This is a genomic window from Parafrigoribacterium mesophilum, assembly GCF_039652555.1.
In the GTDB taxonomy this organism is placed as follows: Bacteria; Actinomycetota; Actinomycetes; order Actinomycetales; family Microbacteriaceae; genus Parafrigoribacterium; species Parafrigoribacterium mesophilum.
On the sequence record NZ_JBDJAF010000001.1, the window covers coordinates 1,886,418 to 1,942,727 of the forward strand.

Here is a 56,310-nt window from a genome sequence, read left to right on the forward strand (position 1 = left end):
TCAGGCGTCGCTCGGGCCACTTCCGTCTCATACCCTCCTGAATAAGGGCAGGAGGGTCGGTCAGGCGGCGAGCGTTTTCCGCACCTCGCGCCGCAGCACCTTGCCGATCAGCGAGTGCGGCAGCGCATCCACCTGCACGATCCGCTTGGGCACCTTGTACGCCGTGAGGTGGCTGCGGCAGTAGGTGCGTAGGCCCTCCGCATCGAGTGAGGCACCGGCCCTGGGCACGACCGCCGCGACCACGTCCTCGCCGCCGTCGCTCGGCAGTCCGACCACGGCGACGTCCGCGACATCCGGATGCGACCGCAACGCGGCCTCCACTTCGGAGGGAGCGACGTTGAAACCGCCGGTGATGATGATCTCTTTGAGTCGGTCGACGATGGTGATGAAGCCGTCACCAGCGACGCGCACGATATCGCCGGTTCGCAGCCACCCATCGTCCAGCAGCACGTCGGCGGTCTCGATCGGCCGGTTCCAGTACCCCTGGAACACCTGAGGTCCACGCACAAGCAGTTCGCCTTCCGCCCCCACCCCCAGGTCCACGGTCGGATCGGCCGGGTCGACCACGCGGATCTCCGTGCTCGGGAACGGCACACCCACCGAACCGGGACGCCGGGTGAGTCCGATCGGGTTTCCGGCGATGATCGGCGAGGCCTCAGTCATCCCGTAGCCCTCGACGAGCAGTCCGCCGGTGGCGCGCTCCCACAGCTTCACAATCTCGACGGTCAGTCCCATGGCGCCGGAGATGGCAAAACGGATGCCCTGAAGGCTGATCCTGCGCGCCGCGGCCGCGGTCGCGAGCCGCTGATAGAGCGGAGGTACCGCGGGCAGGAAGGTGGCCGGGATGTGCTTCATGGCGCCGAGCACCAGCTTCTCGTCGAACTTCGGGAAGAGCACGAGCCTGGCGCCCATACTCATCGCGAAGGTGACGCACAGGGTGAGCCCATAGGAATGGAACATGGGCAACACCCCGTAGACGACCTCGTGTCCCTTTCGCAGTCCCGGTACCCAGGCCTCGCCCTGCATCGCGTTGGCGCGCAGGTTCGCGTGGGTCAGGATGGCCCCCTTCGGCGCTCCGGTGGTGCCGCTGGTGTACTGCAACACGGCGATGTCCTCCGGTTTCACCACCGGTAGTTCCAGGTTCGGTGAGGAGATCTGCGACAGTGACGCCCAGGCGATCGTGCCGTTCGCGGTGGTGCCGGCGCTCAGCGCCGCCCTGGCGGCCTGAACCTTGGCCAACGGCAGCCGCAGGGCAAGTCGTTTCACCCACGGCATGGCCTTGGTGAGGTCGACGGAGATCACGGTGTTGACGCCCATGGCGGCGGGGAAAGACTGCACCGTGGCGGCGACCTTGTCCCAAACGATCGCGACGGTGGCGCCGTGGTCCTCGAACTGCCGGCGAAGTTCACCCTGGGTGTACAGCGGGTTGTGCTCGACCGCGATCGCGCCCAGAGACAGGATGGCGTAGAACGCGATGATGTGCTGCGGGCAGTTCGGCAGCACCAGCGCCACCCGGTCACCGTGCCCAACGCCGAGGGTACGCAGCCCCCCGGCGACGCGCTGGATTTTCTCGCCGAGTTGCCGGTAGCTGGTACTCGCGCCGAAGAACTCCAGAGCGATCCTGCTGTCGTACTCCCGCACGGAGTGGGCCATCATGTCGGCGAGGGTCTCAGTGACCGGCGCTATCTCGTGCGGTACTCCCGGCGCGTACGCCGAAAGCCAGGGCTTGGTTGCGAATTTCGTCTCCGTCACTGTTCCACCCTCAACTGTGCTGCCTGCCGGTGCCTGCCTTTTGAACTTACGCCGCCAATTCCACTTTGAGGGCTGCGACGAACCGGTCGATGTCGGAGGCACTCGTGTCGAACCCGCACATCCAACGCACCTCACGCTTGGCGGCATCCCAGTCGTAGAAGCGGAAGTGCTCCCGCAGCCGGTCGGCGACCCCGGCCGGCAGTGTGGCGAACACCGCGTTGGACTGCGTCGGCTGGCTGAATCCCACCCCGACGATCGAGCCCTCGGCGACGCCGGATTCCAGGCTCTGGCGCAAGTACGCGGCCATGGCGTTGGCGTGGGTGGCCGAACGCAGCCAGAGATCGCCCTCGTACAGCGCGATCAGCTGAGCCGACACGAACCGCATTTTGGAGGCAAGCTGCATGGTCAGCTTGCGCAAGTAGGGCAGGCCCGATGTCGCATCCGGATTCAGCACGACCACCGCTTCGCCGTAGAGCAGCCCGTTCTTGGTGCCGCCGAAGCTGAGGATGTCGACGCCGGCATCCGTGGTGAACTCCCGAAGCGGTGCGTTCAGCGAGGCAGCGGCATTCGAGATGCGCGCGCCGTCCACGTGGAGTTTCATGCCGCGGGCGTGCACGTGATCGGCGATGGCGCGGATCTCGGCCGCGGTGTACGCGGTGCCGAGCTCGGTGGTCTGGGTGATGCTCACGGCCAGCGGCTGGGCGCGGTGCTCGTCGCCCCAGCCCCACGCCTCCCGGTCGATCAGTTCGGGGGTGAGCTTGCCGTCGGGCGAGGGCACGGTGAGCAGTTTCAGCCCGCCGATGCGTTCCGGTGCGCCGTTTTCGTCGCAGTGGATGTGCGCGGTGGAGGTGCAGACGACGGCGCCCCAGCGCGGCAGCAGCGAGGTGAGGCTGACCACGTTGGCCCCCGTGCCGTTGAATACGGGGAAGGTTTCGGCTTGGTCGCCGAAATGTCCCTTGACCACCTCGCGCAGCCGGGCGGTGTACACGTCGGCGCCGTAGGCGATCTGGTGGCCTTCGTTGGCCTCGGCGATGGCCGCGAGCACCTCGGGGTGCACCCCCGCGTAATTGTCGCTGGCGAATCCTCGGAGGTTGGGGTCATGAAGTCGAGTCACCGTTTCAGTCTCCCACGCGGAATCGCCCGGTCCTATCGACGGCGATCAGGGATCGTGCCGCGGCTCGTAACTGATGAGGCCGACGGTGTTTCCTTCGCTGTCCCGGATGAACGCCATCCACTCGTCGTTCCCGGCGGGACCGAGCGTGTCATCCGTGTGGCTGAAGATCACCTGCGGTTCGCCCACCATGTCGACGCCCTCCCCGCGCAGCCGGCTGACGGTGGCGTGGACGTCATCCACTTCGAAATAGACGAGGGCGGATGCGGCGGCCCGCTCGAGCAGCAGCCGGGAACGCCCGACGTTGAAGAAGAGCAATCCTGGTTCGAAACGTCCGGCCGGTGGGCCGCCGAGCAGGGATTCGTAAAATGCGGCCGCACGATCCAGGTCGTCGGCGTGTTGGGCCACCTGCAGGATCTCCATGGGAACCTCCACCTACGATCTTGGGCGTTGCGAGACCGGCTGTCTATGGCTCAGGGATCACCGGGCCAGGGCATCTCTCAGTTTCACCCGCGAGCCGGTGCGTAGCAGCGAGTTCGCGTAAATCCGCGACCCGAGCACGATGACGACGCCGGTGGTCAGCAGCAGCAACGCGAGGGAGGCGAGCGGTTCCCACCAGCTGGCCGTGCCCAGGAAGATCCGCATCGGCATTCCAACCGGAGCGGAGAACGGCACGTACGACATGATGCCGAGCACCACCGGATTGTCGTTGAAGAAGATGACGAGAAGGTACGGAAGCATGACGAGCACCATCACCGGCGAGGTGACGCTGCCGACATCCTCCTGACGCGACACGAGCGAGGCCGTGGCCGCGTACAGCGCGGCGAGCATCACGAAGCCGAAGGCGAAGAAGACCAAGAACCAGACGAGCGACGGTCCGAGATCCGACAGCAGCGAGCGCTGGCCGGTCGCCGCCAGGCCGGCCGCGGCCAACAATGCGATGGCGGTGATCTGGGCAAACGCGAGCAGGCTGTTGCCGACCACCTTTCCGGCCAGCAGCGCCCGCACCGGGATGGCGGACATCAGGATCTCCACCACCCGGGTCTGCTTCTCTTCCACGACGCTCTGCGCGATGGTCGTTCCGAAGGTGATCGCGGACATGAAGAAGACCAGTCCGAACCCGATCGCCACGAAGTAGGACAGGGCCGGGTTCGTCCCTCCGCTTTTCAGCAGCTCGACCGGTGGCGCGACGCTGAGCCGCGCGATGACGTCCCGCGGAGCGGAATCCAGCGCGATGATGGTCACCTTCAGCGGTGAATCCGCGGCGCCCGGCACCACGGCGGCCTTCACCGTGCCCTTCTTCACGAGCGCGGTGGCCTCCGCGACGCTGGCGACCTCCGTGACGGTGAGGCCAGGCGCGTGCCGCACGACCGCGACGGCCGAGCCGGTGGCCGCGACGGTGGTCGCCGGCGGATGCGCGCTCAGGATGCCGCCGACCAGCACCGACGCGAGCACGGCGAGCATGAGGATGCCGGTGGAGATCAGGAACGCCTTGCTGCGCAGCTTCATCCGCACCTCGCGCACCGCTACCAGCCTGGCGCTGTGCGCGAAGCTCAACGGGGGGAGGTTCGCGCGTGTGGCGGCGCTCACTGTATGACTTCCCGGAAAATCTGGGCGAGCGAGGCCTCCTGCGGCGTGAATCGAAACACCGGTCCGCGGGACAGCGCCTCCCGCAGCACTGCCTGTGCGGCATCCGGGCTCTCGGCATGAAAACGCACCTGATCCCCGGCATCCGCATCCAGCACGGTGATGCCCGCGATCTGATGCAGCCACTGGATGCTGCCGGGCGCCGCGAGTTCGTACTGGGATTGCGCGTGGGCGCTCTGCAGGGCCTGCCGTGAGCCACTGGCCCGGATGACGCCGCCGGCGATCACGACGAGGTCGTCACACAGGCGTTCCACTATGTCGAGCTGATGTGAGGAGAACAGCACGCACGCGCCGCCTGCCGCGTGTTCCTTCAGCACCGCCTGCACCGCCTCGACCGCCAGCGGATCGAGCCCGGAGAACGGTTCGTCCAGGACGAGCACGTCGGGGTCGTGCACGAGGGCGGCGGCGATCTGGGCGCGCTGCTGGTTACCGAGCGACAGGCTCTCCACGGTCGCGTTGGCTCTTTCGGCCAGCCCGAGACGTTCGAGCAAACCCGTGGCGTTCCGGACGGCGGCCGAGTGCGTCATTCCGTGTAGTTGGGCTAGGTACACGATGTGTTCGGCGACCCGCATCTTCGGGTAGAGCCCCCGCTCTTCTGGCATGTACCCGAACCGGCGCCGCCGGGCCGAGTCGAGTTCGGTGCCGTTGAACCGCACCCGTCCGGCATCGGGTGTGAGCACGCCGAGGATGATCCGCATCGCCGTGGTCTTGCCGGCACCGTTGGCTCCGACGAAGCCGGTCATCCGGCCGGGTTCCACGGTGAAGCTCACGCCCGACAGTGCCGGCGTCGCACCGAACGACCGCGTCACATCCGTCAGTTCGAGCACGCGCCAAGCCTAACCAGAGATTCCCTTCGAGACGGGCCTCCTTCGAGCCCCCAGGCGAGCGTCTCGAAGGTGGTCCCTGAGGAATGAGCCCCCAGGCGAGCGTCTCGAAGGTGGTCCTCAGCCGCGGCCGGTGATCCCCGAGGTCGACTCGATCACCGGCGTCAGCTTCTTCCCCAGCGCCTCGTAGAACATGGAGAGCGGGAACTCGTCGTCCAGCACCTCGTCGGTCAGACCCTTCGGTTTGCCCAGCAGCGGAAGGTCGCGGGCGGCCCACTTCGAGGCCGGATGCGGCGTGAGGGTCGCGGACACCAGCTCGTACGCGGCGAGCCAGTGAGCCGTCTTCGGCCGGTCAATCGAGCGCCAGTACAGGTCCTCGATTGCGTGGCCCAGTTCCAGCACCGTCTCCGGAACCTCGTCCCAGTCGATCGACAGCTGGGTGTCGGTCCAGTGCAGCACGTGATGCTGGTGCAGCCAGGCGAACAGCAGTTGTCCGCCCAGTCCGTCGTAGTTGCGCACCCGAGTGCCCGACAGTGCGAACCGGAAGATCCGGTCGAAGATCACGGCGTACTGCACGAGCTTTGCGTGGTCGAGGATCGACTGCTGTGTGGGCGTGAGTTCGTCGGGACCGAGTTGCGACAGGTTCCGTTCCAGCTTCACCGATTCGCGGAACGCCGTCAGATCGCAGCGCAACTCCTCGAGCGAATACAGGAAGAACGGCATCCGCTGCTTGATCATGAACGGATCGAACGGCAGATCGCCGCGCATGTGGGTGCGGTCGTGGATCAGATCCCACATCACGAAGGTCTCTTCCGCGAGCTTCTGGTCAGCCAGCAGGCGCATCGCATCCGCCGGCAGTTCCAGGCCCGTGAACTGCGCAGCAGCACGCACCACCGTGCGGAACCGGGCCGCCTCCCGGTCGGCGAAGATGCCTCCCCAGGTGAAGCTGGGGATCTGGCGCATGGCAATCGTCTCGGGGAACAGCGTTGCCGCGTTCGTGTCGTAACCCGGCGTGAAATCAAGGAAACGGATCGGTACGAACATCGAGTTGGAGTACTCGCCGTCTTGCAACTCCGCCACGAACTCTGGCCAGATCACCTCGACGAGCACCGCCTCCACGAGCCGGTCACGACTGCCGTTCTGCGTGTACATCGGGAACACCACGAGGTGTCGCAACCCGTCCACCCGGCTGCGGCTCGGCTGGAAGGCGACGAGCGAGTCGAGGAAGTCCGGCACCCCGAATCCTCCGGAGACCCAGGCCGCAAAGTCGGCCCGCAACGCCGCCAGGTAATCGACGTCGTGTGGGAATAGCGGTGCGAGCTCCGCGATCGCCGCGGTGATCGTCTCGACCAGCCCCCGGCAGTCTGGGTGTGCGGACGCCTCGGGGATGCTGCCATCCTGGATCTGATGGTCGCGCAAGGTGGTCGCCGCCTGCTTCAGACGCAGCCAGGCAGGGTTGTCGACAACGTCCCCGGTCGCCACCGGAATGACCTGCCCGGAACGGGAGGCGAGCTTTGAGCGGTCCTCGACAACCTCGGGTTCGCCAATGATTGCGTCTTGTGTGACTTGTGACATGGTCTACCTCCGATCGTCTGTCCAGGGATGTCCGCCGAGGACACCCACTCAAATTAAAATGAGTACTGCTCTCCAGGGTAATCGGCGGGCAGCGGCGTTTGGTTGTGACCGGCAGCACAGAGTTGCGCCACCGCCCGGTTCCACGCGGTTTCTTGGACCGGCCGACGCGATGTGACGCGGTTACAGGCCGTGTGCGCTGAGCCAGTTCAGCAGCACAGTCGTGAACTCTTCCGGCCGCTCGACGCTCGGCAGGTGGGCGCAATCGTGGAACCGGCAGGAATCGGCGCGGGTGATCGTGGCGGCGAGGTACTCGTACTGCGCGAGCGCCTCGGACAGGTCATGATCGCCGACCATGACCAGCGTCGGAACGTCGATGTCCGCGACTCGGTAATAGGCAGGCTCCTCCAGCGGGGTGGGCGTCGGGGCGTCCGCATGGTGACGGATGTTCGGAGCGCTGAGTTCATACGCCTGGGCGACGAACGTCGGCTCCAGATCACGGGCGTTGCGCTCCGGGCCGAACGTCCACAGCTCGGTTTCGCGACGGTTCAGGTCTTCCCACTGTTCGGCGGCGAGCAGCGCGTCAAGCTCGTCGAAGAGCGCATCCTCCCGCTCGGTGAGTTCGACTTCGGGGAAACCGGACGGGCCGGAACCGATCGTCACCAGTCCGCGCACGCGCTCCGGATGCTCCACCGCGAGGTCGATGGCGATGGCGCCTCCTCGGGAGCATCCGATGACGGTGGCACGCTCGATGCCGAGATGGTCCAGAAGCGCCAACGCGTCGTCGCGGTCGGAGAACGGCACGTTGTCGGTCTCGGTCATGCCGTATCCGCGGGTGTCGAACCGCACCACGTAGTGCTGCCGGGCGAGCGCCTCGACCTGCGGGTCCCACATCCGCAGCGTGGCGACGCCGGCGTGGATCAATAGCAGTGCGGGCGAGGAAACCTGCCCTTCCGTCTCGTAGTAGAGACGGGCTCCCGGCAGGTCAAGAGAAGGCATAGCACGAGGGTAGTCCAGGCAAACAGAGTGGACCGCCCGTTCGGGTCCGAGCGGCCCACGTCCTCGCACCCCGCCAGAGGACTGGCAGACCAACTCAACCTGGCGGTTCGGGTCTGCCTGGTGGAGGCGTATAGCTCCAGGAAGGGGGATGCTGTCCTCCCTGGTCAAAAGCTACCAATATACCGGTTTGCCTGACAAGACCGCGTTTCCCCCCAGTGCGGGGCGCAGCCGCCGGCGGTCGGCCGACGGCGATTTCGGCACGTCGACCGGCTTAGCGGAGTCCACGCGCGACGGTGGGAGCCGGCTTGACGTCCGGTTGCGGCACCTCGATCGTCCCGAGCAGCGCGATCGCGGCGCGGGCCGCGTGCGCGTCGTTCGCCCGCACCGCATCCAGCAGCAACTGCTGCGATCGGTCGAGCGCAGCGAAATCGAGATAGTCGGGAAGGTGCAGACTGCCCAGCCGCACGATGTGTACCACAGACGTGAGCGCCTTGCGCAGCGTCGGATTGTGTGACAACACCGTCAGGTGATGGAAAAACGCGAAGTTGGAGGTGGCCACGTTTTGCATGTCCAGGGCCGCGACGTGCCGCTGGAACGCAAGGTGGTCCCGCCGCATCGCCTCAAGCGTGCTGGTCGGGGCGGTGGGCACCACCTCGAGCACCAGCGGGAGATACAACGCCAGCCAGACGATCATCGCATCCGCCGTCTCGCGCGGCGACACGTCGGCCACCCGGGTGAAGCGGTTCGCCGACGCCTCGATGATGCCGATTTGCCGCAGCCGCAGCAGCGCCTCGCGCACCGGTGTGCGGGACACGCCAAGCTGTGCCGCGAGTTCGACGTCGCTGATCCGCTGGCCCGGCAGCAGCCGGCCCTCGTGCACGGCGGTGAGGATCTCGTCGAAGACGCTCTGCACGACGGTGCTGGTGGAGAACGCGGATCGGTCGCTGCGCGGATGCCCGGTGGTGGTCCGTGGCGTCAGCTCGGATGCCGACTGCTCTGCACTCATCGAATGATCACACTCATCGAATGATCATAGGGGAGCGCCGTCGGCTAGAAGATCATCGGGCGGTCGTCGTCGTCCTCCGTCTGAAGGTCGAGGTCGACGAGGACGGGAACGTGGTCGCTGGGCGCGTCGCCCTTGCGCTCGTTGCGGTGAATGCTCGCCGCTGTGACGAGGTCGGCGAACGGCCGCGAGCCCAGGATGAAGTCGATCCGCATGCCTTCGTTGCGCGGGAACCGCAACTGTTTGTAGTCCCAGTAGGTGAACCCCTCGGGAAGCAGCGGCCGCACCACATCGGTGAGTCCCGCCTGCTCCACCGCCGCGAAGGCGGCCCGCTCGGGTGCGGAGGTGTGCGTATTGTTCACGAAATCCCAGGTGGGCCACACATCGGTGTCCAGCGGGGCGATGTTCCAGTCGCCCATGAGCGCCAGTGGGGTCGTCGGATCACTGTTCAGCCAGCCGGAGGCCGCCTCGGCGAGCCGGGCGAGCCAATCCAGCTTGTAGAAGTAATGCGGGTCGCCCAGCGCACGCCCGTTCGGCACGTACAGGCTCCACAGCCGCACTCCGCCGGCGGTGACGCCGAGAGCGCGGGCCTCCAGCGGCAGGTCGGTGCCGGTGCTGCCCTTGAGGAAGCCGGGCATGCCGTCGAAGCTTGTCGCCGGATCGGTCATCGGCAGGCGGCTGGCGAACGCCACGCCGTTCCACTGGTTGAGGCCGTTCAATTCGATCTCGTAGCCCGCTTCGGCGAAGGGTTCATACGGGAACTGCTCCGCGGTGCACTTGATCTCCTGCATGGCAAGAGTGTCGACATCCTCTCGAACCAGCCAGTCCACCACCCGCGCCACCCGGCTGCGGATCGAGTTCACGTTCCAGGTCGCGATGCGCATGCCTCAACTCTATTTCAGCCGATGCTGGTGGTCCGGCTCGGCAATGGGACACACTGTACGGGTGAACGATGATCGCCTGATGCTGCTGGATACCGCAGCGCTGTACTTCCGTGCCTTCCACGGTGTTCCGGACACGGTTCGCGCGCCGGACGGCACCAGTGTCAATGCGGTTCGCGGACTGCTCGATATCATCGCGCGTCTGGTGACCGACTTCACCCCCGGCGGACTGATCGCCTGCTGGGACGACGACTGGCGCCCGCAGTGGCGGGTCGAGCTGATCCCCAGTTATAAGGCACACCGCGTCGCTGAGCTCGTCGAGGGCGGCTCCGACGTCGAGCTGGTGCCCGAGCTGCTCACCCCGCAGGTGCCGATTATCGTCGAGACGCTGAACGCCCTCGGCATCCCGATCCTGGGCAAGCCCGGATATGAGGCGGACGACATCATCGGCACGCTCGCCGCCACGGCTACCGGACCGGTCGATGTCGTCACCGGCGACCGTGACCTGTTCCAGGTGGTGGACGACGCCCGGGACGTGCGCGTCATCTACACCGCACGGGGGATGAGCAACCTGGAAATCGTCACGGACGCGGTGCTCCGGCGCAAGTACGGCGTCGCCGCCGTCCAGTACGCCGATTTCGCGGCCCTGCGCGGCGACAGCTCCGATGGCCTGCCCGGTGTGGCGGGCGTCGGGGAGAAGACGGCGTCCGCGCTGCTCGCCCAGTTCGGTACCCTGGCCGGTGTCGTGGCAGCGGTGGCTGATCCCACGGTGCCGTTGTCGGCCGGGATCAGGGCCAAGATCGCAGCTGCCGCCGACTACCTCACTCGTGCACCCGCGGTCGTGGAGGTCGTGAGCGATCTCGACCTGCCGGCGGTCGACGCGCGGATCGAAATCCCGGATGCCGGCCGCGGTGCGCTGGATGACCTGACGGTCCGTTGGGGGCTGGGCGGGGCGGCGTCCCGGGTGGTTGCCGCGCTTCAGAGCGCCCAGGCCAAAGGGGCAGGCTCGCTTCAGTAGAATCGGCAGGTGACTGACACACGTGAGCAGCTCATCGAGTACATCCGCGCCGAGGCCGTCTTCCACGGGGAATTTGTGCTGACCAGCGGCAAGAACGCGACCTACTACGTCGATCTGCGCAAGGTCAGCCTCGACCACCGCGTCGCCCCGCTCATCGGCACGGTGATGCTCGACCTCATCGCGGCCGTCCCCGACGTCAGCGCCGTCGGCGGCATGACGATGGGCGCCGACCCGATCGCCGCCGCCGTGCTCCACCAGGGCGCCGCCCGGGGGCTGGGCTATGACGCGTTCGTGGTGCGCAAGGAACCCAAGGACCACGGCCGCGGCCGGCAGGTCGAGGGCCCGGATGTGAACGGCAAGCGGGTGATCGTGCTCGAGGACACCTCCACGACCGGCGGTTCGCCGCTGTCCGCCATCGCCGCACTGGAGAAGGTCGGCGCCGAGGTCGCCGCCGTCGCGGTGGTGGTCGACCGCGACACCGGGGCCCGCCAAAGAATCGAAGCCGCCGGATACCCCTACTTGGCGGCCATCGGGTTGTCGGATCTGGGACTCGCGAATGAGTGATGATTCCGGTCACCTGGGATTCGGCCGCCGGCGCCAACGCCGCGCGGGCCACGACAGCGATATGGCCGACAACGGCACGTCGGACAACGGCACGGATGCCAGCGGCTGGCTTGCCGCGCAGTTTCAGGACGCGGGCGACACCCCTGCCGAAGAAGCCGGTCCGGGGTTCTCACCGCCGGACACCGGAAGCCTGCGGAGCGTTGAGCGCTCCGCAGAGGCGACGCCGGACGTCGTCGCACCGCCGGCCGCAGCCGCCGACGGATTCCGCTGGGGACTGAAGCCGCAGACGACCCCCGCCGCGCCGCCGCCGGCCAGTCCGGTGCCGTCGAATCCGGGCGCGTCTAATCCGGCCGCGTCTAATCCGGTGGCATCGAATCCTCCCCCTCTGCCGCAGCCTGCGGCCGTCCCCGCCGACCCATTCTGGCCCGCCGATCCGCACCTTCCCGTCGTGCCGCCGGACCTCCCCGTCGCGGCGGCACCGGTATCGAGGTCCGCGCCGGCCGAGTCGTCGGCGGCCACGGTCCAGCCGCCCGACCGGGCGCTACCCACGGAATTGTTCTCGCCGGTGCAGCCAGGCGAGCCGACCGAGCCGCTTGCCTCCCGCCGCACCTTCCGGCCCCGCGTGCTCCCCGACCCGGACACTCCCGGGCCCGTGCCGCCGCTGGCTACGCCGCCGGCGCCACCGCTCATCCCGGCGACGGTACATCGTGAAAACGAAGATTCACCGTTGGCAGCCCTGTTCCGGGAGCGCGAGCACCAGGTGCCCGCCGCCGAACCCACGGTGCGGCTGCCCAGCGTGCCGGCAGCAACCCCGCCGGTAGCCGGACCCGCTCCTCGGCGCGCGCCCGCCGAGCCGAGGCGCCCTCCCGGATCCGGGTGGTCAGGCAACAGGAAGCTGCTGCTGTGGGGCGGTGGCGCCGTGCTGGCCTTGCTCGCCCTGATCGGGCTGTTCTTCCTCGGCACTCGACTTCCGGAACTGTTCGGATCGGCTCCCGCCACCGCATCCGAAACCACGGCGCTGAAGACGGCGAGCCCCAGTGCGAGTCCGAGCCTGGCTCCCAGCCCCACCCCCAGCGCTTCTCTGGTGACCCAGCTGGCCGCCGTCGGGCCGCTGACGCCCGGCACTCACCCCTGGGAGAGCCTGCGCGGCGGTGAATGCCTCGGCGGGTACGAGTCGCCGTGGGCGGAAGAGTTCGCCGTGGTCGACTGCGCCGTGCCACATCCGGCCCAAATGGTGCACCACGGAGTGTTCGGCCCGGATGATGCCGGCACCTACCCCGGCGTCGACGCCCTGCAAGCCCAGATCAACCTGCTCTGCTCCGCGCCCACGGTGATCGACTTCGCCGCGGCCGGAGCCTACAACGACATTCAATTCGCCGCGAGTTACGCCGCCACCGAGGCGGAGTGGATCGCCGGCCACCGCGACTACTTCTGTTTCATCTCGCGCAGCTCCGGTGAGCCATTGACCGGCAGCGTCGCCGTCTCCGTGGGTTAGCGTAAGGATCAGGGCGCGGCGGAAGGCAGGGCACGAACGTGGATGTAAGCCAGATCGCCACCAGTATCGTCGTCGTCACGATCGCCACCGTGCTGTTCATGGTCCTACTGGCGGCCATCGTGCGCCGTCTGCTCGCCGTGCCGATCGGGATGCTGCGCATCCTGGCCTCCGGTGTCGTCGCCCTGGCCGCCGAGGTCGCGTTCGAGGCGCAGTTCATCTGGGGCCAGCCACACTCGAGTGCGGCCTTGATCCCGGTGCAGCTGGGCATCATCGTGCTCGTGTCGATGACGTTCCTCGTGCTCGGCGAACTGATCGTGCCCACCGGAACCATCCCGCGACCCGACCGCTGGATTCCCGCCCTCAAGGCCCGCGCCGAGCGCGGGCGGCGCTACTCGCAGATCACCAGGATCGCGCTCAAGCACGGGCTGTTCCCGGTGCGCCGGCCCCGGGCGCAGTCCACGCTGGAAGGCTCACGGGGTCGCGCCCGGCAGGCCAGGGCGCTGCGCCAGGCGCTGGAGGAGGCGGGGGTCACCTTCGTCAAGTTCGGGCAGACGCTGTCCACCCGCAGCGACATCCTGCCGCCGGAGTACCTCGACGAACTGTCATCACTGCAGGAAAGGGTGCCGCCCGCGCCGTGGGACGGCATCAAGGCGCTGCTGGAGCGGGAACTCGGAGCCGCGGTCGACGAGGTGTTCTCCCAGTTCGATCCGGTGCCGATCGCCGCGGCATCCATAGGCCAGGTGCACCGCGCCAGGCTGCACACCGGCGAGGACGTCGCCGTGAAGGTGCAGCGGCCCGGCGTCATTCCGTTGGTGGAGCGCGACCTGGACATCACCGTCCGGATGGCCGCCAGGCTGCAGCAGGGCACCGAGTGGGGCCGCTCACTGCACGTCAGCGATGTGGCGGATGCCTTCGGTGATTCGCTCCGCAGGGAACTCGATTACCGCATCGAGGCGAGGAATGTCGCGGCGATGGCGGCGGCACAGGCACAGCATCCGGAGTCCGAGCGGGTCGAGATCCCGAGGCTGTACGAGAAACTCTGCACCAGGCGGGTGCTGGTGATGGAGTTCATTCGCGGCGACACGCTCGCCGCGAAGTCGGTGACCCGGACCAGCGACGACCGCGACGAGCAGGGGCGGCGGCTGTTCCGGTCGTTGCTACGGCAGATCATGGTGGACGGGGTGTTTCACGCTGACCTGCACCCCGGCAACGTGATGCTGTTGCCCGGCAAGCGGATCGCGCTGCTCGATTTCGGATCGGTGGGACGACTCGACTCCGAATTGCGCCGGGAGGTGGGGGAGATACTGCTCACCTTTTACCGGGGTGATGCTGCCGGAATGAGTGACCGGCTGCTCAGCATCGTGGGGGTGCCCGACGGGGTCAATGAGCAGGCGCTGCGGCGGGAACTCGGCCGGTTCATGGCGCTGCACCTCGGTCCTGGCGCGACGATGGATGTGGCCATGTTCACCGACATGGTGGCGCTGCTCGCCCGCTACGAGCTCGCGTTCCCCGCGGAACTCACTGCCGCGTTCCGCGCCGTGGCGATCCTCGAGGGCACGCTGCGCTCGCTCGCCCCCGGATTCAACGTGCTCACCGAGGCCAGGGACTTCGCCAAGTCGCAGGTGATCTCCGCGTTCCGGCCGTCAGCGCTGCGGGAGAGCGTGACGGATGAGCTGGCGTCCATCGTTCCGATGCTGCGGCGCCTCCCGCGCCGCTTTGACCAGATCTCGTCGGCGCTGGAGGCGGGCCGGTTGTCCGTCAACGTGCGGCTGTTGGCCGATGCCCGTGACCGGCGGGTGATCCGCGGGCTCGTGCACGAGGTGATCCTCACCTTCCTCGGCGGATTCGCCGGGGTGATCGCCACCATCCTGCTCACCAGCTCCGGGGGCCCGCAGGTGACGCCGACGCTCGGGCTGTACCAGATCTACGGCTACAGCCTTACCGTGGTCGCCGTCGTGCTCGTGTTACGCGTACTGTTCGACGTGTTCCGCCGCCCATAGTCGCTCACTTGCATCCAAGCGTTGCTCCCGGGCTCACGGAAGGTGCACAACGCGCAAGTCAATGCGTGGAGGGCGTCTCCACCAGGTCCACGATGCCTTTGAGCACTTCGTCGGGGCGGAACGGGTAACGTTCGATCTCGGCCTGGTCGCTGATGCCGGTGAGCACCAGGATGGTATGCAGACCCGCCTCGATGCCCGCGACGATGTCGGTGTCCATCCGGTCGCCGATCATGCCGGTGTTCTCCGAGTGCGCGTGGATCTTGTTCATCGCGGAGCGGAACATCATCGGGTTGGGTTTGCCCACCACGTACGGTTCCCGCCCGGTGGCCTTGGTGATGAGCGCGGCGACGGCTCCGGTGGCCGGCAGCGGTCCCTCGGCACTTGGCCCCGTGGCATCCGGGTTGGTGATGATGAAGCGGGCGCCGGAGCCGATCAGACGGATGGCGCGGGTGATTGCCTCGAACGAGTAGGTGCGGGTCTCGCCGACGACCACGTAGTCCGGGTCGTTCTCGGTCATGATGAAGCCGGCCTCGTGCAGGGCCGTGGTGATGCCGGCCTCACCGATCACGAACGCGCTGCCGCCGGGGGACTGCGACTTCAAGAAGGCCGCCGTGGCCAGCGCGGACGTCCAGATCGACTCCTCGGGGACATCCAGGCCGGATGCGCGCAACCGGGCGCTCAGATCCCGCGGCGTGTAGATCGAATTGTTGGTGAGCACGAGGAACCGGGTGCCGTTGCCCTGCCACTGCGCGATGAGTTCGGCCGAGCCGGGCAGCGGCCGGTTCTCGTGCACGAGCACGCCGTCCATGTCGGTGAGCCAGCATTCGATGTCGCGGCGGTCTCTCATCCGGCCATCGTATCGAGCGCCCCTGCCGCCTGTCGGAACCCGTTTCAAGGAAAAACTGTCACGATGGCCCCCGGATGTCGGTGGAACGGCCCGGGAAGTACGGTTTTTCCTTGAAACGGGGTGGGGGGACGGGCGGGGCGGGGTGCGGCGGCGAAAGTCGGCGCGCGCGACAGTGCCGGAAGCCGCCATGATGGGAGGGTGATGAACACTGAACCTGCGGAAGTCGTCGCTTCCGAAGTGCGGGCGGCCACCGCGCGCCTGAAGGGGCTCGCCGTCGTCAGCGTGTGCTGTGCCGTGGTCGCGCTCGCGGTGGTATTCGTGCCCTACGGGGTGATCCCGGCCGGGCTGGTCGCGGTGGCAGGGCTGGTGGTCGGAATCGTCTGCCTGATCCGCGATCCCGGCTTCAACCTGCTGGGACTCGCAGGCACGGTGCTCTGCTCCGCGGCAGTGAGCACGGTTGCCGTCGTGGTCATCCTGCGCGCGATCGGCGGCTGAGCCGCGGGGCATCCGACAGGATGCGGCCGGGTACCCTGGACACCGTGCCCGAGCTGCCCCCGAACCCGTCCGTCGAACTGACCACCCACGGCGTCGGTCCCTGGCGCGGCGAGCTGCCGACCGACGAGATCTACGACCCGGAGCTGCTCAAGCACGGCGACTCCCGCAACGTCATCGACCGGTACCGCTACTGGCGGATGGAGGCGATCGTGGCGGACATCGATCAGCACCGGCATCCGTTCCACGTCGCCATCGAGAACTGGCAGCACGACATGAACATCGGCTCCATCGTGCGCACCGCCAACGCGTTCGCGGCCGACACCGTGCACATCGTCGGCCGGCGCCGCTGGAACAAGCGCGGGGCCATGGTCACCGACCGCTACCAGCATGTGCTGCACCATCCGGATGTCGCCGCCCTCGTGTACTGGGCGGCCGAGCACGATCTGCCCATCATCGCCATCGACAACGTGCCCGGCTCGGTGCTCATCGAGACGTTCGCCTTCCCCGAGCGCTGCATCCTCTTGTTCGGCCAGGAGGGCCCCGGGGTGTCGCCGGAAGCGATCGCGGCGGCGGATGCCGTGGTCGAGATCAGCCAGTTCGGCTCGACCCGCTCGATCAACGCTTCGGCCGCCGCCGCGGTGGCCATGCACGTGTGGATCACCCAGCACGCCTCTAGCCGTCGGTGCTGACTTGCGCCGTGTGCTCCTTCGTGGGCCTTGGGAACAACACTTTGGCGCAAGTGACGCTGGTTCGCGTGCCGTCGCCCAGCATCCGCGATCTGCCCTCACGATAGGATGGGGCGTAATCCCCCACTGATTCGAAGGGATCGTCCATGCCAGCAATCGTTCTCGTAGGCGCCCAATGGGGCGACGAAGGCAAGGGCAAGGCCACCGACCTGCTCGGCGACCGGGTCGACTACGTCGTGAAGTTCAACGGCGGCAACAACGCCGGCCACACGGTGGTGATCGGCGAGGAGAAGTACGCGCTGCACCTGCTGCCCTCCGGCATCCTGACCCCCGGGGTGGTCCCGGTGATCGCCAACGGCGTCGTGGTGGACATCGACGTGCTGTTCGAGGAGATCGACGCGATCTCCGCCCGCGGCGTGGACGTGTCCAAGCTGCTGATCAGCGCCAACGCCCACGTCATCACCGCGTACCACCGCACGATGGACAAGGTCACCGAGCGCTTCCTCGGCAAGCGGCAGATCGGTACCACCGGCCGCGGCATCGGCCCGACCTACGCCGACAAGATCAACCGGGTGGGCATCCGCATCCAGGACCTGTTCGACGAGAACATCCTCCGCCAGAAGGTCGAGGGCGCGCTGAACCAGAAGAACCACCTGCTGGTCAAGATCTACAACCGGCGCGCCATCACCGTCGACGAGATCGTGAACGACCTGCTCGCCTACGTCGAGCGGCTGCGGCCGATGGTCGCCGACACCTCGCTCGTACTCAGTCGCGCACTGGATGCCGGCAAGACGGTGCTGTTCGAGGCCGGCCAGGCGACGATGCTGGATGTCGACCACGGCACCTACCCGTTCGTCACCTCCTCGAACGCGACCGCCGGCGGCGCGGCGACCGGATCGGGTGTGGCGCCGACCCGGTTCGAGCGCGTGATCGGCATCGTCAAGGCGTACACCACGCGGGTCGGGGCTGGACCGTTCCCGACCGAGCTGCTCGATGAGTCCGGCGAGTTCCTGCGCGAGCACGGGTTCGAGTTCGGCACCACCACAGGCCGGCCGCGGCGCTGCGGCTGGTACGACGCGCCGATCGCCAGGTACGCGGCGCGCGTGAACGGGATCACCGACTTCGTGCTGACCAAGCTGGATGTGCTCACCGGCCTCGAGCGGATCCCGGTGTGCGTCGCCTACGAGGTGGACGGGGTGCGAGTGGACGAGGTGCCCGTCTCGCAGAGCGACTTCCACCACGCGGTGCCCGTGTATGAGGAGTTCCCGGGCTGGTCAGAGGACATCACCGCCGCCCGCACGTTCTCGGACCTGCCGCAAGCCGCGCAGGATTACGTGCTCGCCGTCGAATCGATGAGTGGTTCCCGCATCTCCGCGATCGGCGTCGGCCCCGGCCGGGACGAGATCGTGGTGCGGCACGACCTGATCGGCTAGCTCGGCTGTCGGTCGCGTCGCATCTCATTTCGCTACGACGTCACGGCGCAAGATTTTTCTGCCGGCGCAGGCGCGCTTGGTGGGAGGATGGGACGGTGACCGCGACCCGTCCTGCCCATACCACGCTCGTCGGCCGCTTCCTGCGCCTGGAACCGCTCAAGCACGAGCATCTCCCCGACCTGTACGAGGCGATCGGTCACAAGGACGTCTTCGAGTACGGCTACGGCGGCGGCCTCAGTGCTGCTCCCGCGTCGCAAGCGGAGTTCGTGGCGTGGGCGCTCGAGCACATGGAGTGGGAGCGCGGCAACCCCTATGCGGTCGTGCTCATCGGCGGCCCGCACGACGGCGCAGTGGCCGGCACCACCACGCTGAGCGACTTCGACCTTCGGCGCGAATCGGCACACCTCGGTTGGACGGCGTACGACCCCCGCGTGTGGTCCACCGTGGTCAATCCCGAGGCGAAACTGCTGCTGCTCGGCCTCGCCTTCGATCACGGCTTCGGACGGGTGAAGATCCAGACGGATGCGCTCAACGCCCGATCGCGGGCCGCGATCGCCAAGCTCGGCGCCATCTTCGAGGGCGTCGTGCGTCGCGACCAGCCTCGCCAAGACGGCACCTGGCGCGACACCGCCGTGTTCTCCATCCTGGCCGAAGACTGGCCGGATGTCCGCGGCAGGCTGGAGAGGCGCATCGAGCAGAACGCGGGAAGGCCGGTGCTGTATCGCTCGGTTGCCGGTTAGGAACTCGGTTTTCGTGCCGCAGGGCACCGCGGATGTGCCACCGGCCGAGCGAGGCCGGGACACCTCCAACTAAAGTCGAATCATGCCAGTCAACACGAACCCACTCGAGGGTGCGGACGAGGATGTCCTCGCCGAACTGACGAACATCCGCCAGAGCATCGACAACATCGACGCCGCGCTCGTGCACCTGCTCGCCGAGCGATTCAAGTGCACCCAGGCGGTTGGGCGGCTCAAGGCGCGAACCGGCCTCCCGCCGTCGGATCCCGCGCGCGAGAAGGTGCAGATCGCCCGCCTCCGTGCCCTTGCCGAGGAGTCGCACTTGGACCCGGCGTTCGCCGAGAAGTTTCTCAATTTCATCGTCGCGGAGGTCATCCACCACCACGTGCGTATCGCTAACAGCGGCACCGCCGACTAGGTTTCGCATCCGGGCGGATGTGCCCGGTCGGCTAGCGGGACGGCGTGGCTGCGCCGGGGCGTCCGCCGAACCGGACTCCGGATTGCCCCTCGGCGATGGCAGTGGCGTCGATCGTGCCGTCGTCGCCGGCCCGGCCGATCACCGTGACGGCGTCACCGGTGGCGAGGTCGCCCAGGCTGGCGTCAGAGGTGGTCGTGACCGTGGTGCTGGGGGTGGTGGCCACGGTCTTCTCGCTACCGTCGCGCGTCTTCACGACGAGGGTGCCGTCTTTCACCGAGACGACCGTGCCTGCGGTGAAATTCGCGGAAACCGGGCCGCCCCGGAAGTTGCCTTGTGCCGGGCGGGCGCCGAAAGCGCGTGCCGGGGTCGCGGTGTTCTGCCCGATCAGGATTCCCCCGACGAGCCCGATTGCGAGGGCGGCGACGGCACCGAGCGTCGGGGTGATCCACGCCTTCCGCTTCGAGGGTCGCTGCGGTGAGTTGGCGGTCGTGAACGGCTGCTCGGAGCCGGCATGCACCGCGTCAGGATCGTTGTTCGGCTCGACGGTGGACATTGCATTCCTTACTGTGATCGTGTGGGCACTGTGATCGTGTGGGCGGGGCCTGGGGGGAGTCGGGTGTGCTGGTCTCGGTCAGTCCGCGCGGAGGGCCTGGATGGGACGCAATCTGGCGGCGGCGGCGGCCGGGTAGACCCCGAAGAACACGCCGATCGCCACCGAGACGCCCAGCGCCAGCGGAATCGAGAAGCCGAGTACCGCCGGCTGGGTACCGTTGATCGGGATCTGGGCGGCGGCCAGCGCCACGGCGACGCCGAAAATACCGCCGATCAGTGTTAGTGTGGCCGCCTCGGTGAGGAACTGGCCCAGGATGCTGGCGCGCGACGCCCCGAGGGCCTTGCGGATTCCGATCTCTCTGGTGCGCTCCGTCACGGCGACGAGCATGACGTTGGTGACGCCGATCCCGCCGACCAGCAGACTGATCGCGGCGACCGCGCCCAGCAGCACCGTGAAACTGGCCGCGCTGGCCGCCCGGGTGGCCAGCAACGAGCTCTGGTTGGTGATCGTGTAGGTTTCCGCGCTGGGATTGCTGATGCCGAGCAGTTGATTGAGCATGACCTCAAGCTCACCCTGCGCGGCGGGCACGGCATCCGCGCTGGTCGCTGCGACGGTGATCGTGCTCACCGCGTCGAAGCCGGTGAAGGACCGCTGGATGCGAGTGATTGGCGCGATCACGATCGAATTGGAGTCTTCGAGTGCGGATGCTCCCTGCTCGGCGAGGATGCCGGTCACCGTGAAGGTGGTGCCGCCCAGGGTGATCGTCTGCCCAAGTGCTGAGCTGGACGGGAACAGGCTTGCCGCAAGACCCTGACCGATCACCGCCTTCTTGGCTGCTGTGCTGACGTCGGCGGTGGTGAACCCCGGGCCCGACGCCACCTTCGCCGTGGTCACCGCGAAGTAGTCCTGGGTGGTGCCGATGACCGGGATGCCCGTCTGGGAGCCGGCCGGTGACGACACGGTGAGATCCGCCTGGGATTGAGGCACCACGGTGGCGACGTGGCCGAGGCCGCTCGACGCCAGATCCTGGGCCACCCGCATTGTGATCGTTTTTTGCGAAGTCCCCGCGGTGGTGGTGGTGCCCGACGCGTTGCCACCACCGAAACCGCGGGTGAATCCCGAACTGCGCACGGTCAGGGTATTGGTACCGAGGCTGGTGATCGCGTCGTTCACCTGCTGCGCCGACCCGTTGCCGACGGCTAACAGCAGGATTACCGATGCGACGCCGATCATGACGCCTAGCATCGTGAGGGCGGAGCGGAGCTTGTTGGACAGCACACCGAAGGCCGCGGCGCGCAGAACCTCGAAAAAGCTCACGACCCGGATCCCGTCTCGGCGGCGGTCGATACTGCCATCGACGCCCTGGTCCGGCGGCGCCGGTCGGCGGCGACGAGGCCGTCGCGAAGCTCGAGGACGCGGTGCGCCCGCCGGGCCACAGCCTCCTCGTGGGTGATGATGACGATGGTGCGGCCGTGGTCAGCCAACTCGTCCAGGATGCCCAGGATCTCTTCGGTGGAGGCGCTGTCGAGGTTGCCCGTGGGTTCATCCGCCAGCAGCATCGTCGGGTTGGTCACCAGGGCTCGAGCGATGGCCACCCGTTGCTGCTGCCCACCGGAGAGCTCCGCGGGGCGATGATGCAGCCGTGCGGCCAGGCCGACCCGCTCGAGTGCCGCTGCCGCCCGCTCCTGCCGCTGCGCCCTGGGCACCTTGCCGTAAATCAGCGGCAACTCCACGTTGGCCAATGCGGACATCCTGGGGATGAGATTGAATGATTGAAAGATGAACCCGACCTGGCGGTTACGCACAACGGCCAACTCGTTTTCCGTCAGTGTCTCCACATCCATGCCTGTGAGGGAATATTTGCCCTGGGAGGCGATGTCGAGACAACCGAGCAGGTTCATCAGCGTCGACTTCCCTGAGCCGGACGGGCCGATGATGGCCAGGTACTCCCCGGCAGCCACGGTCAGGTTTATGCCGCGAAGCGCATGAACGGTGCCGTCACCGGTCCCGTAGCGTTGATGGACGTCCATGAGTTGGATCGCCGCGGTCTGCTCACCGTTCATCGACCGCCACCGGCCGTTCCACTGTTGAAGGGGTTGCCGGAGTCGAACCGTCCGGAGAAGCCGCCACGAGCTTGGTTGCTGCGGGTCGTGCCGGTTCCGGCGGTAGCGGACGCGGCGCGGCCCAGCACGATCGTTTCTCCGGCGTCTAGTCCCGAAGTGATCTCGGTGCCCTTGTCGCCCACCATGCCGGTGACCACGATGACGGACGAGGTCTTTCCGTTTTTGACCACCTTGACGGTCGAGGTGCCATCGCTGGCGGTGATGATCGCCGCCGCCGGAACATAGAGGGCATCCGCCGCGGAACTCTTAGTGGTGATGGACACGGCGGCGGTTTGTCCGAGCCTGAGCCCTGCGGGAATCGTATCGAGGGTGATGGTGGTGGCGTAGCTGACGATCGAATTGCTGGAGGTCGCGGTGGGCGAAATGGCGCTCACGGTGGCCGCGGTCGTCACCGAGGGCAGCGCGGGGAAGGAGAGCTGGGCCTTCTGCCCGACGGTGACCGAGGCGATGTCCGCCTCGACGATATTTGCGGTGACGGTCAGCGTGGACACATCGGCGATGCTGGCGAATCCGGCGTTGGAACCACCGCCGGCGGATGCGCCACCCGAGCCGGTCGTGGCCCCCACGGTGCCGCCGACCGCGATCACCAGCCCGCCGATCGGCGCGGTCAAGGTGGCTGCGGTGAGATCGGCGGTGGCCGTGTCGACGGTATCTTGGGCGTCGTTCACCCGTTCCTGGGCGGAGCGCACCGCCGACTTCGCGTTGGTCAGCGACGGCGCACCTGACCCGATTGCGCCCGATGGACCGGCGGGGGCGGTGGTTGCGGCGGCCAGGTCCTGCTCGGTGTTGGCCAGAGTGGTCTTCGCATCCGCCAACACCGTGTCAGCGGTGGCCAATGCCCGCTTCAGTGTGGTGGCATCCAGCGTGCCCAGTTGCTGGCCGGCGGTGACGGTCTGACCGACGGCGACGTCAACAGTGGCGATGGTGCCAGGCACGGTGAAGTCGGCCACTGCCGTGCGGGCGGGGGCGATCGAGCCGGTGGCTGTCACGGTGGTGGAGACGACACCCTTCTGCACGGTCGCCGTGAGTTGGGTGGCATCCGTGGAGGCGGAGGTGCCCGGGACGACGAGGAAATAGCCGCCGACCAGCGCAACGATGGCCACCACGCCCAACGAGACGTTGGTGAGCAGGCGGGATTTCTTCGTCATGGGCTCACGGTGGCAGCGGAACCTATGCGCGGCGAAAGCGGAAGCTATGTGCTTCCTGGGAATCGGATCCTGCGGCGGTGCGAGTGCTCGCTTACTTCGGCACCCGGACGCCGAAGCGCTCCGGGAGCGTGCCGCCGTGCACGGTGCGCAACTCGTCCACACCGACCGTGAAGAGGTCCTGCACCTCGAGCGCGGCACCGGATGCACCGTCACTCCGGTCGAGAACACCGCCGTCGGTGACCCCGATGCGCAGCACCGGGTAACCGCGGCCCTCGCACAGGCCCTTGAACCTCACGTCGTCCTCGCGCGGCACACTCACGATCACACGGCCGCTCGACTCGCTGAACAGCGCCGCGGTCGCATCCACGCCGTCGCGCTCCATGATCTCGGTGAGCCAGACCCGTGCCCCGACCCCGAAGCGCAGCACCGCTTCGGCCAGCGCCTGCGCCAGCCCGCCATCCGACAGGTCGTGCGCGGAGGCGATCAGGCCCTGCGCCCCACCGGCGGCGACGAGGCCGGCCAGGCGGGCCTCGCCGGCCAGATCGACGAGCGGCGGATGCCCGCCCAAGTGGTCGTGGATCACATCGGCCCATGCGGAGCCGTCCAACTCGTCCCGCGTGATTCCTAGCAGATAGATGTTGTTGCCCTCGTCCTGCCAGCCGGACGGAATGCGCGCGGCGACGTCCTGGATGACGCCGAGCACCGCGGCGACCGGAGTCGGGTGGATCGGGATGTCACCGGTCTGGTTGTAGAAGGACACGTTGCCACCGGTGACCGGGATTTCCAGCTCCAGGCAGCCGTCGGACAGCCCGGCGACCGCTTGGGAGAACTGCCACATCACCTCGGGGTTCTCCGGAGAGCCGAAGTTGAGGCAGTCGCTCACCGCGACCGGAACGGCTCCGGTCACCGCGACGTTGCGGTACGCCTCCGCGAGGGCGAGCTGCGCGCCCCGGTATGGGTCGAGTTGGGCATAGCGGCCGTTGGCGTCCGCGGCCAGCGCGAAGCCGAGTCCGGATTCCTCGTCCACCCGCACCATGCCGCCGTCGTCCGGGTAGCTGAGCGCGGTGTTGCCACCCACGTACCGGTCGTACTGGCCGGTGATCCAGTCCTTGGACGCCAGGTTCGGGCTGCCGAGCAGCGTGAGGAACTGGGCACGCAACTCGGCCGGCGCGGTAGCCCGGGCCAGTCGGGAGGTGGAATCCGCCTGCAGCGCGTCGATCCAGGTCGGGTAGGCGACGGGCCGGTCGTACACGGGGCCGTCGATCGCGACGGTGCGCGGCTCGACGTTGACGATCTGCTCACCGCGCCAATTGATGATGAGCCGGCCGGTGTCGGTGACCTCGCCCAGCACGCTCGTCTCGACATCCCACTTGGCGGTGACCGCCAGGAATCCGGCGAGTTTCTCGGGCGTGACGACTGCCATCATCCGCTCCTGACTCTCGCTCATCAGGATTTCCTCGGCGGTCAGGCTCGGGTCGCGCAGCAGCACCTGGTCGAGCTCGATCTGCATGCCGCCATCGCCGCCCGCCGCCAGCTCCGACGTGGCACAGCTGATGCCGGCGGCACCGAGATCCTGGATGCCCTCCACCAGATCACCGGCGAACAGCTCGAGACAGCACTCGATGAGCACCTTCTCGGCGAACGGGTCGCCCACCTGCACCGCCGGGCGCTTCGTGGGAAGGGCCGCTCGCCCTGAGCCTGTCGAAGGGCCTGCGGAGAACGTGTCCGAGGCCAGAATGGAGGCGCCGCCGATGCCGTCGCCTCCGGTGCGCGCCCCGAACAGCACCACCTTGTTGCCCGCACCGCGCGCGGTGGCCAGGTGCAGGTCCTCATGCCGCAGCACGCCGACGGCGAGCGCGTTGACCAGCGGGTTGTCCTGGTACACCGCGTCGAAGTAGGTCTCCCCGCCGATGTTCGGCAGCCCCAGGCAGTTGCCGTAGAAACTGATGCCGGACACGACCCCGTTCACCACGCGCGCGGTGTCCGGATGGTCCACGCGTCCGAACCGCAACTGGTCCATCACCGCGACCGGCCGGGCGCCCATCGCGATGATGTCGCGCACGATGCCGCCGACCCCGGTCGCCGCCCCCTGGAACGGTTCGATGAACGACGGATGATTGTGGGACTCGACCTTGAAGGTCACCGCCCAGCCGCCGCCGATGTCCACGACACCGGCGTTCTCGCCGATGCCCACCATCAGGTTCTTCTTCATGGCCGGGGACACCTTGGCGCCGAACTGCCGCAGGTAGTTCTTGCTGGACTTATAAGAGCAGTGCTCGCTCCACATCACCGAGTACATCGCCAGCTCGCCGCTGGTCGGTCGCCGCCCCAGAATTTCCCGGATGCGCGCGTACTCGTCGGACTTGAGCCCGAGTGCGGCGTACGGCTGCTCCCGGTCTGGTGTGGCGATCGCATTGGCCACGGAGTCGACGACAGGTACTACGGAGGTGGGGGTGCTCACGGGACTTGGCTCCTGAATCGAGGGCGTGCCGGATGCCTCGATTCTACCGGCGCCGCCCGCGGCGTCTTGCCCGCCGTCGACCCCACTGGCAGGGCGACCGGCGTAATCTGAAGGTGTGCCTGTGATTGAAGTCGTGCCAGTAAAGGATGCCTCACCGGCGAAAGGCTCGACCGCGTTGACCGCCGCGGAGGTGGTTGCGCTGCGTCGCGACTTCCCGGCCCTGCATCAGGACGTGAACGGGCATCCGCTGGCCTACCTCGACTCCTCCGCGACCTCCCAGAAGCCCACGTTGGTCTTGGATGCCGAACGAGGCTTCTACGAGCACGCCAACGCGGCCGTGCACCGCGGTGCCCACACCCTGGCCGTCACTGCCACCGAGCTGTTCGAAGACGCGCGAGCCAACGTCGCCGCGTTCGTCGGGGCGGAGCCGGACGAGCTGGTGTGGACCTCCAACGCCACCGAGGCGCTCAACCTCATCGCCTATTCGATGTCCAACGCGAGCCTCGACCCCACGGCGGATTCCCGGGTGCGGCTGGCCGCCGGCGACGAGATCGTCGTCACCGAGATGGAGCACCACGCGAACCTCGTCCCGTGGCAGGGCCTGGCCGCACGCACCGGTGCCACGCTGCGCTACATCCCGCTCGCCGACGACGGCACACTGCCGATGGAGGCCGCCGCCACCGTGATCGGTCCGCGCACCCGCATCCTGGCCTTCTCCCATGTCTCCAACGTGCTGGGCGCGGTGAACCCGGTGGCCGAACTCGTCGCGCTCGCGCGGTCGGTCGGCGCCATCACCGTGCTCGACGCCGTGCAGTCGGTGCCACACCTGCCGGTGGACGTGAAGGCGCTCGGCGTCGACTTCGCCGCGTTCTCCGGCCACAAGATGCTCGGCCCGCTCGGCATCGGGGCCCTATACGGCCGGCGCGAACTGCTCGAGGCGTTGCCGCCGTTCCTCACCGGCGGGTCGATGATCACGACCGTGACGATGGAGACCGCCGGATATCTGCCGCCGCCGCAGCGTTTCGAGGCCGGCACGCAGCGGATCGCCCAGGTGATCGGCCTGTCCGCCGCCGTCGACTACCTGCGCGCGGTCGGGATGGATCGGATCGAGGCGCGCGAGGCTCAGTTGGGCCGCGCCCTGGTGGACGGTTTGGCGTCGATTCCCGGCGTCCGTCTGATCGGGCCGACGGATGCCCGCCGGGTCGGATTGGCCAGCTTCGTCGTCGACGGGGTGCACTCGCACGATGTTGGCCAGTACCTGGACGAACTCGGCATCGCCGTGCGCGTCGGACACCACTGCGCGCAGCCGTTGCACCGCCGGTTCGGCATCGCCGCGACTACCCGCGCCAGTTGCGCGCTGTACACCACGCAGGAGGAGATCGGCCGCTTCCTCGAGGGGGTGCGCGGCGTGCGCGCGTTTTTCGGAGCCGACAAATGAGCGGCCTCGGCGCGCTGTACCAGGACCTCATCCTGGACCACTCCCGGCAGCGCCACGGAGAGAGCGAGCCGCAGCCGGCCGCGGCATCCGCCCACGAGATCAACACCAGCTGCGGCGACGAACTGACCGTGCGCGTGCACCTGGATGCCGACGGCCAGTCGGTGCAGTCGCTCAGCTGGAACGGCGACGGCTGCGCAATCTCGCAGGCGTCCGCGTCGATGCTGTACGACCTCGCCCACGGCCTGACCGCCGCCGAATTGCGCACGCGGATCGACGCGTTCCGCGACATGATGCGTTCCCGCGGCAGCATCGAAGGCGACCCGGAGCTGCTCGGCGATGCGGTCGCGCTGGCCGGCGCATCGAAGTACGTCGCGCGGGTGAAGTGCGCGATGCTCGGCTGGGTGGCGTTGGAGAACGCGCTGCGCCAGCTGGAGGTTCCTACCGCCTAGGGGCTGGGGTTTCGATACGCTCGCTGGCGCTCGCACTCAACCCGCTGGGCCTCCGTGGGTTGAGTAGCCGACCGAGCTTGCGAGGCCGGCGTATCGAAACCCGCTGCTACTTCCACCCGCCGGGCGGACCGATGACCAGCAGGGTCGTCATGATCACGACGATGCCGACCAGGAACCCGGTGGCGAGCATTGCCGGGTGAGTCAGCATCCAGCGCAGCAGACGGCTCACCCAGGTGGCATCGCGCGGATCGTCGGTGGCCGTGTGCCGCCAGTCGCCATCGAGCAGGCCGCGGCGGTCCAGACGGCGGTCGAAGGGGATGGTCGCGTACGGGACGATCGCCGTGGCGACTGCCGCGACGATCTGCCTCACACTCCAGCGCTGGTTGACGCCCACGAGCACTGCGGTGAGTGCGTACGTGATGAAGACGAAACCATGGATTGAGCCGGCGATCAGCACGGGCAGCCCGCCGGCATCCGCTGCGTACTTCAGCAGCATGCCGGCGATGAGCAGCGTCCAGGTCACCGCTTCGGCGTTCGCGACAATGCGGTAAAACATGCGCGGTGGCACGCGAGAGATTACGGGGGCAGCGGTAACGGTCACGGCCCTATTGTCGCAAGACGCACTTGAGGATTACATCAGCCTCAACATCCGAACCCAGCCGGGCTAACGGACCAGCGCAGCCTCGATCACCGAGGTGAAGAACGTCAGGCCGTCGGTGCCGTTGCGCATCGCGGCGGGTGTGTCAGGGCCGAAGCCCTCTTCGGTCGCGTGTTCCGGATGCGGCATGAGGCCGACCACGTTGCCGCGCGCGTTGCAGACCCCGGCGATGTCGTTGACCGAACCGTTCGGGTTCACGCCGAGGTAGCGGAACGCGACCCGCCCCTCGCCCTCGATCCGTTCGATTGTCTCCGCTGAGGCGATGAACGCGCCCTCGCCGTTTTTCAACGGCACGATGATTTCGGCGTCTGGAGCGAAACCGGACGTCCACGCGGTCGAAGTGTTCTCCACCCGCAGGCGCTGGTCGCGACACACGAACGCGCCGAGGTCGTTGCGAATCAGTCCGCCGGGCAGCAGGTGCGCCTCGGTGAGCATCTGGAATCCGTTGCAGATGCCGAGCACCGGCATCCCGGTGTTCGCAGCGTCGATGACCTCGCTCATGATGGGGGAGCGGCTGGCGATCGCGCCGCAGCGCAGATAGTCGCCGTAGCTGAACCCGCCGGGCAGCACGATCGCATCCACGCCGTGCAGGTCGTGGTCGCCGTGCCACAGCGCCACCGGCTGCGCACCGGCGTGCCGGATGGCGCGCTGCGCGTCCCGGTCGTCGAGCGAGCCGGGGAACGTGATCACGCCGATGCGCATCAGTGGGTCTCTCCGGCCACCTCGGCAGAGCTGGACGCGATCTCGACGGACTTGAACCGCACCCCAACGACATCCTCGATCACGGCGTTGGAGAAGAGTGTCTCCGCCAGCTCCCGGGCCTCGGCGAGCGCCGCCTCGTTGGCCGGGCCGTCGAGCTCGATCTCGAAGCGCTTGCCGATCCGCACGTCGGTGAATCGGGTGTTGCCCAACCGCGCCAGTGCGCCGGCGACCGCCTTGCCCTGCGGGTCGAGCAGTTCGGCTTTGGGCATGACCTCGACGACAATTGTGGGCACGGATGACTCCAAGGAGAACGCCTGCGGGTGGATGACCCGATTCTAGCCGAGCCCAACCTTTGCAATCTGAGGCGGATGTCGCCGGCACGTCGCAGAATAGACCAAGCGCGTTCTGCGCCGGAACGATCGAGGACACCATCATGGAAACCATCGGCAAGCCGTGGCCTGCACTGTGGGCTCTCGTGCTCGGCTTCTTCATGATCATGGTCGACACCACGATTGTGTTCGTAGCCACACCGGCGGTCATGATCGGCCTACGCACCGACATCAACAGCGTCGTTTGGGTGACCAGTGCGTACCTGCTCGCGTACGCCGTGCCGCTGCTGATCACCGGGCGCCTCGGCGACCGATTCGGGCCGAAGAATCTGTACCTGGCGGGCCTGGTGGTGTTCACCCTGGCGTCGGCGTGGTCGGGATTCTCCGGGGACATCACGATGCTCATCATGGCGCGTGCGGTGCAGGGGCTTGGCGCTTCCCTCATGACCCCGCAGACCATGGCGGTGATCACCCGGATCTTCCCACCGGATCGACGCGGGGCGGCGATGGGTCTCTGGGGCGGAGTCGCCGGGGTCGCCAGCCTGGTCGGCCCGATCCTGGGCGGCGTGCTGGTCGACTCGCTCGGCTGGGAATGGATCTTCTTCATCAACGTGCCGATCGGCGTCGTCGCGTTTGTGATCGCCGTGAAATACGTGCCTGCGCTGCAGACGCATCCGCACCGCTTCGACATCGTGGGAGTCGTTCTCAGCGCCATCGGCCTGTTCTGTCTCGTGTTCGGCATCCAGGAAGGCCAGACCTACAACTGGGGCACCATCGTCGGGCCGATATCGGTGGGGAGCCTGATCATTACCGGCATCGTGGTGCTGGTCGCTTTTGCCGTGTGGCAGGCGGTCAACAAGAAGGGCGAGCCGCTGCTTCCCCTGAAGCTGTTCCGGGACTGGAACTTCTCCCTGGCCAACTTCGGCATCACCGCCGTCGGCTTCGCGATCACCAGCCTGTCGCTGCCGATCATGTTGTACGTGCAGATCGTGCGCGGGCTCACGCCCACCGAGGCGGCTCTGTTGCTGGTGCCGATGGCTGTGATCAACGGCGCGCTCTCCCCGGTGATCGGCAAGCTCACCGACTACGTGCATCCGCGCTATGTCGCCGCGCCGAGCATGCTGTGCCTGGCCGGCGGACTCTACTGGCTGAGTGCGATGATGACTCCGGATGTACCGATCTGGCACTTGCTGTTTCCGATCGCGATGCTGGGGCTGGCGAACGCCGGGATGTGGTCGCCGCTGTCGACGACGGCAACGCGGAACCTGCCGCCGTGGCTGGCCGGCGCCGGCTCGGGCGTGTACAACACCACCCGCCAGATTGGGTCCGTGCTCGGCAGCGCCGGAATCGCGGTGCTGATGCAGGCGCGGATCTCCGCCGAACTTCCCGGGGTCTCGGAGGCGCAAACCGGGGGGCAGGGCGCGTTGCCGTCGGCCCTGCATTCCGGGTTTGCCGCGGCGATGGGGCAGTCCTTGCTGCTGCCCGCCGCGGTGATCACCGTCGGCGCGCTCGCCTGCCTGTTCTTCGTGCGTCCGACCCGCACCGGGTGGGATGAGGAGGCCGAGGGCCAGGCACGCTCGACGCTCCCGCAACCGGCTCCGCGCGCCGGAAGTTAGGGCCGCGGGATGCTGCCGACGGGTGCGGCGAGTCTGTGGACCGCTTCCGCTGTCGGGGCAGGTCCGATCTAGGCGGCGGTCGGAGCCTCGGCGGCGACCCGGATGGCGTTGGCCCAGGGGTCCTCGAAGCTGAGGGTGCGGCCGTCGTGCCGGGTCTGCACGCCGTAGTGTGCCATCCGTTCGTCCAACGCGCCGAGGTCGTCGGCGCCTGGAACGACGATGTCGACCCGGCCGAGTCCGAGCGACGGGGCACGCCGACCGGCACCGGCGCTGTTCCAGGTGTTCATCGCCATGTGGTGGTGGTAGCCGCCCGCGCTGACAAACAGGGCCGACGTGCCCAGCGACGCCGTCGCATCGAAACCGAGTCGATTCACGTAGAACTCGCGCGCCGAGGCGATGTCGCCTACCTGCAGGTGTACGTGGCCGACGGATGCGGCTCCGAAATTGGGCTGCGCCGTCGCCGCCTCGGTGAGGTGCTCGCGGAGGAATTCGTTCGGGTCCAGGTACAGCGTGTCCATCTCCACCTGGCCGTGCGTCCAACTCCAACTGCTGCGGTCGCGGTCCCAGTACAGTTCGATGCCGTTGCCCTCGGGGTCGGTGAAGTAGAACGCCTGGCTGACCAGATGGTCGGCGCTGCCGGTGAAGGTGCCTGGTGCGTACCTGGCGACCGAGTAGATCGCGGCGGCGAGGCTCGCCTGCGACTCGAAGACGATGGCGGTGTGAAACAGCCCGGCATCGTGCGGACCCCGGTGCGCCAGTCCCGGCGAGTGCTGCAGGATGACGATCGGGGCGGTGCCGCGGCCCAGGGTGACGGTGGCGCCGTCGGCGCTCAGCACGTTCAGTTGCACGGCATCCCGGTAGTACCGGGTCTGGCAGTCAAGGTCATCCACCAGCAGGGTCACCGGGCCCATGGCGGTGTCGGCGGCAAGGAGGTCCTGGTTCATGGAAGCCCTTTCTCTTGCCGCGTCCAACGCTGCACTGCGGGTGCCTATTCCAACTTCACTTGCGCATAGTTGTTGTTCCCGGGGTCTGGGAACAACAACAAGGTGCAAGTCAGCGTGTCAGGCGCTCGATGAGTTCACGGTAGCGTGCGGCGGTCTGGTCCACGATGTGCCGGGGAAGCCGCGGCGGTGTGCCGGTTTTATCCCAGTGGTCCGCCAGCCAGTTGCGAACAATCTGTTTGTCAAAGCTCTGCGAGCGGCGGCCGGCTGCCCAATCCTCGGCGTCCCAGTAGCGCGACGAGTCGGAGGTGAGCACCTCATCGGCGAGTGTGGTGGTTCCGGTGACGCGGTGGGCGCCGAACTCGAACTTCGTATCGGCGAGCAGGATGCCTCGTTCCCGCGCGATCGCTGCCGCCCGCGTGTACGCCTCCAGGGATAGGTCGCGAAGCTCCGAGGCGACCGGTCCCACCAGTTCCTCGGTGCGCTCGAAGCTGATGTTCTCGTCGTGCTGGCCCAGCGGCGCCTTGAACGCCGGGGTGAAGATCGGCTCGGGCAAACGGTCGCCGAATCCCAGTCCCTCGGGCAGCGGCACTGCGCAAATGCTTCCGGAGTTCTGGTACTCGGCCCACGCGCTGCCGGCGACGTACCCGCGCACCACGCACTCGATCGGGTACATGTCCAGGGTCTTCACAAGCATCGCCCGCCCGGCCACCGCATCCGGAACCGTTGCATCAGACGCGAGGTGGTTCGGAATGTGCTCGAGCTGGTCGAACCACCACAGGCTCAGCGTGGTGAGCAACTCGCCCTTGCCGGGGATGCCGGGTTCGAGCAGATGGTCGAACGCGCTGATCCGGTCGCTGGCGACCATGAGCACGCGGTCCGGATACTCGTCGGACGAGTAGAGGTCCCGCACCTTTCCGGAGTAGGTCCGCGTCCAGCCGTCCAGGGTTTCGTCGCTCGCGATCACCCTTCCATTATTCAGGAGCCGACGCCGCCGAAGGCGACGCCGTGGACTGCCGCACGGTGAGCCAGGTCGGTACGCTGCCCAGCTGATGCGCGGTGGGGTCGAGAATCCGCTCGGCGGTGAGTACACCCAGTTTCTGCGCGGAGCCGTCGACGGTGGTCAGCGCGGGCCATGCCAACCCGTCGGGAAGGGAGTCGTCGCAGCCGACAATGCTGATTCGCCCGGGCACAGCGACATCAAGGTCGCGAAATGCGGAGAGCACGCCGAGGGCCACCTGGTCGTTGAATGTCATGACCGCGGTTGTGCCCTGGGTTGCGGCTCCGCGGGCGATCGAGCGACCGGCTTCCCGGCCGGCCTCGAAGCCGATCAATCCGGTCTGCACGATGGTTAGCGCCATTCCTACTTCCCGGCATGTGCGTGACAGCACCGACCGTTTTTGTGCGCCCGACCAGGACTGCGAAGGGCCGTCCACGTACGTCAGGCTTGAGTGCCCGAGGGTGTGCAGATGGTGAACCGCCGCACTGAAGCCCGGATCGACATCGATAACCATCTGGCTGAGTCTCGGTGGAGCTTCAGCGCCGTGCAACATCCGGTTCGCCAAGACCACCGGCAGTCTCGCGGTGGCACTGACGATTTGCTCATCCGTGAGTCGGCTCGATGCCAGCACCAGTCCGTCAACCTGGGTCGACATCCGACGCATCAGGTCGTACTCGCTTTCACGACTTTCGCGTGAGTCGCCGATGAGGATCCCGATTTTGTGTGCGCCAAGCTTTGATTCGAGGCCGGCGAGGAACCACGAGTGAAACGGATTGGTGAGATCGGGGACGATAACGCCGATGTTGCCGGTCAGGCCCGTCACCAGACTTCGGGCAACCCGACTGGGCGTGTAATCAAGTTCCGCTGCCGCGCGAATGACCCGTTGTTTAGTCGGTTCGGTCACCAGAGGCGAGTCGCTCAGGGCCCGCGACGCGGTGGCGATGGATACCCCCGCGATCGCGGCCACATGTCGAATAGTCGTCATCAGATTGACCCGCCGAAGAAAAAGAGTAGTGTCATTGAAACCGTTTACATTTATCATAGGGCGTCCCCAACAAAGCGGTGAGAATAGCAACCGCTCCGAGTGCGCAATCAACGAGTGTGGCGGATGTAAGGATGCATCACCTCGGTGCGCAGGGTCGCACATACTCGAAAAGATTGGAAATTACAGTGATTCACAAGCACATAAGAACTTCCATCGTCCTCATCGCGGTGGCGTCGATGGTGGCGCTCACCGGATGCACCTCCGGTAGCCCCGACGTCAAGCCCGCAGCAGAAAGCCAACTTCAGCGCGTCATCAAGAACGGCACGCTTCGAGTCGGAGTCCTGCCCGACTATCCGCCGTACAGCTCGCAGCAGGCCGACGGCAAGCTCGTCGGGTATGAACCCGACATCGCGGCGAAGCTGGCCACCGCCCTGGGCGTCAAGTTGGAAATGGTCAACACCGACGGTACAAGCCGCAAGCCGGTATTGGACTCGAACAGGGTCGACGTCGACATTGACGCCTTTACCGCCACGAATGAGCGAGCCAAGGCAGTGGACTTCACGATTCCCTACGTTGCCTCCGGTGCCCTTCCGCTCTTCCGCAAGGACAACCCGATCAAGAGCCTCGACGATCTGAAGGGAAAGAGCGTGTCGGTAGCCCGGGGCAGCACCAACGACAGCCTGATGACCAACCGTTTCCCCGACACCAAGGTCGTGCGGTTCGACACCATCGCGGACGCTGTTCAGGCCGTGAAGTCTGGAAAAGTGGACGCCGTGATGGAAGGCTTTGCCACGGTGCGGGCGGAGGCGGCCAAGGACTCATCGCTCCAGGTCTTGGACATCGAGCCGATCAATCCAGCGTTGATCTCCATGGGAGTCAAGCAAGGTGACCAGCTTTGGTTGAACTACTTGAACAACTTCATTCGTAACCTGAACAGCTCAGGCGATAACGCAGCCCTCTACCAGAAGTGGTTCCACGCCGACCTTCCCGCGGTTCTGGCTTACCAGGGCTAATCGGCGCAATGTCGTGGTACCCCGGGGATCTGATCCCTTACCTCCCCGTCATCCTTGGAGGGCTATGGATCAGCATCTATATCAGTGTGGTGAGCTTCGTTGTCGGCAGCGTGCTCGGGTTGTTCGCTTACCTTGGTAAAGCAGGCAAGTCTCGGGTAGTGAGCACGATCAGTTCCGCCTATATCGAGGTGGTTCGAAACGTTCCTCTGCTGGTGGTTCTCTACCTGATCTACTTCGGGCTGACGCAATTCGGGATCAATCTGGACCCGCTGTGGTCGGCGATCATTGCTCTCACGATTAACAACGGCGCGTACGTCGCGGAGATCCTCAGGGCCGGCTTCGAGTCGGTGCAGAGCGGTCTCCGCGAAGCCGCGCACGCGTTGGGAATGAGCCCGGTTCAGACCTTTAGGTATGCGGTGCTGATACCAGGCATCCGCAGCGTCTTTCCGGCGATGACGAACCAGTTCATCCTGCTGTTCCTGTTTTCGTCGGTAGCGTCGGTGATTGCGTTGCCAGAACTCACCAACGCATTGCTCAGCGTGAACTCCAACACCTTGCGCACGTTCGAGGTGTTCACCCTTGGGGCGCTGCTCTATTACGTGATTTCGTCCATCCTCGCAATCGGGTCGAGGGTGGGGGAGAAGAGGTTGTTCAGATGGTAGGTGTGCCCCGTGGATGACATCGCTCAATACGTGCTCCCGCTGGCCAACGGCGCCGCTATGACCGCGATCCTCTGCATCATTGCTGGCGTTGCTGGGACTCTTATCGGCCTCGTGGTGGGCATGGCCAGATCCTCGGGCATCGGACTGGTTCGCTGGACCAGTGCCGTCTACACCAACTTCCTGCGCGGTATCCCGCTCTTGATCATCTTGTTCTTCACCTACTTCGCGCTTCCCCTGCTCGTTCCAGGGGCGGTCTTCTCACAGTTGGTCAGCGGCGCAATCGGCCTCACCCTGTTCGTGAGCGCGTACATCGCAGAAGTGGTGCGGGGCAGCATTGAATCGGTCCCGCAAGGGCAGTTCGAGGCGGCAGACGCCCTCGGAATGGGGTACTGGCTGAAGTTCAGGTACGTCATCATGCCGCAGGCGCTGCGGGTCATCGTTCCACCGTGGGTGGGTATCATCCTCGCGATGATCAAAGACTCTTCCCTGGTTTCGGTCATCGGATTCGTTGAACTGACCCAAGCCGGCAAAATCATCGGAACCAAGACCATGGAGCCACTGCTCGCTTTCGCGCTGGTCGGAGCGGTCTACTTTTTCATCTGCTATCCGCTCTCCCGATTCGGCCGCTGGTATGAGAAACGGCTGGCGGTGTCCGGGATGCCCGTTCTGGATGCGCCGACGATCACAGACATTCTCGAGCAAGAACCGGGCACTCGCGTTGGAGGAGACCAATGATTTCAGTCAAGAACTTACACAAGAGCTACGGCAAGCTCGAGGTGCTCAAGGGCATCAGCTGCGAGGTTCAAGCAAGTCAGGTGGTCTGCGTGATCGGGCCATCGGGTTCAGGCAAAAGTACCTTCCTGCGCTGCCTCAACCTGCTTGAGTCAATTACCTCCGGGACCGTGGTCATCAACGGGCACGATCTGAGTGATCCCAAATTGGACACCGTCGTCGTGCGCAAAGACGTGGGAATGGTGTTCCAGCAGTTCAATCTCTTCCCGCACATGAAGGTGCTCGACAACATCATGATCGCTCCGATCAAGGTCGCCAAGAAGTCCAAAGCGGTCACCAGAGAAAGGGCGCTAGAACTGCTCGCGAAGGTTGGCTTGTCGGACAAAGCGGGGGTTTATCCGAGAGCACTGTCCGGCGGCCAGCAACAACGGGTCGCGATCGCCCGCGCACTCGCCATGGAGCCCACCGTGATGCTCTTCGACGAGCCGACGTCGGCTCTCGACCCGGAGACCGTTGGTGAGGTGCTGCTCGTGATGAAGCAACTCGCCCAAGAGGGAATGACTATGGTCGTGGTCTCGCACGAAATGGGATTCGCCCGCGAGGTTGCCGATCATGTCATTTTCATGGATCAAGGCGTCATCGTGGAAGAAGGCGAGCCCGCGGAAATCTTCGAGCACCCGAGGGAGGTCAGAACTCGCGCCTTCCTCAGCCGGGTTTCCTGACCGATGCGGTTAGCGCGAATCCGAACCGCGGGTGGTCCCATTGAAGTTGTACAACACGGCGATCGATGGCACGCCATCCGGGATATGTTCTCCGAACAACTCGACTACACCGGCGAAAGCTTTGCCGAAGACGTTGTGTTCCTGCCACCGGTGCGCCCTGCGGTGGTGCTCGGCATGGCACACAACGGCTCCGCGTCTGATCGGCAACTGGCACCGGGAGCTTTCTTCAAGTCCGCGCGGACCGTGTGCGGCCCCCATGACGGCATTGTGCTCGATCGCAACATCGGCTCGGTCAACGTCGAGGGTGAACTCGCGGTAGTCATCGCTAGGCAGACGAGACACCTGGCGCCAGGGCAGTCGCCGCGGCACATCCTCGGCTACACAATCGCCAACGATGTCACCTCGATCGATCAGATCAGCTTCGGCGGCACACTGCTCCAGGCCAAGAACGGTGACGGCTACACCCCGCTCGGTCCATGGATTGAAACGGCTGCAGACCCGGCTTCTCTGGCGATCACTCTTCGCATCCAAGGGGTCACGGTCGCGCGCTCAACCACCTCTGGGCTGGCCTGGAGCATCGACGAACAGCTCGTCTACCTCAGTTCGCACCTCGAATTGGGCCCCGGCGACGTGGTTCTCACCGGAGCACCCGGTACCTCAGCGGCGGTCCTCCCAGGCGATGACGTCGAGATCGTGATCGAGGGTATCGGCTCGCTGCGCAATCCGGTGGTTCGTGGCCGTGCCCGTGCGGCGGCGCCCTCACCGTAATCGGCTCCCTCGCAACCCGTTCAGCAGGCTGAACGGCGATGACCTCCAACAACCCGTATCAAAAGGACTTTCCATGACTGATTCTGCATCCCGCCTCCGCGTGGTCGCCGCCACTCCGATCAGCGAGGAGTTGATCGGCCGGGTCGTTGCGGCCGAGCCTCGTATTGACTTCATCCGTGACCAGGCACTGTTGCCGCCCATGCGTTTCCCGGGGGACCACTCTGGCGACCCGGCTTTCCACAGGAGCGCGGCGGAGCAGTTGCGGTTCGATGAGCTTGTCGACTCCGCCGATGCGCTCTACGGAGTACCGGACTGCCAGGCGGCCTCGCTCGCGCGTGTCGTCAACGCCAATCCGTGTTTGCGGTGGGTACACACCATGGCAGCTGGGGGCGGCGCCAAGGTGAAGGCGGCCCGCCTGACCGATGACCAGCTGCGGCGCGTAGCATTCAGCACTTCCGCCGGTGTGCACGCCAAGCCACTCGCCGAATACGCGGTCTTCGCACTTCTGGCGGGTGCGAAAACGCTTCCTCGCCTGCTGGCTCAGCAGCGGCAGCACCTGTGGGCCCGCCGGTGGACGATGAAACAGATTTCGGGGCAACGGATTCTGATCGTAGGGCTTGGCAGTATCGGCCGTGCGACCGCGCTGATGCTGAGGGCACTCGGTGCGACGGTAATCGGAGCGAGCAGACACGGCCAGAACATCGAGGGCGTCGACGAGATCATCCGCATGGATCAACTCGCGGAAGCCGCCGGACACGCGGACGGTATTGTCGTCGCCTTGCCCGGTACCGCTGCCACCGACAAGATGCTCGACGAGGCGTTCTTCGCCGCGGTGCAGCCGGGCGCCGCGTTCGTCAGCGTCGGTCGCGGCACGGTGATCGACGAGACGGCGCTCATCCGCGCTCTGGATGACGGGCGGATTGCCTTTGCAGCCATGGATGTCTTCGCCCACGAACCGCTCGATTCCCAAAGCCCGCTGTGGCAGCATCCCTCCGTTCTCATCAGCCCCCACACGGCGGCACTGGAAGAAGACGAGGACCGGCTCATCGCGGAACTCTTCGCCCGTAATGCGACGCGTTTCCTGGATGGACTGGCGCTGATCAATCGAGTCGACACCGTCGAGTTCTACTAGATCTTCTTTCTCCGGCTGGAACCCGATGCCCCGCCGGCGACCCTGCGAACCGATCAGCCGACGCGTGCGGCGATGTCGGTGCGGTACTGGCCACCCTCCAGTGTGATGGCGCCGACGGCCTGGTAGGCGCGAGCGCGCGCGGTCGGGAAATCACCGGCCGTGGCGACGACGCTGAGCACCCGCCCTCCGGTGGTCACGAACCGATCGCCGGCGAGTGCCGTGGCGGCGAAGGCGAGGCAAACGCCGGGCACCGCGGCCGCTTCGTCGAGCCCGGCGATCGGCCGGCCGACCTCGGCGCCGTCTGGATAGCCTTCGCTGGCTAGCACCACCGTGACGGCGACTTCGTCCGAGAACTTCGGATAGGGCAGCTTGCCCAGACCGCCGGTCGCGGCCGCATGGAGAAGTCCGCTCAGCGGCGTCGCCAGTCGGGGCAGCACGACCTGAGTCTCCGGGTCGCCGAAGCGCGCGTTGAACTCGATCACCCGGATGCCGGAGGCGGTGAGGACGAGACCGCAGTAGAGCAGGCCGACGAAGGGTGTGCCCTCCGCGGCGAGCCGGCGCACGGTCGGCAACGCCACGGTGTCGATCACGTCGTCGACGAATCCGTCTGGCAGCCACGGCAGCGGCGAATAGGCGCCCATGCCTCCGGTGTTCGGGCCGGTGTCTCCGTCGCGCAGCCGTTTGAAATCTTGTGCGGGCGATAGGGGCAGTACGTCCTGACCGTCGGACAGCAGGAACAGCGACACCTCCTCTCCGGAGAGGAACTCCTCGACCAGCACCCCGCCGTGCCCGAGCCAGTATTCGGCGTGGGCCAAGGCTGCGTCTCGGTCGTCGGTGACCAATACCCCCTTGCCGGCGGCCAGGCCATCGGCCTTCACGACGTAGGGTGCGCCGAAGCGCTCGAGCGCATCGGCCACCTCGGTGATCGTTACCGCGCGCACCGCGGCGCCGGTGGGCACCCCGGCCTCCTGCATGATGCGCTTGGCGAAGGTCTTGCTGCCCTCGAGCTGCGCTGCCGCCTTGCCTGGTCCGAACACCGGGATGCCAACCTGGCGCACCCGGTCGGCGACGCCGGCGACTAACGGTGCCTCGGGGCCGATCACGACGAGTTCGATGTCGTTGTCTTTCGCGAACCGGGCCACAATTTCACCGTTGCTGGTGTCGAGGGACACCACCGATGCTTCGCGCGCAATGCCGGCGTTGCCGGGCGCCACGGTGATATCGTGCCCGGCGTTTTCCCGCTGCAGTGCCGTCACGATGGCGTGTTCGCGGGCACCGGAGCCGAGGACGAGGATTCGCACCAGAACAGGCTACCGGCCCGGCGGCCTCTCGTGCGCCGTGTATTGGCGACAAGCCAACCAGGAACGTGCGCGGGAGCCGGGGTGCTTCGTCCCGGCGCGAGCCAACGGTGTATTCCTGAATCGGCATACCTTGACAGCAAAGTTGGGGCAGGAGTACCGTCACGACCATCGAGTCAATGAAGACATCGGAAGAGGCGCGTCATGGCAGCATTGAGTCCCTGGAATCGTCGTCAGTTTCTTGGAGTATCGGGATTGGCCGCAGCGACCGCCGCACTGGCGGGCTGCGCGAGCGAGCCGGGAACCTCCGGCCCGTCGAAAGCGCCGGCTGGCAGTAGCGGCGGCGCTCCGAAAGAAACGTTCGAGAAGCCGTCGACCAAGATCGGCGGCACGTTGAGCATCCTGTTGTGGAGCCATTTCGTGCCGAGCGCCGACACCTGGTTCGACAAATTCGCGGCGGATTGGGGCAAGAAGGTCGGCGTCGACGTCAGGGTCGACCACATCGCGCTGGCCGACGTGCCGGCGCAGATCGCTTCTGAGATCCAAGCCGGTCAGGGTCACGACATGATGCAGTACATCGCGACCCTGTCACAGTTCGAGCCCGGCGTGCTCGACATGAAGGACGTTACCGACGAGTGCAATAAGCGGTATGGAAAGCAATTGGAGATCTGCAAGGAGTCCAGCTTCAATCCGAACACCGGAACCTACTACGCGTTCGCGCCCGGTTGGGTGCCCGACCCGGGCAACTACCGCAAGAGCCTGTGGGAGCCGGTGGGCATGGCAGACGGCCCGAGCACCTGGGACGACCTGCTCAAGGGAACCACCGAGATCAAGAAGTCGAAGGGCATCCAGGTCGGCCTCGGCATGTCGCAGGAACTCGACTCCAACATGGCCACTCACGCGCTGATGTGGTCATTCGGCGGGTCGGTACAGGATGCGAACGAGAAGGTCGTTCTCAACTCGCCCGAGGTCATCGCCGCTGTTGAATACATGACGAAGCTCTACCAACAGGCCATGACGCCTGAGGTGTTCTCCTGGAACGCCGCCAGCAACAACCAGGGCCTCATCGCCGGCAAGCTCAGCTACATCCTCAACTCGCTGTCCGCGTGGCGTACAGCGCAGGAGGTGAATCCGGAGGTCTCCAAGGACGTCTTCTTCACCAAGGCGCTGAAGGGCCCGAAGGCCGCCCTGGCCGCCCAGCACGTGCTTTACAACTGGATTCTGCCGAAGCACTCCGGCAACGTGGACGCGGCGAAAGAGTTCCTGCTGCATTACACGGCGAACTTCGCCTCCGCGAGCTACGCGTCGAAGATGTACGACTTCCCGGCCTGGCCGAAGCTCGCGCCCGACCTGCCGGCATGGCTGAAGAAGGACCCGTTCGGCGCCACGCCGGCGGACAAGCTCTCGTTCCTCGGCAGCACCGAGGACGCGGCAAAGTGGAGCGCCAGCATCGGCCATCCCGGCCCGTCCAGCCCGGCGATCGGCGAAGTCCTCGCGACCTATCTCATCCCGAACATGTTCGCCAAGGCGGCCCGCGGCGAACTGACGCCCGAGCAGACGGTGGCCGAGACCCAAACTCAGGTCGAGGCTGTGTTCACCAAATGGCGGGCTCGCGGTCTCGTCGGCGGTTGACACCACCCCGATCGATTGTGCGACGCGGCGTGCAGCGCCCGCGTGAATGACGCTGACGAGAAGGAGAAACAGGATGGCGGTCACCGTCGAGGTCAGGGACCTCTCGAAGGTCTACCCCGGTGGAACCAAGCAAGCAGTGGACGGGGTGAACCTGGCCACCGACGAGGGCGAATACCTCGTCCTGCTCGGACCGTCAGGCTGCGGCAAGACCACGTTGCTGCGGATGATCGCCGGCTTGGAGCAGCCCACCGGCGGTGACATCCTCATCAACGGCACCGTCGTGAACGGCTTGCCGCCGCGCGTGCGTGGCATTGCCATGGTGTTCCAAAGCTATGCGCTGTACCCGCACAAGACCGTGATGGGCAACATCGTGTTCCCGCTGCGTGCCGCGCACATGGAGAAAGAGGAACGCGAGGCAAAGGCCCGGCAGGCGGCCGAGGTGCTCGGCCTGGGCGGACTGCTCGACCGGAAACCGCGGCAACTGTCCGGCGGTGAACGGCAACGTGTCGCGTTGGCCAGAGCGATGGTGCGCAATCCCGCGGTGTTCCTCCTGGACGAACCGCTTTCCAACCTGGATGCGAAACTTCGCGCTACCGCCCGGGACGAGCTCAAGCGGTTCCAGGAACGCGTGGGCACAACCACTATCTATGTGACGCACGACCAGTCCGAGGCGATGGGCCTGGGCGACCGGATCGCCGTGCTCGACCACGGCAAGGTCCGCCAAATCGGGGCGCCTGCCGAGGTGTACGACAATCCAGCCGACACGTTCGTCGCCACCTTCATCGGCTCTCCGCCGATGAACCTGATCACCCGCGACGACGACCTGGTCGGGCTGCGACCGGAGCACATGCTGCCCGCGCAGGATCTGCACGGCGAGTTCGCGCCGATCGATTTCGCCATCGATCGGATCGAATACCTCTCCGGCGACCGCCACGTGTATGGCACGGTGCTGGGCCTCGGCGAGGACACCCAGGTGATCGCCCGGCTGCCCTCCACCATCACGACGCCGCTGGTGCCGGGATCGGTGAGCAAGTTCGGAATCAGTGTGGACCGGCTGCGTTACTTCGACAAGGACACCGGCCTGCGCCGGGCGGTGGCCCCAGTGGGAGCTGTCGGTGTCTGAGGTCCGCGTCGTCGAGGCGCCCCGCCGGGCATCCGTCAGCGAGGTGCGCCTGAAGATGGCGGATCGGGAAGGCTTCCTCGCGTGGCTCTTCCTGGTGCCGACGGTGGTCTACATCATCGCGCTGGTGGGCATCCCGTTCGCCTTGGCCATCGCGTTCGCGTTCAGCGACGTGACGACGGGCGACTCCAGCTTTCAGTGGGTGGGCTTCAAGAACTTCCAGCTGATCTTCCAAGACCCGGTCTTCTGGACGTCGCTGTGGAACACGCTGACCTTCACCGCGATCGCGCTGCTGCTCATCGTGGTACTCGGCGGTCTGCTTGCCGAGATCCTGGCCGCCGATTTCCGCGGCAAATGGATCGTACGGTTCCTCATCCTGCTGCCGTGGACCACCCCGGTTGCGCTGTCGTCCGTCGCCTGGCTGTGGCTGCTCGACTCCATCTATAGTCCGATCGATTGGGTGTTGCGGGCCTGGGGGCTGATCGAGGGCAATATGTACTGGCTGGGCGAGCCGAACCTGGCCGCGGCATCCGTCATCGCCGTGCAAGTGTGGCGCATCGTGCCGCTGGCCGCGGTGATCATGCTCGTCGGCCTGCTGTCGATCCCCAAGGACATCCCCGAAGCCGCCAGGGTCGACGGCGCGGGGTACTGGCGGCGGATGTTCGAGGTGACGATGCCCCTGACCGCGCCGCTGATCGCCGTGGCCGCACTGTTCGGCGCGATCTTCATCTTCACCGACATGACCGTGCCGTACATCCTCACCCGCGGCGGGCCGACGAACACGACGCAGGTGCTCGCGAGTTGGTCCTACGTGCGCGGGATCGCCGGAGGTGACATCGGGCAGGGGGCGGCGATCGCGCTGTTCCTGTTCCCGCTGCTGCTGGCCGCCGCGGTGCTGATCCTGCGGTCGGTGCGGAAGATGGAGACCCTCGGATGACCACCACCCTGGCAACCCCGGTGCTTCCGGAAAATCGGGAAACCGATGCGTTACGGCGCCGCTACGGGCGCCGGCACGTGCTGGGCCGAATCGGGCTGTACTGCCTCGCCATCCTGGTCGCACTGGCCTGCGGCGGGCCGTTCCTGTGGAGCGCAATCACCGCGACCAAACTCAACGCCGACCTCTACAACCCGACGAACAACCCGTTCATCTATAACTTGTCACCCACCCTGGACCACATCACCTACCTGTTCACCAACACCGATTTCCCGATCTTTGCGTGGAACACACTGTGGGTGGGCATCCTGGTGGTGCTGATCACCCTCGCGCTCGGCATCCCGGCGGCGTATTCGATCGCGCGATTCGATCGCAAATGGTCGACGCCGATGGGCATCGCGATCTTCTTCGTGTATCTGATCCCACCGAGCCTGCTGTTCCTGTCGCTGTCGCGGCTGGTGGTGTGGATCGGGTTGCAGGACTCGACCTGGTCGCTTGTGGTGGTGTATCCGACGATCACGCTGCCGGTGTCGATCTGGCTGCTGATCGGATTCCTCAAGGCACTGCCGCGAGACATCGAGGAGCAGGCGATGGTGGACGGCTACAGCCGGGTCGGCGCGATCGTGCACACCGTGCTGCCCCTGCTGTTCCCCGGCATTGTGGCAGTGGTGGTCTTCGCGTTCACGCTGACGGCCAGTGAGTTCATTTACGCGCTCGTGTTCATCTCGCCGACTCCGGAGAAGGTGATCAGCACCGGCGTTCCGACGGCGCTGATCCGCGGCGATGTGTATTTCTGGCAGTCGCTGGAGGCCTCAACACTCCTGATCGCTATTCCGATCGCCTTCGTCTTCAACCTGTTCCTCGCGCGGTTCATCTCCGGGTTCACGATGGGCGCCGTGAAAGGCTAAGCGGGTTGAGCAGGCGAGCGTCCACGCGAGCTGTCCCGCAACCGCCCCCTTCACCCCAGCACAAGCCCTCGCGTGGGGGCGCGGTGCCCGTTACACTTCCCGGATGACTTTTATCGAAGCCACCGGTCTGACGAAGACCTACACTCCCCGCGGCGCCCCGCCGGTGCACGCGCTCGATGGACTCGACCTGGCCGTGCCGCAGGGCACCGTGACCGCACTGCTCGGCCCGAACGGTGCCGGCAAGACCACCACGGTCAAGGTGCTGACTACCCTGATCCGCCCAGAGGCGGGCACCGCGGTGATCGACGGGATCGACGTCGTGAGGCATCCTGAGCGCATCCGGCCGATCATCGGCGTCTCCGGCCAGTACGCCGCCGTGGATGAGAATCTCACCGGATTCGAGAACCTTGACATGGTGGGGCGGCTCTACCACCTGGGTGCGAGTGCGTCCCGGGCCAGGGCCCGCGAGCTCATCGACCTGTTCGGGCTGACGGATGCGGCGAACCGGCCGGTGAAGGGGTTCTCCGGCGGGATGCGCCGCCGCATCGACCTCGCCGGCGCGCTGGTGACCCGGCCCAAAGTGCTGTTCCTCGACGAGCCCACCACGGGACTCGACCCGCAGGGGCGGCTGGGAATGTGGGACATCATCACCTCCTTGGTCGGCGGCGGGACAACCGTGCTGCTCACCACCCAGTATCTCGAGGAAGCCGACCAGCTTGCCGACAGCATCTCGGTGATCGACGAGGGCAGCGTCATCGCACAGGGCACCGCCGACGAGCTCAAGGCCTCGATCGGTGGGCAGCGCGTGGAAATCAATCTGGTTTCGCCGGATGATTCGATCGCCGCGCAAGAGGTCCTCACCCGGTTCGGCAGTGCCGAACCGACGGTTTCCGCCGACGGCCGGGAGCTGACGGTGAAGGCCGTGGACGCGCCGGGCGCGTTGCAACGGATCCTCGCCGAGTTCAGCGACCGCGGCATCCGCCTCTACGACGCCGGGATGCGTCGGCCGACCCTCGACGACGTGTTCCTGAGGCTGACCGGGCACATCGCGGAGGAGGAGGTCGCCGACGATGAACCGGCGGTAGCGACAGCGGCGAAGCGCGGCGACAGTGCGAAGCGCGCCGACAAGCGCGCCGACAAGAGGAAGGCATCATGACCACGGCGTATGGCACGGCCGGGCCCGGCGCATCCGCGTTCAGCCACTGGCTCTCCGACGGCTGGATCACCACCCGCCGCAATCTGATCAAGATCAAACGGGTACCTGACATCCTGGTGTTCACGACGCTGCAACCCATCATGTTCGTGCTGCTGTTCACCTACATCTACGCCGGGGTGATCGAGATCCCGGGCAGCAGCTACAAGGAATTCATCATGGCCGGCATCTTCGCGCAGACGGTGGTGTTCGGCTCCACCTATTCCGGCTCGGCGATGGCGCAGGACCTGCGCGACGGCATCATCGACCGGTTCCGCAGCCTGCCGATGAGCCCGTCCGCGGTGCTGATCGGCCGCACCAACGGTGACCTGCTGATCAACACGATCTCAATGTTGGTGATGATGACGACCGGTTTCATCGTCGGCTGGCGGGCGCGGTCCAGCTTCCTGGAGGCGGTGGCCGCGGTCGTGCTGCTGCTGTTGTTCGCCTACGCGCTGTCCTGGGTGATGGCGTACCTCGGGATGCTGGTGCGCAGCCCCGAGGTGATCAACAACGTCTCCTTCCTGGTGCTGTTCCCGCTCACCTTCATCTCGAACGCGTTCGTGCCCGCCGAAACGCTGCCGACGCCGTTGCGGGTGTTCGCGGAGTTCAATCCGGTCTCCGCGCTGGTGCAGGCGGCCCGGCAGTTGTTCGGCAACGTGCCGCCGCTGGCGCCAGTGTCGGAGGTTTGGACTCAGCGCTACCCGATTCTCACCGTGCTGATCGGCATCGTCGTCGTGCTGCTGATCTTCGTGCCGCTGTCGGTGCGCAAGTTCAAGCAGATCAGCACCCGGTAGCAAGCACTCGGTAGCAGACGGTGCACAGGCTTTCAGGCCGACTCAGGACTTCATCGCGTTCGTGGTGACTTCGAACTCCTCCACTTCGAGGATTTCCGTGTGCTGTGCGGCGCTGGTTTCCGAGCGGACCCGGTTTGCGCTCTCCTTGCTCGCGGCCATGGCGTCCTCGGTATCCCAGAGGGTGATGGAGAGAGCCTTGTCCGTTTCCCTCCCGTTCAGATAGTAGATTCCCAGACATCCGGGAATCTCGAGAACCCTCTTCACGACGTCACCCGTGGGCGCGACGATGCTGTCCGGCTCCGTTTTGTAAGTGCTGACTCTGGCGAACATGGCCATTCCTCCCATATTTCCGTTGGGTCCTACTGGTTTCCCTCCAGTAAGCACCCGCCGTGGGGTGAGTCAAGGCCAGCAGCAAAACTCCGCTAAAACCAGATGCTCAGCCATGGCACCACGGTGGCGCGGAAGCACGCATCCAGGGCCGCGGCGGAACCCGGGATGAGCTCGGTGATCCGGCCCGCCCGGGTGAGAGTGACCGCCGACACACCGCCGAGGTACAGGGCGCTCAGCTCGTTGACGCGGAGCGACACAGATGCGCTGAGCTGACCCGCGGCATCCGTCGCCGCGGCATCCGTCGCTTCGTCAGCGAGCCGCGTCACCGACGCCGACCCGTCCGCGGCGATGTCGAGCAGCCACCCGCCTGCGGCGAAGCCGAAGGAATCCTGCACGTCGAACAGGATGCGCCCGGGAGCGCCGTAACGTCGCGCCTCGAGCGCGCCCTTCACATCCAGGATGCGGGTCCACAGGTGGTCGCGCTGGCTCGTTTTTCGAGCGGCGCGCGCATCGACGACCTGCCACACGAACGGCTCGTCAACGCTGCGCAGCGGCGCGCGCACCTCGGCGACGAGGTCCAACTCGAGCAGGAACCGCCACAGGCCGGCGTACGCATCGGCGCTCGCCGCCACGAGATACTGCAGCTCGACCACGTGCGCCGGCATTCCCGCCGGCGACTCGACAACCCGGTACACGCCGAAACCCTCCGGGTGGCCCGCTTCATCGTCGTAGCGGACGAACCGCAGGGCCCGATCGGGCTCCTTGCTGTCGCCGTGCAGCCCCAGCAGCCGTTCCCACAGGTGTCCGGAAAATTCAATCTGGCCTGGCGTGTCTTGCCGCACCCGCTCGACGAGGGCGAGCCCCTCGTGCCGCAACTGCTCCAGGGTCACGAAGTGCACCCGGCCGGGGGCCTGCGGTCCGATCCACCTCGCGCGCCGGGTGTCGATCGTCCAGTCGGCGGCAAACACGGCCGGGGCGAACCCGTACCTGTCGTAGATGGTCGCTTCGGAGACCGTCAGGATCGCGATCGGCACCCCCAGAGCATCCGCGGTGCTCAGCTCGGCCTCCATCATCGCCCGTGCGATCCCCCGCCGGCGGTGCGTCGGCGCGACCGACACCGCGCTGATCGCCCAGCCGGTCACGCTCGTGTGCCCTGGAACCGTCAACTGGGTAGTGCGGGAGGCGCTCGTTCCGATCGGGGTGCCGGGGTCGGCGCCGGAGTCGTCCCAAACTCCCGTGGTGCGACGGTCTGCCCGCGTCAGCAACTGCGCCGCGAGCGCATCCTGCGACGGATGCCGGTCGTGGAACCCGCGCGACACCGCCTCGAGCCAGGCGGAGAATGCCGCGCTGTCCTTCGTGTTGACCAGTCCGAGGCGCAAGCCGGTGCCCGCTAGACGGTTCGCCGGTGCGGCCGGGACGGGGTGGGTGCGGTAGTCGCTGCTCATCAGATCAGGCTAATCCGACCCACGCGAACCCGGGCGTATCGCGCGTGTCAGCTGTCCCCGGTCAGATACCGCACGGCGGCGCCCTCGCCGAGCACGTCGGCATACTTGGCAGCGATGTCGAACAGGTTCGATTCGTGCACCTCGGTTGTCCGGTCCGAGACGGCTTCCTGCACCACGGCTGCGAAGAAGCCGTGGCGCATGGCGTCTGCGGCGCTGGCCCGGATGCCGCCGCTCGTGGTGACGCCGACAATGATGGCGGTGTCGAATCCGTGCGCGTGCATCGTGGTGGCCAGCGTGGTGCCGAAGAATGCGCTCTCGTACTGCTTGGTGAGCACGAGCTCGTCGGAGCGAGGGGCGACCTCGGGCATGAGTTCGTTCAGGTCGTTGTCGCCGATGAGCAGTCGAAGCGCAGGCACCCGGTAGATCGAAAACCCCGAGTCCATGCCGCCGACTGAAAACACCGTGCGCGCGTGTAACACGGGAAGGATCGCACCGCGTGCCGCCTCGATCACCCGGGCCGCCGACTCTAAACTCGCGGTGCTCGGCAGGCACATCGGACTGTCGGCGTCGAAGTAGAAGTGCATCAGGTCGACCGCGAGCACAAAGGGCCGCTGGCCGAGCGCCATCATCCCGGTGGATTCGCTGGAGAAGTCCGTCATGCGCGAATTCTCGCAGAATCCGGGCTGGCAGGGTTGGAGTATCCACAGGGCGATCGCCTCCTGGTGAGCGCGCCGTTCCGCAGCGGCCGGGTCGTTCCTGAACGGCGGCGTGGACAGCAGCAGCCACCTGTGCGCGGGACCCCGGCCGCGTTAGCGTGGACCCATGGCGAAATCGAAAATCGTCGGCCTGGTCGGCGAGGCCGCGGTGCGGCGAGTGCTCGAGAGCGGCGTTGCGGCCGACAAGGATGCCACCGCGCTCGCGGTGCGGTACCTGCTGCAGGAACTGGCCGAGAGTGCACCGGGCGGGTCGGTCGAAGTGCGCGTGCCACCGCAGGGCGCCGTGCAGTGCATAGAGGGCCCCGGCCACACCCGCGGTACGCCGCCGAACGTGATCGAGACGGATGCCGCCACCTGGGTTGCCTTGGCCACCGGCGGTCTTTCCTGGGCCGACGCCCTCGCTGCCGGCAGCGTCTCGGCATCCGGGTCGCGCGCCGACCTCAGTGCGCACCTGCCGGTGCGATGGTTGAGGGAACCGGCCTGAGCCGGCCTGAGCCGGGCTGATGCTCGCAGTGCCGATGCTGTCAGAATAGAGGTATGACGGACGCATCCGATGGCCCGATCGACGAGACCGAGGTGAGCATTCGCCGGGCCCCCCGGTACGGACGCTTTCTCCTGGCGGGCGCGGCGCTGGGCGTGATCGCCGCTCTAGTCGCCACGAGCGTCGTCCCGGTCGATCCGAATGTCGGTTTCAGCGCGATGTTCGGGTACCTGCTGTTGTACGGCGTCCCGGTCGGGCTGGGGCTCGGCGCCGCCACTGGGGTGCTGCTGGACCGCCGCGCGAGCGCGCGTGCCGGAACGGTGATCGCGGGTAAAATGACAGTGCACGCCTCCGCGGGCGAGCAGAACCCAGCAGCACGTGAATCCGGACTGCAGAATCACTCGGAACTGCAGCAGCGCAGTTCCGACGGGGAAGCGCAACCAGAATCTGACGACGGTCAGAGTTAAGGGGACCGGGCTTGGCCGGTGGCGATGGTCGACTGAATCACGAACTGCTCCCGGGCGAAAAAGGCCCGCAGGACGCGTGCGGTGTGTTCGGAGTGTGGGCACCGGGCGAGGAAGTGTCGAAACTCACCTACTTCGGGCTCTACGCGCTGCAGCATCGCGGTCAGGAATCCGCCGGCATCGCCACGAGCGACGGCACCAAAATCCTCGTCTACAAGGACATGGGCCTGGTTTCCCAGGTCTTCAACGAAAGCGCGCTGAACACGCTGAAGGGCCACATCGCGGTCGGGCACACCCGGTACTCCACCACCGGATCGTCGAGCTGGCAGAACGCCCAACCCACGCTCGGCCGCACCGCGTCCGGCACCGTGGCGCTGGGTCATAACGGCAACCTCACCAACACGGCGCAACTGCTGCGCCTGGTGCACGAACGGTACCCCGAAAACGACGGCGAACTGCGGCGCGGCAACACGACCGACACCGCGCTGGTGACGGCGCTGCTCACCGGAGACCTGGACCACACCCTGGAGGCGACGGCGCTCGAGGTGCTGCCGAGACTGCTCGGTGCGTTCTGCTTCGTCTTCATGGACGAGACCACCCTCTATGCGGCCCGCGATCCGCAGGGCGTTCGGCCCCTGGTGCTCGGCCGACTGGAACGCGGCTGGGTGGTCGCCAGCGAGACCGCGGCGCTCGACATCGTCGGCGCCTCTTTTGTCCGCGAGGTCGAACCCGGCGAACTCATCGCGATCGACGAGAACGGGCTGCGCACCAAGCGTTTCGCGGAGCAGAAGCGTGCCGGATGCGTGTTCGAGTACGTATACCTGGCCCGTCCCGACACCACCATTGCCGGCCGCAGCGTGCACGAAGCCCGCGTGGAGATGGGCCGCCGACTTGCGGCGGAGCATCCGATCGATGCGGACCTGGTCATCCCGGTGCCGGAGTCCGGCACCCCGGCCGCGATCGGTTACGCGGAAGCATCCGGAATCCCCTACGGGCAGGGGCTGGTGAAGAACGCCTACGTCGGACGCACCTTCATCCAGCCGTCGCAGACGCTGCGGCAGCGCGGCATCAAGCTCAAGCTGAACCCGCTCGGGCACGTCATCAAGGGCAAGCGGCTCATCGTGGTGGACGACTCGATCGTGCGCGGCAACACCCAGCGCGCCCTCGTGGCCATGTTGCGCGAAGCCGGCGCGGCCGAGGTGCACGTGCGCATCTCTAGCCCGCCGATCAAGTGGCCGTGCTTCTACGGCATCGACTTCGCCTCCCGGGCCGAGCTGCTCGCGGCCGGCCTCGCGGTCGATGAGGTGCGTCAGGCGATCGGTGCCGACAGTCTCGGCTACCTCTCCGAGGACGGGATGATCGCGGCCACCGACCAGCCGCGGCAGAACCTGTGCACCGCGTGCTTCACCGGCAAGTACCCGATCGCGATTCCGGATGCGCAGCGCCTCGATCGAACCCTGTCGCAGGATGCGTCGGGCGACGGATGCGAACCAGGTCCCGATGCGGAGCTGGCGGGCGTGCTGTTCGACGCCGACAGCCTGCGCGCCCACGCGATGCAGCAGATCGGCGGAGCGGTCCTCGGCGACCCGGGTCGTCAGGAGTGACCTCCGACAGCTACGCCGCGGCCGGTGTCGACACCGCGGCCGGGGACCTCGCGGTCGAACTGATGAAGGCCGCCGTCGGCGCCACGCACGGCCCGCAGGTGCTCGGCGGTGTGGGCGGATTCGCGGGCCTGTTCGACGCCTCCGCTCTGAAGGCCTACGCGCATCCGCTGCTCGCCACATCCACCGACGGCGTCGGCACCAAGATCGCGATTGCGCAGGCGCTCGACAAGCACGACACCATCGGGCAGGACCTGGTCGGCATGGTGGTCGACGACATCGTCGTGGTCGGGGCGACACCGCTGTTCATGACTGATTACATCGCCTGCGGCAAGGTTCTGCCGGGCCGGATCGCGGAGATCGTGGCCGGCATTGCCCGGGCCTGCTCGGCCACCGGTACCGCGCTGGTTGGCGGGGAAACCGCCGAGCACCCCGGACTGCTCGGCCCCGACGACTACGACGTCGCCGGGGCGGCCGTCGGCGCCGTCGAGGCGGATGGCCTGCTGGGCGCCGACCGGGTGCGAGACGGCGACGCCGTGATCGCGCTGGCCTCGTCCGGCCTGCACAGTAACGGGTTCTCCCTCGTGCGCCACATCCTCGCCCAGCGCGGCATCGGCTACCTGGACCGGTCTGATGATTTGGGTGGCGTCGTGGGCGAGGTGCTGCTGGAGCCGACTCGGCTCTACACGACCCCGCTACTCAGGCTGCTCGCCGAGCATCCGGGCGCCGTCCACGCGCTCAGCCACGTCACCGGCGGCGGCATCGCGGCGAACCTGGCCCGGGTGCTGCCCGTCGGATCCTGGGTGGAAGTGGACCGCTCAACCTGGTCGCCGGCCGTCGTGTTCCGCGTCTTGAGTGAGTTGGCCGGCACCAGCCTGGTCAGTGCCGAGGGCACCTGGAATCTCGGCATCGGCATGATCGCGGTCGTGGCGCCGGATGCGGCGGACGCGGTCATCGCCTCTCTCACCGGGGCCGGAGTGCCGGCCTGGCAGGCCGGTGCCGTGTCGACCAGGTCACGAGGCGCGTCGGCAGGCTCGGCGCAAGCCACCGCTCAACCCTCAGGAGGATGGCAGCAGGGCGCTAAAGGGGTCGCCGGTGGCGCGGTGCGCCTGATCGGCGCCCATCCCGCCTAAGCACCTTGGCAGGCTGCTGCCGTAGCGGCTGGCTCACTGGGCCCGTTCCGGCCGGGGGTGCCCGGCGCAACGAGAACTACTAGCCGGAAAGGCCACTCGTGCGCTAGAAGCTCAGGCGCGCTTGGTGTGATCCTCGAACTCGTCGTGCGCCTGGAACTCGCCGTCGTGACCGGAGGCGTACTCGGGCCACTTCTCGAGATCCTCGTCAAGCGCCGGGTTCTCGGCGCCGTGTGTCAACTCGCGCTCAAGCGCGCCGTAGTTGGTGTCAGGGCTGAAATACTTCAGCTCCCGGGCGACCTTGGTGTGCTTGGCCTTCTGGCGACCACGTCCCACGGATAACCCCCTCACGGATTCCAGCCTGCGGGGAAGAGAACCCCAGGATCGGCCTACAAGGATGCAAACTAACTTCTAACTTTAGCATGCGCTCTTTTGCTGCGCGCGGCATCCAGGGCCATACGCTACAGCAAATTGCCATGTCGCATACCGGTAACGTGAACTCGTGACCCCTGTCCCGACACATGCCCCGGTTGTCGTCGTCGGCGCAGGTCAGGCCGGACTGTCCGTCTCCTACTATCTGGCCAGACTCGGTCTGTCCCCGGGCGCGGAGTTTGTCGTCTTCGACCGAGGACCGGGGACCGGCGGTGCATGGCAACTGCGCTGGGAGGCACTGCGCATCGGCTCCGCGCACCGCATCAACGACCTGCCGGGCATGGACGAGTTGGGGATCAGCTTCGAGGACGCCGGCCGCACCGTCCCGGCGAGGGACGTGGTCGCCGACTACTACCGCCGGTACGAGGAGCACTACGGCTTCCACGTGCAGCGCCCCGCCGTGGTGCATTCGGTGTTCAACCGCGGCAGCGAGCTCATCGTCGCCTACGAGACGGCCGGTTCCGCTGGCGAGCTGAGCGCGGATGTCGTGGTCAACGCCACGGGAACCTGGGGCTCCCCTTTCGTGCCCTGGTATCCGGGACGGGACCGCTTCACCGGCCGCCAGCTGCACACGACGGACTACGTCGACGCCGACGACTTCGCCGGACAGAGCGTCGTCGTGGTCGGTGGCGGCACCTCGGCGATCGGCTTCCTGCTGGAACTGGAGAACGTCGCCGCCGAGCTGGTCTGGGTCACCAGGGGGCCCATCGAGTTCCGCGACGAGGGCGAGCTCAACCTCGAGGCGCGCGTCAAAGCCGTCGCCCTGCAAGACGAAGCCGCCAGGGCCGGCCGTGCCCTGCCCAGCATCGTCAGCGGCACCGGAGTGCCGGTGACCCGGCGCATCCACGCCGCCATTCAGCGCGGATTGCTCATCCCGAAGCCGATGTTCACCGCGATCGAGCCGGACGGCGTCCGTTTCGCCGACGGCACGTTCCAGCGTGCGGATGCGATCCTCTGGTCGACAGGGTTCCGTCCGGAACTGCGACACCTGGCACCGCTCAAACTGCGGGAGAAGGCCGGCGGCGTCAGCGTCGGCTCCGGAGCATCCTGGAAGGACCCTCGCATCTTCTTCGCCGGCTACGGACCCCAGGCCAGCACGATCGGCGCCAACCGCGCCGGCCGGCAGATCGCCCGGGCCGTGGTCGCTCAGCTCAGCAACCTGTAGGCGCTGCCGTTTCCGCGCCGGCCGCGCGGCGGCTACTTCTTGCCCGCCGGCAGCCGATCGACTGGTTTCTCGCTGAGGCGCTTGCCGCCGCGTTCCGGTTCGCGCACGGGTACGGCCGGCGGCAGCGGCTTCCGCACCACGGCCCGGCGCACCGGCTCGCCGCGCCGATCCTGCCCGGGCAGCGGCCGTTTCGGCCTGGCGTACAGTCGGCTCGAGGAATCCAGCAGCCACGGCACCAGTGCCACGGTGACGCCGTGGCAGAGCAGGAGCTTGCGCCGGATGCGGCGGGCCTTGTGGTTGTGCAACAGGTTCTCCCACCAGTGCCCCACGATGTACTGCGGCATGTATACCGTGACCACCTCGGAGCCGTACTCTGCCCGCCGCTTCTTGATGTATTTGATCAGCGGGAAACTGATGTCCCGGTACGGCGACTGGATGACTCGCAGCGGCACGGCGATGTTCATCTGCGTCCACTGCTCCTCGAGCAGTTCGGTGGCGTCGTCGTCGATGGAACAGTGCACCGCCTCGATCGACTCGTGCCGGGCGGCGATCGCGTAGTCGAGGGCCTTGAGCGTCGGCTTCTGCATCCGCCCCACCAGCACAATCGCGTGGTCGCCGTCCGCCCCGAAGCGCGTGGTCGGGTCGACCTCGATGTCTCGCTCCACACCCTTGTAGTAGCGGTTCACCCCCAGCATCAGGAAGTACAGCACCGGACCGATCGCGAACACCAGCCAGGCGCCGTGCGTGAACTTCGTCACCGTCACCACGAGCAGCACCGTGCCGGTGAGCAGCGCCCCGAACGAGTTGATCGAGAGGGAGCGGATGATCGGCCCGCGGTGCTCGACGCCGTCGCGCAGCAGCCGGGTCCAGTGCCGCACCATGCCGGACTGGCCGAGCGTGAACGAGACGAACACGCCGATGATGTAGAGCTGGATGAGCGCGCTGAGGTTGGCCCGGTAGACCAGCAGCAGCAGGATGGCGGCCAGGCCCAGCACGATCACGCCGTTCGAGTACACCAGCCGGTCGCCGCGGGTCTGCAGCGATTTCGGCGCGTAGCCATCCCGGGCGAGCACCGAGCCGAGCAGTGGGAATCCGTTGAACGCGGTGTTCGCCGCCAGCAGCAACACCGCGGCGGTTGCCGCCTGCAACACGTAGAACATGATCTGGCCGGGTCCGGTGAACACGGCGGCGCCCAACTGGGCGATGACGCTGCGCTGCGGGTCGGTGGCGCACTGCGCCCAGCCGACCAAGTCGCACGGCGTCTCGGCGTAGTGCACGCCGCTGATCAACGCCATGGTCATCACGCCGGCGAACAGCACCGCGGCGATCGAGCCCATCAGCACGAGGGTGCGTTGCGCGTTGCGCACCTTCGGCCGGCGGAACGCCGGCACGCCGTTGGCGACGGCTTCCACGCCGGTCAGGGCGCTGCATCCGCTGGCGAAGGCACGCAGCAGCAGCAGCACGAACGCGACCTGGGTGAGACTCTGGGTGTGCACGGTGTACTGCGCGGATTCCGCCACCGGCGCGTCGCCGAACAGCACCCGAGTCAGGCCGACACTGATCATCACGAGCACGCTGCCGATGAACAGGTAGGTGGGCAGCGCGAACGCCTTGCTCGATTCGCGCACCCCGCGGAGGTTGACGGCGGCCAGCAGAATGACGAACGCGATCGCGAGCTCTACCCGCCAGCTGTGCAGGGCCGGGAACGCCGAGATGATGTTGTCCACGCCGCTGGCCACCGACACGGCTAC

Annotated in this window: 56 protein-coding genes (1 of these 56 cut by a window edge); 29 read left to right on the forward strand and 27 right to left on the reverse strand. The window is 66.7% G+C overall.

What is annotated here, in order from left to right:
* Positions 1-60: 60 nt before the first annotated feature.
* The 9 genes from ABFX56_RS09040 to ABFX56_RS09080 all read right to left on the reverse strand — a co-directional run bounded on the left by ABFX56_RS09040 (position 61) and on the right by ABFX56_RS09080 (position 9,792).
* A complete protein-coding gene (locus ABFX56_RS09040; protein WP_346232916.1) occupies positions 61-1,752 on the reverse strand; it encodes a long-chain-fatty-acid--CoA ligase in 1,692 nt (563 codons plus the stop codon).
* 46 nt (positions 1,753-1,798) lie between these two features.
* Positions 1,799-2,866, reverse strand: coding sequence for a threonine aldolase family protein (locus tag ABFX56_RS09045; protein WP_346232917.1), 1,068 nt, complete (start codon positions 2,864-2,866; stop codon positions 1,799-1,801).
* 45 nt (positions 2,867-2,911) lie between these two features.
* On the reverse strand, positions 2,912-3,286 hold the full coding sequence (locus ABFX56_RS09050) for a VOC family protein (protein WP_346232918.1): 375 nt from the start codon (positions 3,284-3,286) through the stop codon (positions 2,912-2,914).
* A 57-nt stretch (positions 3,287-3,343) separates the two neighbouring features.
* Entirely contained in the window at positions 3,344-4,453 is a 1,110-nt protein-coding gene (locus ABFX56_RS09055) for an ABC transporter permease (RefSeq protein ID WP_428834413.1), read from the reverse strand.
* Positions 4,450-5,337 carry an ABC transporter ATP-binding protein gene (locus ABFX56_RS09060; protein WP_346232919.1) on the reverse strand — a complete coding sequence of 296 codons (888 nt, stop codon included), beginning with the start codon at positions 5,335-5,337 and terminating at the stop codon, positions 4,450-4,452. The genes ABFX56_RS09055 and ABFX56_RS09060 overlap by 4 nt, the downstream gene beginning before the upstream one ends.
* Before the next feature lie 117 nt (positions 5,338-5,454).
* Positions 5,455-6,909 (reverse strand): DUF6421 family protein, encoded by a 1,455-nt coding sequence (locus ABFX56_RS09065; protein WP_346232920.1) that lies wholly within the window; start codon positions 6,907-6,909, stop codon positions 5,455-5,457.
* Positions 6,910-7,089: 180 nt separating this feature from the next.
* A complete protein-coding gene (locus tag ABFX56_RS09070; RefSeq protein WP_346232921.1) occupies positions 7,090-7,905 on the reverse strand; it encodes an alpha/beta fold hydrolase in 816 nt (271 codons plus the stop codon).
* A gap of 271 nt (positions 7,906-8,176) precedes the next feature.
* On the reverse strand, positions 8,177-8,911 hold the full coding sequence (locus ABFX56_RS09075; RefSeq protein WP_346232922.1) for a GntR family transcriptional regulator: 735 nt from the start codon (positions 8,909-8,911) through the stop codon (positions 8,177-8,179).
* A gap of 44 nt (positions 8,912-8,955) precedes the next feature.
* Complete coding sequence (locus ABFX56_RS09080; RefSeq protein WP_346232923.1) at positions 8,956-9,792, reverse strand: exodeoxyribonuclease III; 837 nt, start codon at positions 9,790-9,792, stop codon at positions 8,956-8,958.
* A gap of 79 nt (positions 9,793-9,871) precedes the next feature.
* Here ABFX56_RS09080 and ABFX56_RS09085 point away from each other — a divergent pair, with 79 nt between their 5' ends.
* From ABFX56_RS09085 to ABFX56_RS09100, 4 genes are read left to right on the forward strand one after another with little or no spacing between them, the layout of a single operon-like run.
* Positions 9,872-10,807, forward strand: coding sequence for a 5'-3' exonuclease (locus ABFX56_RS09085; RefSeq protein ID WP_346233183.1), 936 nt, complete (start codon positions 9,872-9,874; stop codon positions 10,805-10,807).
* Positions 10,808-10,816: 9 nt separating this feature from the next.
* Positions 10,817-11,371: an orotate phosphoribosyltransferase gene (gene pyrE / locus ABFX56_RS09090; protein WP_346232924.1), complete on the forward strand. Its 555-nt coding sequence runs from the start codon at positions 10,817-10,819 to the stop codon at positions 11,369-11,371.
* Complete coding sequence (locus tag ABFX56_RS09095; RefSeq protein WP_346232925.1) at positions 11,364-12,866, forward strand: hypothetical protein; 1,503 nt, start codon at positions 11,364-11,366, stop codon at positions 12,864-12,866. Before pyrE ends, ABFX56_RS09095 begins: the two co-directional genes overlap by 8 nt.
* Positions 12,867-12,904: 38 nt before the next feature.
* Positions 12,905-14,866 (forward strand): ABC1 kinase family protein, encoded by a 1,962-nt coding sequence (locus tag ABFX56_RS09100; protein WP_346232926.1) that lies wholly within the window; start codon positions 12,905-12,907, stop codon positions 14,864-14,866.
* Between the two features lie 58 nt (positions 14,867-14,924).
* Here ABFX56_RS09100 and ABFX56_RS09105 read toward each other — a convergent pair whose 3' ends face one another.
* A complete protein-coding gene (locus tag ABFX56_RS09105) occupies positions 14,925-15,713 on the reverse strand; it encodes an HAD-IIA family hydrolase (RefSeq protein WP_346232927.1) in 789 nt (262 codons plus the stop codon).
* A gap of 201 nt (positions 15,714-15,914) precedes the next feature.
* Between ABFX56_RS09105 and ABFX56_RS09110 the strand changes: the two genes are divergently transcribed.
* From ABFX56_RS09110 to ABFX56_RS09130, 5 genes are all read left to right on the forward strand, one after another.
* The gene (locus ABFX56_RS09110) at positions 15,915-16,208 is read left to right on the forward strand and encodes a hypothetical protein (protein WP_346232928.1); all 294 of its coding nucleotides are present in this window, start codon (positions 15,915-15,917) and stop codon (positions 16,206-16,208) included.
* A gap of 20 nt (positions 16,209-16,228) precedes the next feature.
* The gene (locus ABFX56_RS09115) at positions 16,229-16,897 is read left to right on the forward strand and encodes a TrmH family RNA methyltransferase (RefSeq protein ID WP_428834414.1); all 669 of its coding nucleotides are present in this window, start codon (positions 16,229-16,231) and stop codon (positions 16,895-16,897) included.
* Positions 16,898-17,040: 143 nt separating this feature from the next.
* The gene (locus ABFX56_RS09120) at positions 17,041-18,327 is read left to right on the forward strand and encodes an adenylosuccinate synthase (protein WP_346232930.1); all 1,287 of its coding nucleotides are present in this window, start codon (positions 17,041-17,043) and stop codon (positions 18,325-18,327) included.
* 95 nt (positions 18,328-18,422) lie between these two features.
* Positions 18,423-19,067 carry a GNAT family N-acetyltransferase gene (locus tag ABFX56_RS09125; protein ID WP_346232931.1) on the forward strand — a complete coding sequence of 215 codons (645 nt, stop codon included), beginning with the start codon at positions 18,423-18,425 and terminating at the stop codon, positions 19,065-19,067.
* An 82-nt stretch (positions 19,068-19,149) separates the two neighbouring features.
* Positions 19,150-19,482 carry a chorismate mutase gene (locus tag ABFX56_RS09130; RefSeq protein WP_346232932.1) on the forward strand — a complete coding sequence of 111 codons (333 nt, stop codon included), beginning with the start codon at positions 19,150-19,152 and terminating at the stop codon, positions 19,480-19,482.
* 31 nt (positions 19,483-19,513) lie between these two features.
* Here ABFX56_RS09130 and ABFX56_RS09135 read toward each other — a convergent pair whose 3' ends face one another.
* The 5 genes from ABFX56_RS09135 to purL form a co-directional block, all read right to left on the reverse strand.
* Positions 19,514-20,035, reverse strand: a complete 522-nt coding sequence (locus ABFX56_RS09135) for a hypothetical protein (protein WP_346232933.1) — start codon at positions 20,033-20,035, stop codon at positions 19,514-19,516.
* A 78-nt stretch (positions 20,036-20,113) separates the two neighbouring features.
* Complete coding sequence (locus tag ABFX56_RS09140; protein WP_346232934.1) at positions 20,114-21,352, reverse strand: ABC transporter permease; 1,239 nt, start codon at positions 21,350-21,352, stop codon at positions 20,114-20,116.
* Positions 21,349-22,098: an ABC transporter ATP-binding protein gene (locus ABFX56_RS09145; RefSeq protein WP_346232935.1), complete on the reverse strand. Its 750-nt coding sequence runs from the start codon at positions 22,096-22,098 to the stop codon at positions 21,349-21,351. The genes ABFX56_RS09140 and ABFX56_RS09145 overlap by 4 nt, the downstream gene beginning before the upstream one ends.
* A complete protein-coding gene (locus tag ABFX56_RS09150; protein WP_346232936.1) occupies positions 22,095-23,306 on the reverse strand; it encodes an efflux RND transporter periplasmic adaptor subunit in 1,212 nt (403 codons plus the stop codon). Before ABFX56_RS09150 ends, ABFX56_RS09145 begins: the two co-directional genes overlap by 4 nt.
* A 91-nt stretch (positions 23,307-23,397) precedes the next feature.
* On the reverse strand, positions 23,398-25,767 hold the full coding sequence (purL, locus tag ABFX56_RS09155) for a phosphoribosylformylglycinamidine synthase subunit PurL (RefSeq protein WP_346232937.1): 2,370 nt from the start codon (positions 25,765-25,767) through the stop codon (positions 23,398-23,400).
* 121 nt (positions 25,768-25,888) lie between these two features.
* On the opposite strand from purL, the gene ABFX56_RS09160 reads away from it, so the two are divergent.
* Both ABFX56_RS09160 and sufU read left to right on the forward strand, forming a co-directional pair.
* Positions 25,889-27,205, forward strand: a complete 1,317-nt coding sequence (locus tag ABFX56_RS09160) for a cysteine desulfurase (protein WP_428834415.1) — start codon at positions 25,889-25,891, stop codon at positions 27,203-27,205.
* The gene (sufU, locus tag ABFX56_RS09165) at positions 27,202-27,654 is read left to right on the forward strand and encodes a Fe-S cluster assembly sulfur transfer protein SufU (RefSeq protein WP_346232938.1); all 453 of its coding nucleotides are present in this window, start codon (positions 27,202-27,204) and stop codon (positions 27,652-27,654) included. Before ABFX56_RS09160 ends, sufU begins: the two co-directional genes overlap by 4 nt.
* A 106-nt stretch (positions 27,655-27,760) precedes the next feature.
* On the opposite strand, the gene ABFX56_RS09170 is transcribed toward sufU, so the two are convergent.
* The 3 genes from ABFX56_RS09170 to purS form a co-directional block, all read right to left on the reverse strand.
* The gene (locus ABFX56_RS09170; RefSeq protein WP_346232939.1) at positions 27,761-28,255 is read right to left on the reverse strand and encodes a DUF3817 domain-containing protein; all 495 of its coding nucleotides are present in this window, start codon (positions 28,253-28,255) and stop codon (positions 27,761-27,763) included.
* Positions 28,256-28,318: 63 nt separating this feature from the next.
* The gene (gene purQ / locus ABFX56_RS09175; RefSeq protein ID WP_346232940.1) at positions 28,319-29,014 is read right to left on the reverse strand and encodes a phosphoribosylformylglycinamidine synthase subunit PurQ; all 696 of its coding nucleotides are present in this window, start codon (positions 29,012-29,014) and stop codon (positions 28,319-28,321) included.
* On the reverse strand, positions 29,014-29,307 hold the full coding sequence (gene purS, locus ABFX56_RS09180; RefSeq protein WP_346232941.1) for a phosphoribosylformylglycinamidine synthase subunit PurS: 294 nt from the start codon (positions 29,305-29,307) through the stop codon (positions 29,014-29,016). The genes purQ and purS overlap by 1 nt, the downstream gene beginning before the upstream one ends.
* A 140-nt stretch (positions 29,308-29,447) precedes the next feature.
* On the opposite strand from purS, the gene ABFX56_RS09185 reads away from it, so the two are divergent.
* Positions 29,448-30,959 carry a DHA2 family efflux MFS transporter permease subunit gene (locus ABFX56_RS09185; protein WP_346232942.1) on the forward strand — a complete coding sequence of 504 codons (1,512 nt, stop codon included), beginning with the start codon at positions 29,448-29,450 and terminating at the stop codon, positions 30,957-30,959.
* Positions 30,960-31,027: 68 nt separating this feature from the next.
* Here ABFX56_RS09185 and ABFX56_RS09190 read toward each other — a convergent pair whose 3' ends face one another.
* The 3 genes from ABFX56_RS09190 to ABFX56_RS09200 form a co-directional block, all read right to left on the reverse strand.
* Positions 31,028-31,903, reverse strand: a complete 876-nt coding sequence (locus ABFX56_RS09190) for a VOC family protein (RefSeq protein ID WP_346232943.1) — start codon at positions 31,901-31,903, stop codon at positions 31,028-31,030.
* Positions 31,904-32,012: 109 nt separating this feature from the next.
* Positions 32,013-32,867 (reverse strand): phosphoribosylaminoimidazolesuccinocarboxamide synthase, encoded by an 855-nt coding sequence (locus ABFX56_RS09195; protein WP_346232944.1) that lies wholly within the window; start codon positions 32,865-32,867, stop codon positions 32,013-32,015.
* Between the two features lie 7 nt (positions 32,868-32,874).
* Entirely contained in the window at positions 32,875-33,885 is a 1,011-nt protein-coding gene (locus tag ABFX56_RS09200; RefSeq protein WP_346232945.1) for a LacI family DNA-binding transcriptional regulator, read from the reverse strand.
* A gap of 185 nt (positions 33,886-34,070) precedes the next feature.
* Between ABFX56_RS09200 and ABFX56_RS09205 the strand changes: the two genes are divergently transcribed.
* From ABFX56_RS09205 to ABFX56_RS09230, 6 genes are all read left to right on the forward strand, one after another.
* Positions 34,071-34,898, forward strand: a complete 828-nt coding sequence (locus ABFX56_RS09205) for a transporter substrate-binding domain-containing protein (protein ID WP_346232946.1) — start codon at positions 34,071-34,073, stop codon at positions 34,896-34,898.
* An 8-nt stretch (positions 34,899-34,906) separates the two neighbouring features.
* Entirely contained in the window at positions 34,907-35,560 is a 654-nt protein-coding gene (locus ABFX56_RS09210) for an amino acid ABC transporter permease (protein WP_346232947.1), read from the forward strand.
* A 9-nt stretch (positions 35,561-35,569) separates the two neighbouring features.
* A complete protein-coding gene (locus ABFX56_RS09215; protein WP_346232948.1) occupies positions 35,570-36,295 on the forward strand; it encodes an amino acid ABC transporter permease in 726 nt (241 codons plus the stop codon).
* Positions 36,292-37,014: an amino acid ABC transporter ATP-binding protein gene (locus ABFX56_RS09220; RefSeq protein WP_346232949.1), complete on the forward strand. Its 723-nt coding sequence runs from the start codon at positions 36,292-36,294 to the stop codon at positions 37,012-37,014. Before ABFX56_RS09215 ends, ABFX56_RS09220 begins: the two co-directional genes overlap by 4 nt.
* Positions 37,015-37,098: 84 nt before the next feature.
* Positions 37,099-37,782 (forward strand): fumarylacetoacetate hydrolase family protein, encoded by a 684-nt coding sequence (locus ABFX56_RS09225; protein ID WP_346232950.1) that lies wholly within the window; start codon positions 37,099-37,101, stop codon positions 37,780-37,782.
* A 73-nt stretch (positions 37,783-37,855) separates the two neighbouring features.
* Complete coding sequence (locus ABFX56_RS09230; RefSeq protein ID WP_346232951.1) at positions 37,856-38,914, forward strand: D-2-hydroxyacid dehydrogenase; 1,059 nt, start codon at positions 37,856-37,858, stop codon at positions 38,912-38,914.
* Between the two features lie 53 nt (positions 38,915-38,967).
* Here the strand turns inward: ABFX56_RS09230 and purD are convergent, their stop codons facing one another.
* Positions 38,968-40,215, reverse strand: coding sequence for a phosphoribosylamine--glycine ligase (purD, locus tag ABFX56_RS09235; protein ID WP_346232952.1), 1,248 nt, complete (start codon positions 40,213-40,215; stop codon positions 38,968-38,970).
* A 201-nt stretch (positions 40,216-40,416) separates the two neighbouring features.
* On the opposite strand from purD, the gene ABFX56_RS09240 reads away from it, so the two are divergent.
* The 6 genes from ABFX56_RS09240 to ABFX56_RS09265 all read left to right on the forward strand — a co-directional run bounded on the left by ABFX56_RS09240 (position 40,417) and on the right by ABFX56_RS09265 (position 46,795).
* Entirely contained in the window at positions 40,417-41,844 is a 1,428-nt protein-coding gene (locus ABFX56_RS09240; RefSeq protein WP_346232953.1) for an ABC transporter substrate-binding protein, read from the forward strand.
* Positions 41,845-41,917: 73 nt separating this feature from the next.
* Positions 41,918-42,967 (forward strand): ABC transporter ATP-binding protein, encoded by a 1,050-nt coding sequence (locus ABFX56_RS09245; protein WP_346232954.1) that lies wholly within the window; start codon positions 41,918-41,920, stop codon positions 42,965-42,967.
* Positions 42,960-43,901 carry a carbohydrate ABC transporter permease gene (locus ABFX56_RS09250; protein WP_346232955.1) on the forward strand — a complete coding sequence of 314 codons (942 nt, stop codon included), beginning with the start codon at positions 42,960-42,962 and terminating at the stop codon, positions 43,899-43,901. Before ABFX56_RS09245 ends, ABFX56_RS09250 begins: the two co-directional genes overlap by 8 nt.
* On the forward strand, positions 43,898-44,806 hold the full coding sequence (locus ABFX56_RS09255) for a carbohydrate ABC transporter permease (protein WP_346232956.1): 909 nt from the start codon (positions 43,898-43,900) through the stop codon (positions 44,804-44,806). The genes ABFX56_RS09250 and ABFX56_RS09255 overlap by 4 nt, the downstream gene beginning before the upstream one ends.
* Before the next feature lie 103 nt (positions 44,807-44,909).
* On the forward strand, positions 44,910-45,962 hold the full coding sequence (locus tag ABFX56_RS09260; RefSeq protein WP_346232957.1) for an ATP-binding cassette domain-containing protein: 1,053 nt from the start codon (positions 44,910-44,912) through the stop codon (positions 45,960-45,962).
* Complete coding sequence (locus tag ABFX56_RS09265; RefSeq protein ID WP_346232958.1) at positions 45,959-46,795, forward strand: ABC transporter permease; 837 nt, start codon at positions 45,959-45,961, stop codon at positions 46,793-46,795. Before ABFX56_RS09260 ends, ABFX56_RS09265 begins: the two co-directional genes overlap by 4 nt.
* Before the next feature lie 42 nt (positions 46,796-46,837).
* Here the strand turns inward: ABFX56_RS09265 and ABFX56_RS09270 are convergent, their stop codons facing one another.
* The 3 genes from ABFX56_RS09270 to ABFX56_RS09280 all read right to left on the reverse strand — a co-directional run bounded on the left by ABFX56_RS09270 (position 46,838) and on the right by ABFX56_RS09280 (position 49,229).
* A complete protein-coding gene (locus tag ABFX56_RS09270; RefSeq protein ID WP_346232959.1) occupies positions 46,838-47,125 on the reverse strand; it encodes a hypothetical protein in 288 nt (95 codons plus the stop codon).
* Positions 47,126-47,217: 92 nt separating this feature from the next.
* The gene (locus tag ABFX56_RS09275) at positions 47,218-48,570 is read right to left on the reverse strand and encodes a GNAT family N-acetyltransferase (protein ID WP_346232960.1); all 1,353 of its coding nucleotides are present in this window, start codon (positions 48,568-48,570) and stop codon (positions 47,218-47,220) included.
* A 47-nt stretch (positions 48,571-48,617) separates the two neighbouring features.
* Positions 48,618-49,229 (reverse strand): isochorismatase family protein, encoded by a 612-nt coding sequence (locus ABFX56_RS09280; protein WP_346232961.1) that lies wholly within the window; start codon positions 49,227-49,229, stop codon positions 48,618-48,620.
* Positions 49,230-49,392: 163 nt separating this feature from the next.
* Between ABFX56_RS09280 and ABFX56_RS09285 the strand changes: the two genes are divergently transcribed.
* From ABFX56_RS09285 to purM, 4 genes are read left to right on the forward strand one after another with little or no spacing between them, the layout of a single operon-like run.
* Positions 49,393-49,770, forward strand: a complete 378-nt coding sequence (locus ABFX56_RS09285) for a sterol carrier family protein (protein WP_346232962.1) — start codon at positions 49,393-49,395, stop codon at positions 49,768-49,770.
* Between the two features lie 53 nt (positions 49,771-49,823).
* The gene (locus ABFX56_RS09290; RefSeq protein WP_346232963.1) at positions 49,824-50,234 is read left to right on the forward strand and encodes a hypothetical protein; all 411 of its coding nucleotides are present in this window, start codon (positions 49,824-49,826) and stop codon (positions 50,232-50,234) included.
* 11 nt (positions 50,235-50,245) lie between these two features.
* Positions 50,246-51,835 carry an amidophosphoribosyltransferase gene (gene purF, locus ABFX56_RS09295; RefSeq protein ID WP_346232964.1) on the forward strand — a complete coding sequence of 530 codons (1,590 nt, stop codon included), beginning with the start codon at positions 50,246-50,248 and terminating at the stop codon, positions 51,833-51,835.
* Positions 51,832-52,965, forward strand: a complete 1,134-nt coding sequence (gene purM, locus ABFX56_RS09300) for a phosphoribosylformylglycinamidine cyclo-ligase (RefSeq protein ID WP_346232965.1) — start codon at positions 51,832-51,834, stop codon at positions 52,963-52,965. Before purF ends, purM begins: the two co-directional genes overlap by 4 nt.
* Positions 52,966-53,076: 111 nt before the next feature.
* Here purM and ABFX56_RS09305 read toward each other — a convergent pair whose 3' ends face one another.
* The gene (locus ABFX56_RS09305; RefSeq protein ID WP_346233185.1) at positions 53,077-53,298 is read right to left on the reverse strand and encodes a DUF3073 domain-containing protein; all 222 of its coding nucleotides are present in this window, start codon (positions 53,296-53,298) and stop codon (positions 53,077-53,079) included.
* A gap of 166 nt (positions 53,299-53,464) precedes the next feature.
* Between ABFX56_RS09305 and ABFX56_RS09310 the strand changes: the two genes are divergently transcribed.
* Positions 53,465-54,559 carry an NAD(P)-binding domain-containing protein gene (locus ABFX56_RS09310; RefSeq protein ID WP_346232966.1) on the forward strand — a complete coding sequence of 365 codons (1,095 nt, stop codon included), beginning with the start codon at positions 53,465-53,467 and terminating at the stop codon, positions 54,557-54,559.
* 32 nt (positions 54,560-54,591) lie between these two features.
* On the opposite strand, the gene ABFX56_RS09315 is transcribed toward ABFX56_RS09310, so the two are convergent.
* Positions 54,592-56,310: the 3' portion of an APC family permease gene (locus ABFX56_RS09315; RefSeq protein ID WP_346232967.1), read on the reverse strand. The gene runs 384 nt beyond the window's last position; the window shows 1,719 of its 2,103 coding nt (coding positions 385-2,103); its start codon lies beyond the right edge, outside the window; the stop codon is at positions 54,592-54,594.

Excerpts from the sequence above, each read along its gene's own strand:
- ABFX56_RS09050 (WP_346232918.1), bottom strand. The coding sequence starts at position 3,286 with ATGGAGATCCTGCAGGTGGCCCAACACGCCGACGACCTGGATCGTGCG.
- ABFX56_RS09065 (WP_346232920.1), bottom strand. The coding sequence starts at position 6,909 with ATGTCACAAGTCACACAAGACGCAATCATTGGCGAACCCGAGGTTGTC.
- ABFX56_RS09070 (WP_346232921.1), bottom strand. The coding sequence starts at position 7,905 with ATGCCTTCTCTTGACCTGCCGGGAGCCCGTCTCTACTACGAGACGGAA.
- ABFX56_RS09075 (WP_346232922.1), bottom strand. The coding sequence starts at position 8,911 with ATGAGTGCAGAGCAGTCGGCATCCGAGCTGACGCCACGGACCACCACC.
- ABFX56_RS09080 (WP_346232923.1), bottom strand. The coding sequence starts at position 9,792 with ATGCGCATCGCGACCTGGAACGTGAACTCGATCCGCAGCCGGGTGGCG.
- ABFX56_RS09085 (WP_346233183.1), top strand. The coding sequence starts at position 9,872 with ATGCTGCTGGATACCGCAGCGCTGTACTTCCGTGCCTTCCACGGTGTT.
- ABFX56_RS09095 (WP_346232925.1), top strand. The coding sequence starts at position 11,364 with ATGAGTGATGATTCCGGTCACCTGGGATTCGGCCGCCGGCGCCAACGC.
- ABFX56_RS09105 (WP_346232927.1), bottom strand. The coding sequence starts at position 15,713 with ATGAGAGACCGCCGCGACATCGAATGCTGGCTCACCGACATGGACGGC.
- ABFX56_RS09110 (WP_346232928.1), top strand. The coding sequence starts at position 15,915 with ATGAACACTGAACCTGCGGAAGTCGTCGCTTCCGAAGTGCGGGCGGCC.
- ABFX56_RS09115 (WP_428834414.1), top strand. The coding sequence starts at position 16,229 with ATGCGGCCGGGTACCCTGGACACCGTGCCCGAGCTGCCCCCGAACCCG.
- ABFX56_RS09120 (WP_346232930.1), top strand. The coding sequence starts at position 17,041 with ATGCCAGCAATCGTTCTCGTAGGCGCCCAATGGGGCGACGAAGGCAAG.
- ABFX56_RS09130 (WP_346232932.1), top strand. The coding sequence starts at position 19,150 with ATGCCAGTCAACACGAACCCACTCGAGGGTGCGGACGAGGATGTCCTC.
- ABFX56_RS09135 (WP_346232933.1), bottom strand. The coding sequence starts at position 20,035 with ATGTCCACCGTCGAGCCGAACAACGATCCTGACGCGGTGCATGCCGGC.
- ABFX56_RS09145 (WP_346232935.1), bottom strand. The coding sequence starts at position 22,098 with ATGAACGGTGAGCAGACCGCGGCGATCCAACTCATGGACGTCCATCAA.
- ABFX56_RS09150 (WP_346232936.1), bottom strand. The coding sequence starts at position 23,306 with ATGACGAAGAAATCCCGCCTGCTCACCAACGTCTCGTTGGGCGTGGTG.
- sufU (WP_346232938.1), top strand. The coding sequence starts at position 27,202 with ATGAGCGGCCTCGGCGCGCTGTACCAGGACCTCATCCTGGACCACTCC.
- purQ (WP_346232940.1), bottom strand. The coding sequence starts at position 29,014 with ATGCGCATCGGCGTGATCACGTTCCCCGGCTCGCTCGACGACCGGGAC.
- ABFX56_RS09185 (WP_346232942.1), top strand. The coding sequence starts at position 29,448 with ATGGAAACCATCGGCAAGCCGTGGCCTGCACTGTGGGCTCTCGTGCTC.
- ABFX56_RS09190 (WP_346232943.1), bottom strand. The coding sequence starts at position 31,903 with ATGAACCAGGACCTCCTTGCCGCCGACACCGCCATGGGCCCGGTGACC.
- ABFX56_RS09200 (WP_346232945.1), bottom strand. The coding sequence starts at position 33,885 with ATGACGACTATTCGACATGTGGCCGCGATCGCGGGGGTATCCATCGCC.
- ABFX56_RS09210 (WP_346232947.1), top strand. The coding sequence starts at position 34,907 with ATGTCGTGGTACCCCGGGGATCTGATCCCTTACCTCCCCGTCATCCTT.
- ABFX56_RS09220 (WP_346232949.1), top strand. The coding sequence starts at position 36,292 with ATGATTTCAGTCAAGAACTTACACAAGAGCTACGGCAAGCTCGAGGTG.
- ABFX56_RS09225 (WP_346232950.1), top strand. The coding sequence starts at position 37,099 with ATGTTCTCCGAACAACTCGACTACACCGGCGAAAGCTTTGCCGAAGAC.
- ABFX56_RS09230 (WP_346232951.1), top strand. The coding sequence starts at position 37,856 with ATGACTGATTCTGCATCCCGCCTCCGCGTGGTCGCCGCCACTCCGATC.
- ABFX56_RS09240 (WP_346232953.1), top strand. The coding sequence starts at position 40,417 with ATGGCAGCATTGAGTCCCTGGAATCGTCGTCAGTTTCTTGGAGTATCG.
- ABFX56_RS09245 (WP_346232954.1), top strand. The coding sequence starts at position 41,918 with ATGGCGGTCACCGTCGAGGTCAGGGACCTCTCGAAGGTCTACCCCGGT.
- ABFX56_RS09255 (WP_346232956.1), top strand. The coding sequence starts at position 43,898 with ATGACCACCACCCTGGCAACCCCGGTGCTTCCGGAAAATCGGGAAACC.
- ABFX56_RS09260 (WP_346232957.1), top strand. The coding sequence starts at position 44,910 with ATGACTTTTATCGAAGCCACCGGTCTGACGAAGACCTACACTCCCCGC.
- ABFX56_RS09265 (WP_346232958.1), top strand. The coding sequence starts at position 45,959 with ATGACCACGGCGTATGGCACGGCCGGGCCCGGCGCATCCGCGTTCAGC.
- ABFX56_RS09270 (WP_346232959.1), bottom strand. The coding sequence starts at position 47,125 with ATGTTCGCCAGAGTCAGCACTTACAAAACGGAGCCGGACAGCATCGTC.
- ABFX56_RS09275 (WP_346232960.1), bottom strand. The coding sequence starts at position 48,570 with ATGAGCAGCGACTACCGCACCCACCCCGTCCCGGCCGCACCGGCGAAC.
- ABFX56_RS09280 (WP_346232961.1), bottom strand. The coding sequence starts at position 49,229 with ATGACGGACTTCTCCAGCGAATCCACCGGGATGATGGCGCTCGGCCAG.
- ABFX56_RS09285 (WP_346232962.1), top strand. The coding sequence starts at position 49,393 with ATGGCGAAATCGAAAATCGTCGGCCTGGTCGGCGAGGCCGCGGTGCGG.
- ABFX56_RS09290 (WP_346232963.1), top strand. The coding sequence starts at position 49,824 with ATGACGGACGCATCCGATGGCCCGATCGACGAGACCGAGGTGAGCATT.